This window comes from Cellulomonas sp. (assembly GCF_035634735.1).
In the GTDB taxonomy this organism is placed as follows: domain Bacteria; phylum Actinomycetota; class Actinomycetes; order Actinomycetales; family Cellulomonadaceae; genus Cellulomonas.
This window is the reverse complement of the sequence record NZ_DASQCJ010000060.1, coordinates 1-51,632: the sequence shown is the minus strand read 5'-3', so window position 1 is coordinate 51,632 and position 51,632 is coordinate 1. Positions and strand designations below refer to the sequence as shown.

Here is a 51,632-nt window from a genome sequence, read left to right as displayed (position 1 = left end):
CCACGATCGTCCCGCTCAGCGACCGAGACCCGCACTGCGCTGGAGCGGCGGACGCCGCGAGGGCGGCCGCGTCGTTCCCCGCTCCCGCGGGGGCAGACTCACCGCCTCCCGATCGCCCGAGGGCAGACTCGCCGCCTCCCGCTCCCCCGGGGGCAGACTCACCGCCTCCCGCTCCCCCGCCGGGACGCGCGCTTGCTCCTGCTGCCGCTCAGGCGGGTGCGCCGTTCGCGGCGCCGCGCGCGCCTGCCGCGCTCGCCCCGACCTCGACGACCGCGCGCCGCGGCTGCACCCGCTGCTCCGGCCGCCCGGGCGCCGAGGTCCGCATCACCATCAACGCCTCCACCCTCATCGGGCTGGACGACCAGCCCGCCCACCTCGACGGGCACGGCGCCCTCGACGCCGTCCGCGCCCGCGCCCTGGCGGTCGGCGGGGTGTGGCGGCGGCTGGTCACCGACCCGGTCACCCACCGGCTGCTGGACGTCGGCCGCGAACGCTACCGACCCCCCGCCGCCCTCGACGAGTTCGTCCGCACCCGCGACGGGACCTGCGTCGCCCCCGGCTGCGTCCGCCCGGCCTGCGGCTGCGAGCTCGACCACACCGAGGAGTTCCACCCCCTGCCCGGCGCCGACCCCGACGCTGCCCTGGGCCGCACCGACGCGGACAACCTCGGCCCGCTGTGCCACCGGCACCACCGGCTGAAGACCGACGGCGGGTTCCGGCTGCGCCAGATCGAGCCCGGGCTGTTCGAGTGGCTCACCCCGACCGGGCACCGGTACCTCACGCGGCCCGGCACCGGGCAGAACCACGACGCCACCGCCGAGCCCCACAACGAGCCGCCCCCGTTCTGACGCGGCCGCGACGGCGCTCGGGCCGGATCAGCCGGCCCCCGGCCCTCCGGCCGGATCAGCCCGTCCTCGGCGCTCGGGCCGGATCAGCCCGTCCTCGGCCCTCCGGCCGGGTCAACCCGTCCGGCTGCCGCCTCGGGCGCTCCGCGGGGCCGCGCCCGGTCCCGAGAGGTGCCGCCAGTGCCGGCGTCAGGAGTGGTGCGTCTCCGCGCGCCAGCCCGAGTGCCGACGGGCCGCGACCCACGCCGCGACCTGGGTGCGGCGCTGGAGGCCCATCTTGGCGAGCAGCGACGTGATGTGGTTCTTGACGGTCTTCTCGGCCACGCCCAGGCGCTCCGCGATCTCGCGGTTCGACAGGCCGTCGCCGATCAGGTCGAGCACCTTGAGCTCGCTCGGCGTGAGGTTCTCGGTCGGGTCCTCGTGGCCCGCGCGGCGGCGGGTGACGGTGCGCTCGTCCAGCAACGTGCGGCCGGCGGCGACCGCCCGGACGACATCGGTGATCTCCGCGCCGCGGACGCTCTTGAGCAGGTAGGCGGCGGCGCCGGCCTCGAGCGCGGCGGCCAGCGCGTCGTCGTCGTCGAAGGACGTGAGCACGATCGCCCGGGCGGTGGGCAGCGTCGCCCGCACCTGCGTCATGAGGTCGATCCCGGTGCCGTCGGGCAGCTGGAGGTCGACCAGCAGGACGTCGGGGTGCACCAGGCCGGCGCGGCGGACGCCGTCGGCGACGGACCCGGCCTCGGCGACGACCTTCATGCCGTCGGCGCGCTCGACGACCTCGGCGATGCCCCGCCGGACGACCTCGTGGTCGTCGACGATCATCACCGAGATCTCCCCGGAGCGGGCCGGCTGGACTGCGCTGTTCGTGGCGGACACGCGGTCATCGTATCCAGCCCGGGCGACCCGGTCGGGCACCGGCGCACCGGGTCGCCGCGAGTTCCCCCACCTGCGCGGTCGGCGGGGCGGCCGGGTGCGCGGGGCTCCCCTGGCGCGGCGACCCCGGGTGCGCCAGTCTCGGGATCCATGACGACGGTGCTGCTGCCTTCCTCGATCGCCCTGTCCCCCACGCTGCCGGACGGTGTCCGCACCGCGACCTACGACGTCGACCAGCCCGTGCCCGACGACCTGCTGGACGCCGAGGCGCTCGTCGCGTGGGGGAACTCCACGGCCCAGCTCGCGGACGCCGCCCGCCGGATGGGCCGGCTGCGCTGGGTGCAGACGCTGGCGGCCGGTCCGGACGCCGTGCTGACCGCCGGGTTCGCGCCGCACGTCGAGATCACCTCCGGCCGGGGCCTGCACGACGGCCCGGTGGCGGAGCACACCCTCGCGCTCGTGCTCGCCGCCGCGCGCCGGCTGCCCGAGCTCGTGCGCGCCCAGGACCAGCACCGGTGGGCGTCGGAGCTCGGCGGGATGCAGCGGCTGCCGCACGAGGGCGGCGAGTTCCGGTCGCTGTCCGGCGCCCGGGTGCTGATCTGGGGCTTCGGCTCGATCGCCGCCCGGCTCGCGCCGCTGCTCACGGTGCTCGGCGCGCAGGTCGTGGGCGTCGCGTCCCGGGCCGGCGAGCGCGCGGGCTACCCGGTGATCACGCCCGCCGAGGTGCCGCAGGCCCTCCCGGGCACCGACGTGCTCATCGGCATCCTGCCCGCCACCCACGCCACGCGCCGCGCCCTCGACGCCGCCGTGTTCGCGCGGCTGCCACGGCACGCGTGGGTGGTGAACGTCGGCCGCGGCTCGACGCTCGACGAGGAGGCGCTGCTCGCGGCGATCGCCGGCGGGCGGATCGCGGGCGCGGCGCTCGACGTGTTCGAGACCGAGCCGCTGCCGCCCTCCTCCCCGCTGTGGGACGAGCCGCGGGTGCTGATCACCCCGCACGCCGCGGGCGGCCGCCCGGTCGGTGCGGACACGCTGCTCACGGACAACATCGCGGCGTTCGAGCGCGGCGAGCCGCTGCGGAACGTCGTGCGCCGCTGACCGGCGCCGCGACCCGCCGCGCGCCCCGCCCGGCAACCCGCCGCGCGTCCCGCCCCGCGCCCCGCCGCACGCCCCGGCCGCCCCGGGCGCCGCACCGTCCGGTTGGTACAGTGGACCGCTCCCCGAGAAGAGGAGCACGCGATGACCACCCCCGCGCCGACCCTGCGCGACCGCGTCGGCCTGCTGCCCGTCGGGCCGGGCGACCCGGCCGGGTCCGATCCGCGCGAGACCGTCGCCGCCCTGGCCGTCGACGGCGTCCTGCTGGGGTTCTACGCCGAGGTGCACCCGCCGGACGACGGCTGGTGGGGCCGGGCGCTGACCGCCGTGGCCAGCTACGCGGGCCTGCCGGTGCCGCACCAGTGCGCGTCGAACCTGGACCTCGCGCTCGAGGCGGAGCCGTTCCGCGACCCGTCGCCGCTGACCGACGCCGTGCTGCGCCTGGTCCGGGAGGGCGGCACCGGGGCGCTGACCCTCGACCGCATCGCGGAGGAGAGCGGCCGGGACCCCGACTGGATCCTCAGCATGCACGGCTCGGTGCAGGAGCTGGTCGACGCGCTGGTGGGCCGGATCGCCGAGGAGGCGTTCGACGACCTGCTGCCCGCGCACGACGAGCCGGAGCTGCCCGAGCTGCTCGCGGCCTGCGCGAGCTCGGAGCGGGTCGTCGCCATGGTGCGGTTCCTCGCGCTCACCGGCGTCGAGCTGGCGCCCGGCGCGGTCGACCGCACCCGGGCCGGGTCGCCCGTCGCCCGCGGCGAGCGGCTGCCGGACCGGGCCCTGGTCGCCGCGCTGGCGCTCGACGGCTGGGCGCTCGGGTCGACGGCGCGACGCTACCCCTGGCCGGAGGCGGTCACGGCCGACGTGGCGACGGAGCTGCGGGCGCTGGCGGGCTGAGGCCGGGGCCGCCGGCCCGCGGGGCCCTCAGCCGGCCGGCGCCGGCTGGCAGACCGGGCAGAAGTGCGAGGAGCGGTTCATGAACGGCTCCCGCACGACCGGCGTCCCGCACCGCGGGCACGGCTCCCCCGCCTGCCCGTAGACGGCGAGCGACCGGTCGAAGTACCCGGACGCGCCGTTGACGTTCACGTAGAGGGCGTCGAAGCTCGTCCCGCCCTGGGCCAGCGCGTCCGTCATCACGCCGGCGACGCCGTCGAGCACCCGCAGCGCGGTCGCCTGGTCCAGGTCGGCCGTCGGCGTCGCGGGGTGCACCCGCGCGCGCCACAGGCCCTCGTCGGCGTAGATGTTGCCGACACCGGACACGACGCCCTGGTCGAGCACCGCGCGCTTGATCTGGGTGCGCCGCCGGCGGATGGCCCGGGCGACGGCTTCGCGGTCCACGGCGGGGTCGAGCAGGTCGCGGGCGATGTGCGCCACGGGGGCGGGCACCAGCGGCAGCGCCGAGCCCGCGCCACCCGGGCGCGCGTCCGGCGTCGGCAGCAGGTCGACGACCGACAGGTGGCCGAACGTGCGCTGGTCCACGAAGTCGAGGGCCCCGCCGTCGTCGAGCAGCAGCCGCACCCGCAGGTGGGTGTGCGCGCCGCCCTGCTCGACGTCGTCCGCGGTGCCGCGGACCAGGAGCTGCCCGCTCATGCCGAGGTGCGCGAGCAGCGCGTCGTCCGGCGGCGCGCCGGCCGCGCCGGGGTGGTCCAGCGGGAGCCAGAGGAACTTGCCGCGCCGCGCGGCCGCGGTCAGCGTGCGGCCAGCGAGGCGTCCCGCGAGGTCGTCGGGACCAGCGAGGTGCCGGCGCACGCTGTACGGGCGCCGGACCTCGACCGCGCGGACCGTGCGGCCCACGACGTGCCGCTCCAGGCCGTCCCGGACGGTCTCGACCTCGGGGAGCTCGGGCACGCGGGTGTCAGTCCGCGGCGGGCGCGGGGGCGCCGGCCGGCTCGCGGTCGGCGGTCGGGCCGTCCTGCGCGACGTGGCCGTCGGCGGCGGCTCCGTCCGCAGCCGCGCCGTCGGCGGCCTCGGCGCCGTCCCGCAGCGCGGTCCAGGCCAGCTCGGCCGCCCGCTGCTCGGCGAGCTTCTTGGCGGTGCCCGTGCCGGTGCCGTACACGTCGCCGGCGACCACGGCGTCCGCCGTGAACACCCGGGCGTGGTCCGGGCCGGCGCTGGTCACCTGGTAGGTGGGCGCGCCCATGCCGAGCGTCGCGGTCAGCTCCTGGAGGCTGGTCTTCCAGTCGAGGCCCGCGCCGAGGTCGGCCGCCTGGGCCAGCCGGGGCCCGACCAGGCGCATGACGATCTCGCGGGACGTCTCCAGCCCGTGGGACAGGTAGACGGCGCCGAACAGGGCCTCGAGGGTGTCGGACAGGATCGAGTCCTTGTCCCGCCCGCCCGTGGCGAGCTCCCCCTTGCCGAGCAGCACGTAGGACCCGAGGTCCAGCGTGCGGGCGACCTCGGCGAGCGCCCGCTGCGACACCGTCGCCGCGCGCATCTTCGCGAGCTCGCCCTCGGACTGCGAGGGGTGCCGGCGGTACAGGTCCTCGGTGACGACCAGGCCGAGCACGGTGTCCCCGAGGAACTCCAGGCGCTCGTTGGTCGGGGTGCCGCCCGCCTCGTGGGCGAACGACCGGTGCGTCAGTGCCAGCACCAGCAGCTCGGGGTCCAGGTGGACCCCGAGCTGCTGGGCGAGCTGTGCTGCGGTGGTGCTCATCGTGCGGCGGCCCGCGCCCTCCGGTGCGTCACCGGGGCGCCGGGCCTACGGCGCGTCGGCTCAGCCGGCGTGCTCGGTCCGCATCGCCTCGGCGTAGCGCCGACCGGCGTAGGCGCCGCACGTCGGGCACGCCTGGTGCGGGCGCATGTTCGACTGGCACTGCGGGCAGGTGCTGAGCGTCGTGGCAGTGGTCTTCCACTGCGACCGACGCGCACGGGTGTTGCTGCGCGACATCTTGCGCTTCGGAACAGCCACGGCTAGCTCTCTCTCTTCTCGTCAAGCGTGCTCTGCAGACCACCGAGGGCGGCCCACCGAGGATCAAGGGTCTCATGGGAATGCTGCGGGTCGTCCGCGAGGTGCGCCCCGCAGATGGAGCACAGCCCGGGGCAGTCGTCCCGGCACAACGGCTGGAACGGTAGCGCAGTCACGACCGCGTCCCGAACCAGGGGCTCCACGTCGACCAGGTCGCCGTCGAGCTCGGGGAGGTCCTCCTCGTCGTCGCCCTCCTCCTTCGCGGCCTCCGCGCGACCGGGGTAGACGAACAGCTCCTGCACGCGGACGTCGAGCGACTCGACGACCTCGTCCAGGCAGCGCACGCACTCCCCGACCGCCCGGGCCCGCACGGAGCCGGACACGAACACCCCCTCCATGACGGCCTCGAGCTGGAGGTCCAGCTCGACGTCGTCGCCGACGGGGACGCCGATCACGTCGGTACCGAGGTCCTCGGGAGCGGGCACCGTGGCGTGGGCACGACGCATCGATCCCGGACGTCGGCCGAGCTCGTGGGTGTCGAGCACGAACGGCGAGCGGGGATCGAGGTGGTTGGCGCGCTCCACGGTCCCTGTTCCTGTCGTTGAGGGGTCTCGGTCCCTGCGATGACCGGCAGGACCAACGGACGATCTTACGGCACCGGCCGCCCTCCGCCCAATCGCCCGGCGGGCGGCCTGGGTCACACCCGGCGGTGCCGGGCGGGGCCGGTCAGTCCTCGGGGTCGTCCAGCCGGCCCGCGAGCTTCGCCCGCCCGGCCTGCACCTGGGTCAGCACCTTGCCGAGGTCGATCTCGAAGTCGGCCAGCCGCCGGTCGCAGTAGTCGTCCGCGTCCCGCCGCAGCCCGCGGGCCGTCTCCTCGGCCTCGCGGACGATCGCGGCGGCCCGCTCGGTCGCCTGCGCGACGACGGACTCCTGCTCGACCAGCTCGGCGGCCCGGCGGCGCGCGGCCGCCTCGATCCGCTCGGCGTCGGCGCGCGCGGCGGCCCGCTCGGCGTCGGCGGCGGCCAGCACCTCGTCGGCGCGGCCGATCTGCGTGGGCAGCGCGCTGCGGGCCTGGTCGACCAGGTCCAGCAGCTCGGCGCGGCTCACGAGCACGGAGGCCGACATCGGCACGGCGCGCGCCGCCTGCACGGCCTGCTCCAGGGCGTCCAGGACGGCCGTGAGGCCCTCGTGGCGGCCCGCGGCCGCCGGCGGCGTCTGCTCGGTCATGCGCGGCTCCCGTCGGCCGTCGTGGGGGTGCTGAGCGCCGCGCGGACGGCCGCGGCCACCGCCGGCGTCACCAGGTCGCCGATCGGGCCGCCGTGCCGGGCCACGTCCTTCACCAGCGACGAGGCGACGTGCGACAGCGCGGGGTCGCCGACGACGAACGCCGTCTCGACGCCCGACAGGTGCCGGTTCATCAGGGCCATCGGCAGCTCGGCGTCGAAGTCCGCCCCGCCGCGCAGCCCCTTCACCACCAGGTCCGCGCCGAGGGCGCGCAGCTCGTCGGCCAGCAGGCCGGACGAGGACGCGACGCGCACGCCCGGGACGTCGGCGACCGCGTCCTCGATGAGCGCCACCCGGGCGTCGACGTCGAGCAGCGGCCGCTTGGCGGCGTTGTGCGCGACGAGCACGACCACCTCGTCGGCGAGGCGCCGCGCGCGGCGCACCACGTCCAGGTGGCCGAGCGTGAAGGGGTCGAAGGAGCCGGGGCAGACCGCGAGAACCACGTCGCCGAATCTACGCCGTCAGGCGTCGGCGTCCCCGGCGGCGGGGTCCCCGGGCGCGTCGCCCGGCCCGTCGGCCGGCCCGTCGGCCGGCGCGTCGCCCGGCCCGTCCTCGACCGGGCTGCGGGCGCCGAGGTGCACCGCGGTGTCCCCGTACACCCGGGTGTCGAACCCGTGCATCGCGGCCGGCCAGGGCGGCTCGCCGCTGCGGGCCGACCGCTCCACGACCACCACCGACTCGACCGTCAGCGCCGGCACCAGCGCCGCCAGCACCTCCGCCAGCGTGGCGTCCGGGACGTCGTACGGCGGGTCGAGCAGCACCAGGTCCCACGGCGCGGCCGGGCGCGCCACGTACGCCTCGACCCGCTCGCGCACCACGTCCACCCGGTCGCGCAGGCCCAGGGCCGCGACGTTCTTCCGGCAGACCTCCGCGGCGGCCTTGCCCCACTCGACGAGCACCACGTGCGCCGCCCCGCGGCTCGCGGCCTCCAGCCCGAGCGCGCCCGAGCCGGCGTAGCCGTCCAGCACCCGCGCGTCCTCGACGGCGTCCAGATGCTCGAGCCGGGAGAACAGCGCCTCCCGCACGCGCTCGCTGGTCGGGCGCGTGCCCGCCGGCGGCACGGCGAGCGTGCGCCCGCCGACCGAGCCCGCCACGATCCGGGTCACCGGCCACCCCGCTTCTTCTCCGCCTCCGCGGTCTCCTGCATGTCCGCCATGCGGTCCATCATCGACTTGGTGCTGGTGCTCGACCCGACGGCCAGCGCGATCGCCGAGACGGCGGCCTGCACGACCACGACCTGCGGCAGCACCGTGCCCAGCGCGACCGACAGCACGACCGGCACCATGCCGAGCACCGCGACGTCCGGGCCCCGCGCCAGCACGGCCGCGACGCCGCCCGGCAGCGCGCCCATCGGCGTGGCCACGAGCGGGCCCTCCCAGTTCGGCGACGGGCGGTAGGCGGCCCGCAGCGCGGCGCCCGCCCACACCGGCGCCGACACCACGCCGAGCAGCAGCCACGGGCCGACCTCGCCCTCCCAGCGACCCACCGCGGCGAACGCGGCGGCGGACCAGAGCAGCATCGCCACGCCCGGCACGATCAGCCGCGCGCGGCGCACGGCCTTCGCGGACATCGGCAGCAGCCGGTCGACGATCGGGGCCATCTCGGCGCGGCGCGCGCCCTCCCCCGTCGCCAGCATCCCGACGTACCCGCTGACCAGCACCGCGAGGATCACGCCGAGGACGCCGGCGAGCTGCGGCGTGATGACGACGACCACCGGCACCAGGGCGGAGACGACCAGCTGCACCAGGTGCCGCGGCGACCGCAGCAGGACCGTCAGGTCGGCGACGACCACCGCCGACACCGGGCCGCGGACCAGCCGCATCCGGCGCACCCGGCGCCGCCGCGGCCGCGCGGCCGAGTCGGACAGCGCCCGGCCGAGCTCGCGCGAGTCCATCGACACGAGCGCGCCGGCGGCCTGCGTGGCGACCGAGCCGCTCTCCCGCAGGTCGCGCCCGCGGATCCGGCCGAGCCGGCCGTCCAGCCACCACCAGGCGCCGGCGACCGCCACCGCGAGCACGCCGAGCACCCACCAGGGGACGTCCGGCAGCGCGGCGACCCGCCAGCCCGCGAGCGCCGCGACCAGCGCGAGCACCGGCGCGACGCCGATCACCGCGTCGCCCGCGAGCGCGGTCGCGCGGCGCGGCACCCCGCGGCTCTGCAGGTGACCGGCGAGCACCGCCAGCCCGGCGCACACGAGCGCCGCCGTGCCGCCCAGCCGCAGCACGTGGCCGACGCCGTGGTCGGCGAGCAGCCCGCCGTCGAGCAGCGCCAGCACCACCCCGCCGATCAGGCCGGACGCGAGCGGCAGCCGGAGCGACGCCGGCCGGAGCAGCCCGCGGCGGTCCACCGGCATGCCGAGCCACCAGGTCGCCTCCGCGCCGCCCGCGCCCACCGGGCCGAGTCGCGCGCTGAGCGAGAGCACCACGCCCGCCACGACGAACGCGGCGACCGCCACGACCGTCGGCAGGCTGATGCCGGAGCGCAGGGCCTGGTCGGGCACGTGCGGCAGCGTGGAGCGGAGCTGGCCGGCGAGGCCCAGGGCCACGCCGAGGCCGATCGCCGAGATGACCACCGCGTAGTAGACGTCGCCGAGCACCTCGCCGAGGCCCGCGCCGGAGCGGCGCCGGGCGACCTGCGCGGTGTACCGGCGGATCGACCGCGCGCCGGGGACCGGCGTCCGGCCCTCGGTGGGCGCGACGGCGGGCCCGGGGACGTCGTCCCAGCCCGCCGCGGCGGCCGCCGGTGCGTCGTCCGCGGTGGCGGCGAACTCGCTCACAGCACGCCCGGCCGCAGCGCCTCGACGGCGTCCGCGGTGCTCAGCAGGCGCGAGTGGTCGTCCGCGACCAGCACCGCGCGGTCCGCCACGACGCGCAGCAGCTCCGGGTCGTGCGTCGCGAGCAGCACCGAGCCGCCCGCGCGCTTCTCCTCGACCAGCCGCTGCGCCAGGTGGTCGCGCATCGCCACGTCGAGGCGCTGCTCGGGCTCGTCGAGCACCAGCAGCGAGCGCGGGCGGACCAGCCCGGCGGCGAGCAGCAGCCGGCGCCGCTGGCCCGAGGACAGCGCGACGGGCAGCGCCGCCGCGTGCTCGGTCAGGCCGAACTCGTCGAGCAGCTCCTCGACCACCGCGTCCGCGCCCTGCACCCCGTGCCCGCGGGCCGTGAGGTACAGGTGCTCGGCCACCGTGAGCGCCGGGAAGTACGCGTCGTCGTCCAGCACGCTCGACACCCGGGTGCGGAACCCGACCTCGCGCTCGTCCACGGCGCGGCCCAGCACCTCCACCCGGCCGCCGACCGGCTCCAGCAGGCCGAGCACGGCGCGGAGCACCGTCGACTTGCCCGAGCCGTTCGCGCCGACGAGCGCGAGGGCCTTCCCGGGCGGGAGGGTGAACGAGACCGGGGCGCACACGGGCTCCCCGCCGTACCCGACGAGCAGATCGACGGCACGGATCACGGGCTGCTTCGACACGGGCAGCAGCGTACGCACCGCGGCTGGTGGTCCCGGCGGGACCGACGGCCCGTGCTGCCCGGGACCACGCCGGCCGCCGTCAGGTCCGGTCGAGGAACTCCTCGCGCTCCCCCGCCAGCATGTGCTGGATCGCCGCCGCGAGCGCGGGGTGCTCGCGCAGGTCCGGGTCGGCGTCCACGAGGGCGCGCGCGGCGTCCCGGGCCCGCTCGATCACGTCGCCGTGCCGGGTGACCTCGAGCAGCCGCAGCGACGAGCTCCCGCCCGACTGCGCCGCCCCGAGCACGTCGCCCTCCCGGCGCAGCTCCAGGTCCACCGCCGCGAGCGCGAACCCGTCGCGGGTCTCCGCGAGCTTTCCGAGCCGGGTCGCCGCGTCCGTGCCCTCGGGCGCGTCGGCGACGAGCAGGCACACGCCCGGCTTCGCGCCGCGGCCGATCCGCCCGCGCAGCTGGTGCAGCTGCGAGATGCCGAACCGGTCCGCGTCGAGCACCACCATCACCGTGGCGTCCGGCACGTCGACGCCGACCTCGATCACCGTCGTGGAGACCAGCACCGGCACCGCGCCCGACGCGAAGTCCGCGAGCGCGCGGTCCTTCTCCTCCGGGGACATCCGGCCGTGCAGCTCCCCGACCGCGACCCCCCGCAGCGCCGGCGTGCCGCGCAGCAGCTCCGCGACCTCCGTCACCGCGTGCAGCGGGCGCTGCGGGCGGGCGTCGCCGTCCTCCGGGGAGAGGTCGGTCACCAGGTCGGCGCCGTCGACGTCCGCCTTCTTCGCGTCGCCGTCGATCCGCGCGCACACCACGTAGGCCCGGCCCCCGCGGTCGACCTCCTCGCGGATGCGCTGCCAGGTGCGCTCCAGCCAGGCGGGCTTGTCGGCCGGGACCACGTGCGTCACGACCTCCGCGCGGCCCCGCGGCACCTCGCGGAGCGTCGACGTCTCGAGGTCGCCGAACACCGTCATCGCGACCGTGCGCGGGATCGGCGTCGCGGTCATCACCAGCAGGTGCGGCACGCCGCCGGCCTTGGCGCGCAGGACGTCGCGCTGCTCGACGCCGAACCGGTGCTGCTCGTCCACCACCACGAGGCCGAGGTCCGCGAACTGCACGTGCTCGGACAGCAGCGCGTGCGTCCCGACCACGATCCCCGCCGCCCCGCCGCCGATCTCGCCGAGCGCCCGGCGCCGCGCAGCCGAGCCCTGCGAGCCGGTCAGCAGCGTCACGCGGGTCGCCACCTCCGCGCCGCCGAGCATCCCCGCCTCCGCGAGGTCGCCCAGCATGCTCTGCAGCGTGCGGGCGTGCTGCGCGGCGAGCACCTCCGTCGGCGCGAGCAGGGCGGCCTGGCCGCCGGCGTCGACCACCTGGAGCATCGCCCGCGCCGCCACCACCGTCTTGCCCGAGCCGACCTCGCCCTGCAGCAGCCGCTGCATCGGGCTGGCCGCCGCGAGCTCCGCGGCGATCTGCGCGCCGATCTCCCGCTGGCCGCCCGTCAGCTCGAACGGCAGCCGCGCGTCGAACGCGTCCAGCAGCCCGCCCGCGCGCGCCGGCCGGGCCACCGCCGCCTGCGCCGCGAACCGGGCCTTGCGGCGGGCCAGCTCGGCCTGGAGGACGAACGCCTCCTCGAACCGCAGCCGCGCCACCGCGCGGTCCTTCTCCGTGTCGTCCAGCGGGTGGTGCACGCCCTGCAGCGCGTCCAGGATCCCCGGCATCCCGCCGCGGACGGCGTCGGGCAGCGGGTCCGGCAGGTCCGCGGGCGTGAGCGTGCGGCGCACCGTCTCCACGGCGGCGACGACCGCCTCGTTCCGCAGGCCCGCGGTCAGGCCGTAGACCGGACGCGGCCGCTGCGACTCGATCAGCCGCTGGGCCTCGTCCTCGAACGACATCGGGTCGTCGATCTCGAACTCCGGGTGCAGCAGCTGGAGGTGGCCGCGGTACTCCTTCACCGTGCCCGAGAACAGGCCGGCCGTGCCCGGCTTCAGCTGCTGCTCGAAGTGCCGCAGCGCACCCGGGTGCTTCGCGAACCAGGTCAGCAGCAGGGTCTGCCCCGCGTTGCGCACCACCACCTCGAGGATCACGCCGCCCCGCGAGCGCATCGTGCGGGTCGTCGCGCGGTCGACCACGCCGTCCACCGTCACGTGCTCCCCGACGCGCAGGTGCCCGATCGTGGCCGGGTCGCCCCAGTGCGACCAGCGGCGGGGGTAGTAGCGCAGCAGGTCGCCGACCGTGCGCAGCCCGAGCTTGGCGAGCTTCTTCGCGGCGCCCGGGACGTGGGTGCCGAGGTCCTGGTCCAGGTACGGCAGCGGCCGGACGACCGCGTCGTGGGGGACGGTCACGGGCGCGCCTCCGTCGGGGTCGTGGGGGTGGGCGGGGGTGGGGCGGGGGTGGTCGTGGTCGGGGCGGGCGGGCCGGCGGAGGCGGGGGCGGCGACCGGGCCGGCGGAGGCGGGGCCGGGCTCGACCAGCCGGGCGAGGGCGGCGAGCACCCCGGCCTCGTCGGTCGCCCCGGCCGGGACCAGCCACCCGGGGTCGAGGTCGGCGGCGGCGAGGCGGTCCCCCGGCAGCACCGTGACGGACCCCTGCCGGCCGGCACCCGTCGTCGGGTCGTCCCCCGCCGGCGCCGCGCCGCGGGCGCCCGCCGCGTGCACCGGCTGCTGCGCGTCCTGCACGGCGCGGCGCACCGCGTCCCGGGCGTCCTCCGCGGGCGTCCCGTCCGGCAGCAGCACCGCGACGGCGCCGGCGTGCGCGAGGGCCGCGGCCGCCTCGCCCGACCCCGTGCACGCCACGACCGGGCGCTCGGCGCCGAGCAGCGTCCGCACCGACGCGGTCCACCGCGCGCCGGCGGCGGTCAGCACCGTCGCCACGTCGGCGGGCGCGGGCGCGTGCACGTGGGCCGTCACGAGGCCCTCGCCCGCCACCACCGCCACGGCCCCGCCCACCGCGGGCAGCGTCGCGGCGAGGTCCCGGGCGACGCGCTCGGCCGCCGTGGCGTCGGCCGCCGGCCCCGCGCCGTCCCCGGCGCCCGCGCGCAGCAGGGCGACGACCTCGTAGCCGCCCGCGCCCCCGTCGCCCGACCCGGCTCCGGTCGGGTCCGCCGAGCCGCCCGGCTCGCGCGCCGCGCCGTGCTCGTCCAGCCACCCGACGTCCACCGGCGCCGGGCGGTCGGCGAGCGCGGCCGCCAGCGCGTCGAGCAGCACGAGCAGCGCGCACGCCCCCGCGTCGACCACGCGCGCCGACCGCAGCACCGGGTGCGCCGCGCTGATCCGCGCCAGGTCCGCGCGCCCGGCGGCCACGCCCGCGTCCAGCGCCGCCGCGTCGCCCGCGCCGCGCGCCGCCGCGTGCCGGGCCGCGTCGGCCACCACCGCGGCGACGGTCAGCACCGTCCCGTCCTCCGGCTCCGGCACCGCCGACCGCGCCGCCGCGGCGGCGGCCGCCAGCGCGTCGGGCAGCGCGCCGGGCGCCGCGCCGAGCGCCGGGCCGGACGCCGCCGCTGGCGCCGCCTCGGGCGCCGCGCCGGCCAGCCCGCCGAGGTAGCGGCTGAGGATGACGCCGGAGTTCCCGCGCGCCGACAGCAGCGCCCCGCGTGCGAGCGCCCGGAGCACCGCCGCGCCGTCGTCGGTCGCCCCGTCGGCGCCGGCGGGCAGCGCGGCGACCTCGTCGGCGGCCCCGCGCAGCGTGAGCAGCACGTTCGTCCCCGTGTCACCGTCGGGCACCGGGAACACGTTCACCGCGTCGATCCGCTCGCGCGCCGCCTCCAGGGCGGGCACCGCGCGGTCCAGCCAGTCGCGCAGCACGCCGCCGTCCCCGAGTCGCCCAGCCACGTCCGCGCGCAGTCCTCTCGTCGTCCCGGCCGTCGTCCGGCACCCGCCCTCCGACGACCCCGCGGGCCGATCGCCCGCGGGGACCTACTCTGCCGCACGCGACCCGCAGGATCCCGGTCGTCCCCAGCCCGGGTCCTGCCCGGAGCGCCCGGCGCCGGGGTGTGACGGACGTCGTTTTGAGGGTCGCGGCCCTCGTGGGCTAGTCTTGTCCGGTTGCCTGGTCACTGCCGGGCACGGGTGTGCCCCTCGGAACGGTCCTCGGACCGCCGGTGCGGGCCCCACCGACCAACCAGGACTTGCCGCCCGGGCTCCCTCCCGAGCGGCGTGCAATGACCGGATCAGGAGAAGACCGTGGCTGCCAACTGCGACGTCTGCGCCAAGGGCCCGAGCTTCGGGCACAGCATCTCGCACTCGCACGTGCGCACCAAGCGCCGCTGGAACCCGAACATCCAGCGCGTGCGCGTGGTGGTGGCGGGCACCCCGAAGCGCCTCAACGTCTGCACCTCGTGCCTCAAGGCCGGCAAGGTCCAGCGCGCCGTCTGAGCGACTCGTGCCGAAGGCCCGTGCGGTTCGTCCGCGCGGGCCTTCGTGCTGCCCGGGACCGGTGCGGGCGGGGGCGCGGCCCCGTTCCGCGCCGCGGGACGGGGCGACGGCGGGAACGGCCTGTGGCGGCGCCGCCGCGTGTGGCACGCTGAGCGCATGAGCGAGCAGCGCCGCGAGCACACGGTCCGGCCCGCCGAGCCCCGGGACGCTGCCGGCATCGCCGCCGTGCACGTCCGGACGTGGCAGCACGCGTACGCGGGCCTCGTCCCCGACAGCTACCTCTCGTCCCTCGACGTCGCCCGGCGCACCGAGGTCTGGCAGCGCGACCTCGCGCACGGCAGCCGGATCCGGGCCTGGGTCGCGACCGTCGACGCCGAGGAGGTCGTCGGCTTCATCTCCCTCGGCCCCGCCCTCGACGAGGACGCCGACCGCACCGCGCTCCAGGTGTACGCGCTCTACCTCGACCACGGGATGTGGGGCTCCGGCGTCGCGCGCGAGCTGCTGCGCACCGCCATGCAGGACGTCCCCCCGCGCATCCCGGTGACGCTCTGGGTGTTCGCGGACAACGAGCGCGCCCGGCACTTCTACCGCCGGCACGGCTTCCAGCCCGACGGGACCGAGCGCACCGAGGACATCGGCGGCGCCGACCTGCTCGAGGTCCGCTACCGCCGCCGCTGACCCGGAGCGGGCGGCGAGTCCTCCACAGGCCACCCGGGCGTGCGCGGTCCCCAGGCGACTGCCCCGCGCTGCGTCCCGGGCGGCGGCTGCGCTCCAGCATGAGGCCATGCCCGACGACGTGCGCGAACGAACCGAGGAGCCGCGGCAGACCCACGCGGGCTCCATGACGACGACTCCTGGCCGGCCGTTGCGTCGCAGACTAGGATTCTGGTCTATGGAGCAGACCTCGCTGTCCGACGCCAAGGCGCACCTGAGCGCGTACGCCGCGGACGTCGTCCGGACGCACAACCGGATCTCCATCACCCGCAACGGGCGCCGGGAGCTGGTGCTGATGAGCGCGGACGACCTCGACGCGCTCGAGGAGACGCTCGACGTCCTCCGGGACGAGCGGCTCGTGAAGGAGCTGGCCACGGCACGCGAGGAGATCGCCGACGGCCACGTCTCGTTCGAGCGCCCGGTGTGGAACGGTCCCGCGACCGACGCCCCGTGAGCTGGGAGATCGGGTGGGTGCCGACCAGCAGGCGGGCGCTCGATCGGCTCCCGGAGCACGCGGCGACGGCGGCGATCGAGTTCGTCTACGGACCGCTGCGGGAGAACCCGTACCGGGTCGGCAAGCGGCTGCGCGCGCCGCTGGACGACACCCACTCCGCGCGCCGCGGCGCGTACCGGGTCCTGTACGTGGTCGACGAGCAGGCCGGAACCGTCGTGATCACGAGCATCGATCACCGCCGCGACGCGTACCGCACGCACTGACCGCGGTACCGGACGCCGCCGCGGACACCAGGTCCCGCTAGTCCGGTGCGACCCCCGGTCACCGGTCCCGCTCACCCGCTACGCCACGCGGTCACCGATCCCGCGCACCCGGCCTGCCCCGCGGAGACGCGGGTGCGCTAGCGGCGGAAGTGCTCCCAGCCGGCGACGACCGCCGGTCGCGCACCCCCGACCAGCACCGTGCCCGCGGGCTCGCCCGTGCCACCCGCCGCGCCGGCCCCGCGCACCACGCCGATCCGCCGGAACCCCGCCGGCAGCGCCGCGCCCGCCGGGAACGTCGCCAGCAGCCCGTGGTCCTCGCCGCCGCCGAGCGCCCAGCCGACCGGGTCGGCACCGACCGCCGCGGCGGCCGCGCCCAGGGCGTCGAGGTCGCCGGCGAGCGCGTCGGCCGGGTCGTCGAGGTCGAGCACGACGCCGCTCGCGACGGCCAGCCGCTCGCCGTCCCGCAGCAGCCCGTCCGACACGTCGAGCATCGCGGTCGCCCCACCGGTCGCGGCGGCCGGACCCGCCGCGAGGGGCGGCTGCGGCCGGCGGTGCACCGCGACGACCGCGGGGTCGGCGTCCGGGCGGCCCGCGTCGAGCAGGGCGAGCCCCGCCGCCGACCGGCCCACCGTCCCGGCGAGCGCCACGACGTCGCCGGGCCGGGCGCCCGACCGCAGGACGGGCTCCGCGCCGCCGAGGTCACCGTGCACGGTCACCGCGACGACCACGGACGCGCCCCCGGAGAGGTCGCCGCCGACGACGCCGGCCCCCACCGTCGCGCACGCCGCGCCGAGCCCGCGCGCGAGTCCCTCGACCCACGCGACGGGCAGGTCGCCCGGGACGACGAGCGAGACGACGATCGCGGTCGGCCGGGCGCCCATGGCGGCCACGTCGGCGAGGTTCTGCATGGCCGCACGCCAGCCGACGTCCTCGCCGGAGGACCAGCCGCGCCGGAAGTGCCGGTCCTCGACGAGCACGTCGGTCGACACGACGTACCGGCCGTCGGGCGCCGCGAGCACGGCGGCGTCGTCCCCGGGGCCGAGCAGGGTGCGGTCGCCGGCGGGCAGGTGCGGGAAGATCCGCGCGAGCAGGCCGTCCTCCGACAGGTCGGCCACGGTGGCTCCGGCGGCGTCGGGCTGGTCGGGGGCGGCGCGGTCGGTCACGCCCGCCACGGTAGCGTCCGCGACGCCGCGGCCCGCGCCGGGCCGCGTCGGGCCCCCGCGCGGCCGCCCGGGCCACCCGCCCCGCGCTCCCGTGCCGCGCCACCCGGCACCGCGCTCCCGCCCAGCGCCACCCGCGTCTCCGCCCGCCTATCCGTCCGCCCGTCCGCCCGTACGTCCCTGCGCGACTGTGCAAGAAACCCTCCGACCGGGTAGCCGGGGGGTACTCACTCGACCGGTTTCCTGCCCTCTCGGCGGACGCAGCACCTCCGGCCGCCGCAGCACCGCAGCCGACCGAGCACCGCCGCGCTCGCCGCCCCGGTTCCGGGGGGTCGGCCGCGCCGGGTTACCGTGGCCCGTGTGAGCCGCTCCCCCCGCCGACGCCCCGCCCGCACCGCCGCAGGGACCGCCGCGCTGGCGCTGGCCGGCGTCCCGCTGCTCGCGGGGTGCGCGTCCACGGTCGGGATCGCGGTGGCCCCCGACGCGGCGAACCCGGCGTGCGCGCGCGTCGTGCTGGCGCTGCCCGAGTCGCTCGGCGACGGGCTGACGGAGCTCCGGACGACCAGCCAGGCGACCTGGGCGTGGGGCGACCCGACGGACCCGGTGACGCTGCGCTGCGGCGTGGCGGTGCCCGGCCCGACGACCGAGCAGTGCGTGACGATGGAGACGGCGAGCGGCACGAGCATCGACTGGCTGGTGCAGGCCGACGCCGAGCCCGCGGACGCCGGCGCCGCGCCGGACCACGACCCCGCGGCGACGGCCGAGCCGACGGCCGCGCCCACCGGCGACCCCACCGGCGACCCCACGGCCGGCGCGACCGCCACGTCCGGCACCGACGCCCTGCTGGACCCCGGCTCGTCCGACTGGACGTTCGTGACCTACGGCCGCGACCCCGCGGTGGAGGTGCACGTCCCGGCGGCGGTGGTCGCGGAGCGGTCGACCTCGTTCCTGGACGCGCTCAGCCCGGCGATCGCCCAGGTCGAGGCGACCCGCGCCTGCCTCTGACCCCCGCGGGGCGACCCCGCCCCGCGCGCGGCCCGCGCACCCGGCCCGCCGGCCCCGGCGACCGCCTCAGCGCAGCCCGGTCGGCCGCTCGAGCGCGAGCTGCAGCAGCTCGTCCAGCAGGTCGGCGTAGGACAGCCCGCTCTGCTGCCACATGCGCGGGTACATGGAGAACGGCGTGAACCCCGGCATGGTGTTGATCTCGTTGACGACGACCTCGCCGCCCGGGGTGACGAACACGTCGACCCGCCCGAGCCCCTCGCCGTCGACGGCCTCGAACGTCCGCACCGCGACGTCCTGCACGCGGGCGATCACGTCCTCGGGCAGGTCGGCCGGGCAGGACAGCTGCACCGCGGCCTCGTCGAGGTACTTGGCCTCGAAGTCGTAGAACCCGTGGGCCGCGTCGGTGACGACGATCTCGCCCGGCAGGGACGCCCGGGGGCGCGCGCCGCCGCGTCCGCCGAGGACGGCGCACTCGATCTCCCGCCCGACGATGCCGGCCTCGACCACGACCTTCGGGTCGTGCTCCTGGGCCGCGGCGACGGCGGCGGGCAGGTCGGCGGCGTCGACGACCCGGGTGATGCCGATGCTCGACCCGGCGCGGGCGGGCTTGACGAACAGCGGCAGCCCGAGCGCGGCGATGCGGGCGCGGACGCCGTCCCGGTCCGTCTCGTAGTCGTCGCCGCGCAGGGTGACGAACGGCCCGACCGGGAGCCCGGCGCCGGCCAGGACGACCTTCATGAAGTGCTTGTCCATGCCCACGGCGGACGCGAGCACGCCGGCGCCGACGTATCGGACGTCGGCGAGCTCGAGCATGCCCTGCAGGGTGCCGTCCTCGCCGAACGGCCCGTGCAGCAGCGGCAGGACGACGTCGACGGCGCCGAGGTCGACGGCGGGCGACCCGGGCTCGATGACCTGGAGCTCGCGCGAGCCGACCTCCTGCGGGAGGAGCACCTGCTCGGGCACCGCCTCGACCTCGGGCAGCCGCCCGTCGACGATGGCCCACCGGTCGGGGTCGTCGGCGACGCGCACCCACCGTCCCTGCGGGGTGATGCCGATCGGCAGCACGTCGTACCGCTCCCGGTCGATCGCGCGGAGCACGGCCCCGGCGGTGGCGCACGAGATGGCGTGCTCGCTGGAGCGCCCGCCGAACAGCACGAGCACCCGGGGGCGGCTGGAGTCGGACGCGGCGGGCCCGGACGCGGGCGCAGGGAGGCTGGACATCGCCCGTCACCCTAGCCGCTGGGTAAGACGCGACCGTCCCGCCGCGCGCGTGCGCGTAGCCTGCGGCCCGTGACCGAGCACGCGCACGACGCCGACCTGTCCCGCGAGACCCTCGCCGTGACGGCGGGCCGCCCCGCCCGCGCGCAGGGCGCGCCCGTGAACCCGCCGGTGGTGCTGTCCTCGACGTACGTGTCGCAGGGCGTGCCCCAGCCCGGCGAGATGATGTACGCCCGCGGCGACACCGAGACGTGGGGCCCGTTCGAGGCGACGCTCGGCGCGCTGGAGGGCTCGGCGCACCCGGCGCTGGTGCTCGGCTCCGGCATGGCGGCGATCGCCGCGGCGCTGTCGCTCGTCCCGCACGGGGGCCGACTGGTCCTCCCCCGGCACGCCTACCAGGTGACGCTGGGCTACGCCCGCGACCTGGCGGGCCGCTCGGACGTCGAGGTGGAGCAGGTCGACATCGCGGACACGGACGCCGTGGTCGCCGCGCTGGCCCCCGCCGCGTCGCCGACCGGCCGCGCGACGTCGATGCTCTGGGTCGAGTCGCCGACCAACCCGATGCTGGAGGTCGCGGACCTGCCCGCGCTGGTCGCCGCCGGGCACGCGGCGGGAGCGCTCGTCGCGGTCGACAACACCTTCGCGACGCCGCTCGTGCAGCGACCGCTGGAGCACGGCGCGGACGTCGTCGTGCACTCGGTGACCAAGTACCTCGCGGGCCACAGCGACGTCGTGCTCGGCGCGGTGCTCACGGACGACGCCGCCCTGCGCGAGCAGCTGCACGGCTACCGCACGGTGCACGGCGCGATCGCCGGTCCGTTCGAGGTCTACCTGGCCCTGCGCGGCATCCGCACCCTCGCCCTGCGCGTCGAGCGCTCGCAGCGCACCGCGCTCGACCTGGCGCAGCGGCTCGCCGCGCACCCCGGCGTGGTCGAGGTCCGGCACCCCGGCCTGCCCGGCGACCCCGGCCACGCGCGGGCGACCGCGCAGATGGCGGGCTACGGCTCGATCATCGGCCTGCGCCCGGCCGGCGGGGCCGAGGGCGCGGATCGCGTCGTCGCCGCGCTGCGGCTGTGGGTCCCCGCGACGAGCCTGGGCGGCGTGGAGTCGAGCATCGAGCGGCGCCGCCGGTTCGCCACCGAGTCGCCGACCGTCCCCGAGGACCTGCTGCGGCTGTCCGTCGGCATCGAGGACGTCGAGGACCTCTGGCGGGACCTGGACCGGGCCCTGCGCGGCTGACGCGCCCGGCCGCGGGCCCCGGGCCCGGCCCCGGGGCGCGGCGCACCGACCCCGGGGACAGCGCCCGCTACAGCCCCTCGGCCTTGCGCGGCCGGCCGAGCAGCAGCGGCGCGAGCGCGTCGACGGGCAGCCCCTCGTGCAGGACCTGCACGACCGCGTGCGTGATCGGCATCTCGACGCCCACCCGCTCGGCCAGGTCGAGCACGGACCGGGACGACTTCACGCCCTCGGCGGTGCCCCCGGTCGCGGCGACGGCCTCGTCCAGGGAGAGCCCGCGCCCGACCGCGAGGCCGAGCCTGTGGTTCCGCGAGTCGGGCGAGGCGCACGTCGCCATGAGGTCACCCATGCCGGCCAGCCCGGGGAACGTCTCGGCCCGCGCGCCGAGCGCGAGCCCGAGCCGGGTGATCTCCACCAGCCCCCGGGTGATGACCGTCGCCATGGTGTTGTAGCCGAGGCCCCGGCCCTGCGAGATGCCGACGGCCAGGGCGATGACGTTCTTCACGGCGCCGCACAGCTCGACGCCGACGACGTCGTCGTTCGTGTAGGGCCGGAAGTACCCGGAGGCGCACGCGGCGGCGACGCGCTCGGCGGTGCCCGCGTCGGCGGAGGCGACCACGGTCGCGGTCGGCTGGCGGGCGGCGATCTCGAGGGCGAGGTTCGGCCCGGACAGCACGGCGAGGCGCTCGTCGGGCAGGCCGAGGGCCTCCCCCATGACCTCGCTCATCCGCCGGTCGGTGGCGAGCTCGACGCCCTTCATCAGCGACACGGCGACGGCGCCCGGCGCGAGGGCGTCGGCGAGCGGCGTCAGCACGGCGCGCGCGGACTGCGACGGCACGGCGACCGCCACCACGTCGGCCCCGGCGACGGCGGCGGCCGGGTCGACCTCCCCCGTGACGCGCGCCGGGAGGTCGACCCCGGGGAGGTAGCGCTCGTTGCGGTGGTCGCGGGCGATGGCCTCGCACACGGCGGCGTCCCGGCCCCACACGGTGACGTCGCAGCCCGCGTCGGCCAGCACGGCCGCGAACGTGGTGCCCCAGGCGCCGGCCCCGAGGACGGCGGCGCGGGTCACGTCAGGTCCGTCGACGCGGCGCCCGGACGCCGCATGTCGTAGGGCTCGGCCGGCGGGGTGCCACCCCGGACGTCGGCGAGCAGCGCGGTGATCGCAGCCATGACGCGCCCCGTCGCCTCGCGCAGCGTCGCGGCGTCGAGCGGCCGGTCGTAGAGGTCGGACAGGTCCACCGGCGGGCCGGCGACGACCGTGACCTTCTTCGGCGGGATCGGCTTGAACAGCTTCTTGTACCGCCCGAGCAGGTCCTGCGCGCCCCACTGCGCGATCGGGACGACCGGCGCCCGCGAGGTCAGCGCGAGGCGGGCGACGCCGGTCTTGGCCACCATCGGCCACAGGTCGGGGTCGCGGGTCAGGGTGCCCTCGGGGAACACCGCGACGCACTCGCCCTCGGCGAGCGCCTGCTCGGCGGCCCGCAGCGAGTCGCCGGCCTTGGCGGTGTTCCGGTAGACGGGGATCTGCCCCGAGGTGCGCAGGACCCAGCCGAGGACCGGCACGCCGAACAGCGACGACTTCGCGAGGATCTTCGGCGCCACGCCGTTGTCGTACAGGTAGTGCGCGAACGTGACCGGGTCCACGTTGGTCATGTGGTTGCCGGCGGCGATGAAGCCGGTGCCGGTCGGCAGGTGCTCGGCGCCCCGCCAGTCGCGCCGCGTGATCGCGTACAGCACGGGGCGCAGCACGCGGGCGATGTTGCGGTAGGACCGGTTCGCACGGGGGGGATGCACGGGAGCCGATGCTACCCGGCGGGGCGGCGGCGCCCGTCGGCTCGCCCCGCCCCCGCGGGGCGGCCGGGCGACCCGGGCCGCCAAGAGTAGAGGGTGGCGTGCCGGGCGCAACCCGTGACGGTGCGCCGGACGTGCGCGCCGCGCTTCCATTTGGCACTATCGACCTCGGTCCCCCGGCTCACCCCCCAGGGCCTCCGCGCATCGTTGGGACGAAGCGAGCTGCGCGAGAAACCTGGTGCGACGTGCACGAACGTCGTCGCACCTCGGCTTCGGAGCACCACATTGTCCGTTTCCTCTCGTCCCTCGACCACGTCGACGCAGCCGCGGTCGGTCGCCCCGGGGACGTTCCACGTGCTCGGGGAGGGCGACTCGCTCGCCTGGTCCGAGCCCGTCTACCGGCTGCACGGCTTCGAGCCCGGGGACGTCGTCCCCTCGACCGCCCTGATGCTGGCGCACTGCCACCGCGACGACCGCGCGGCCCTGGAGGCCGTGCTCCGCGCGGCGCCCGTGCCCGGCGGGGACGGCAGCAGCGTCCGCTACCGGCTGCTGGACACCGCCGGCACCGAGCGCTCGGTCCTCGCGGTGCTGGCCCCGGGGGTCGACCCGCGGCACGCCCACCGCGCCGCGGACGGCGACGGCCGGCCCGAGCACGACGGTCACGCGGTGGCGGACGGCGGCGCGCACCTCGACGGCCGCCCGGCCGAGCGGCTGGGCCTGCTGATCGACCTCGGCGCCGAGATCGGCGCGACCGCGGCCCGGCGCGCCGACGACATGCTCGCCGCGGCGATCGCCTCCCGGGAGCTCATCGACCAGGCCAAGGGCGCGGCGATGCTCGCGTACGGCCTGGACGGCGAGGCGGCGTTCGACTTCCTCCGCTGGCACTCCGAGCACCTCAACGTGAAGGTGCGCGGTGTCGCGGAGCGGCTGCTGCGGGCGCTCCCGGGCCGGCCGGCCGACCGCGACCCCCGGGACGTCCTGGACGCCGCCCTGGCGAGCCTGGCGGACGCCCCCGGGGCGATCGACGGGTCCGCGCACGGCACCGACGGCACGGCGCTGCCCACCTCGCTCACCGTCCGGCACGCCCCGGAGGGCCGCGCGGTGGTCGTGCGCCTCGAGGGCGAGGTGGACGCCGCGACGGCGCCCACCCTCGTCGCCGGGCTGTCCGAGGCGCTGAAGGCCGTGCCGCCGCGGGGCACGCTCGTGATCGACGGCTCGGGCCTGCTGCGGCTCGGCCCGGTCGCGGCCCTGCACATCGCCCGGCTGCGCCGCCGCGCCGAGAACGCCGGCGTCCAGCTCCGGATCGTCCCGCCGGCGTCGAACCGCCCCGAGATGCGGGGGCCGGGACCCGGCGCCAGCATGTGAGGACCGCAGCACGAGGAGGACCCGCATGAGCCAGGACCCGACCGACCGCCCCGACGGCCCGCTGCCCGGCGGCGACCCCGACGACCGGGCGGAGCAGAGCACCCCCGGCTCCGACGGCGACGGGCCCGAGGCGGGCTACACCGGCACCGAGGGCGCGGACGACGCACCGGAGGGTGCCGCGCCCGCGGACGGGCGCTGAGGCGATGAGCGCGGTGGTGCAGCCCGGCACGCCCGACGGCCCCGCGCAGGACGCGGGGCCGGGGGCGTGGCGCGTCGGGGCGCTCGACGAGATCCAGGAGCTCCTGGTCTCCGCGGTGCCGGTCGACTCCCTGCTGGACGCGATCGTGGGGCACGCCGCGCGGCGCGCCGGCGCGTCGGCGGCGATCACGGTCCGGCTGGGTCGGCGGACCGCCGTGGCCGCGGCGTCGGATGCGCTCGCCGCCGCGTGCGACCGGGCCGAGCAGGCGGCCGGCGAGGGGCCGTGCCTCGACGCCTCCCGCGAGCAGCGCCGGATCACCGTCCCCGACGTCCGCGAGGACCCGCGGTGGCCCGCGTGGCGGGAGGCGACGCTCGAGGCCGGGTTCTGCGCGACCGCCGCCCTCCCTGCCGCCCGGCACGACGGCGTGGACGTCGACCTCGCGATCGACCTCTACCACCGCGAGCCCGGCGAGTGGGCCGAGGACGTGCTGCGCGACGTCGCCCGGTTCGCCGACGACGCCGCCCGTGCCGTGGCCGTCGCGGCGCAGGCCCAGGAGCAGCGCCGCACGAACGAGGACCTGCGCAGCGCGATGGCCGCGCGCGCCGTCATCGACCAGGCGCTGGGCGTGGTCATGGCGCAGAACCGGTGCGGGCCCGAGGAGGCGTTCGAGATCCTCCGGCGGGCCTCGCAGACCCGGAACCAGAAGATGCGCGACCTGGCCGCCGGGATCGTCGCCTCGGTGTCCGGCCAGGCGCCGCACAGCCCGCACGACTTCCGGGAGCGCCCGCGCGCCTGAGCCGGGGGGCTCCCCGCGCGCCGGTGCGCCACGACGCCCGTGCGCCACGACGCCGCGGTCGGCGCGTCCCCCTGCGGCGCGCCGACCGCGGCGCTGTCCGGAGGGGCGCCACCCGGACCCGGGTCGGGGCGGGGCCGGCGCCTCGGGGCGTCCCGGCCCCGGACTCGCGATCCGGGCCGTCGCTGGACCCGCGACCCACGCTAGGGGCGTCCGCGCGGGCCGCAACCCGGAGCACCGCCGCGTCCCTACCCGACCGTGCTCGCGCGGACCCGCACCCGGAACGGGACCTCGACCTGGGCCGGCCCCACCGCCGGGTCCTCGACACGGCGGACCAGCAGCCGGACCGCCTCGCGCGCGAGCAGCCCGAGATCGGGGGCGACGGACGTCAGGCCCGCGTACCGGGACTCCTCCACGTCGTCGAACCCCGCGACCGCGACGTCGCCCGGGACGTCGAGCCCGGCGGTGCGGAGCGCGTGCCAGGCGCCCAGGGCGAGCAGGTCGTTGAAGCACAGCACCGCGTCGGGGCGCACGCCTGCGGCGAGCAGCTCGCGCACGGCGCGCACGCCGTCGGCCCGGCGGTACGCGCCCACGCGCGGGACCAGGGCCTCGTCGGGCTCGAGGCCGGCGGCCGCGAGCGCCTCGACGTGCCCGCGCCACCGCTCGCCACCGGTGCTGCCGGGCTCCTGGCGGCCGAGCACCGCGATCCGGCGGCGCCCCGTGGCCAGCAGGTGCTCGGTCAGCTCCCGCGCGGCGCGCACGCTGTCCATCGCGACGTGGTCGGCCCCGACGTCGTAGCGGTGCTCGCCGAGCATGACGATCGGCGTCCGCCCGATCCGCCGGACCACCGTCTCCCGCGGGGTCACCAGCGGGGACAGGATCACGCCGTCCACGAGCCGCGAGGTGAGGTCGACGAGCGCGACCCGCTCCCCCTCGACGTCGCCCCGCGTCTCCTCGATCACCAGGACGCGGCCGTGCTCCTTCGCCGCCCGCCCGGCCGCGGAGGCCAGCGCGGCGAAGTACGGCGACGTCAGCTCGGGCACGGCCAGCGCGAGGATCCCCGACCGGCCGTGCCGGAGGCTGCGCGCGGTCTGGTTCGGCCGGTACCCGAGCAGCTCGATCGCCGCCAGCACCCGGGCCCGGGTCACCTCGCTCACGTGCGGGTGCCCGTTCACGACGTTCGACACGGTCTTGAACGACACCCCGGCGCGGGCGGCCACGTCCCGCAGCGTCACGGTCACGGGTGCCGGCCCACCGCGACCGCGGGCCCGTCGAGGACCGGGGCGCCGTCCGGGTCCCAGTCGAGCGGGGTGAGCCACACCTGCCGGCCGGGGTAGGTCGAGCCCACCGCGTCCGGCGGCCAGGCGTGGTGCACGTACCAGGTCGCGCCGTCGTCGGCGGTGACCACGCAGCCGTGCCCTGGTCCCGCCGCCTCGGGCGAGGACCGCATGAGCGGCTCGTCGCGGGGCTTCGTCCACGGGCCCGTCAGCGCGTCGGCCACGGCCCAGCCCACGCCGTAGTCGGCCGAGCCGTAGTCGTTCGCCGAGTACAGCAGGTGGTACCGCCCGTCGCGGGCCACGACGGTCGGTCCCTCCACGAGGTGGCCCTCCCACGGCTGGTCGTGGGTGATCAGGTCCACCGGGCCCTCGCCCACGAGCGCGGACCCGTCCGGGCTCAGCTGCTGGACCCGGATCCAGGACCGCACGCCGACGTGGTTCCCGTCGTTCTTCCACAGCAGGTGCGGCGTGCCGTCGCCGTCCACGAACGGCGACGCGTCGATCGACCCCCCCTCCTCGTGCTCGCACACGAACGGGGTCGCGGACTCGTCGACGAACGGGCCGGCCGGGTGGTCCGCGAACGCGACGCCCAGGCACTGCTGCTGCGTCTCGCGCTCCATCGCGGTGTAGTACGCGACGTACCGCCCGCCGAGCTCGACCACCTCGGGGGCCCAGTGCCGACCGGCGCCGGTCCACGGGGCGAGCACCGGCATCCCGTCGCCCACCACCTCCCACGCCACGAGGTCGTCGGAGCGCAGGACCGGCAGGGTGCCGAGGCGGCCCTGGGTGCCGTAGGCGTACCAGGCGCCCTCGGCGCGCAGGACGAACGGGTCGGGGAGGTTGCCGTCGTACACGGGGTTGGTGAAGGCCACGTCGCTCTCCTCGGTGCTCGCGGGGTCGGGGTCGGGTCCCGGGGCGCCGTCGCCGCCGCAGCCGGCCACGACCGTCGCGAGGGCGAGCGCCAGCGCCGCGGCCGCCGCCCGGGCCCGCAGGGTCGCCGCCCGGCCGGTCCGGGCGGCTCCGCCCGGTGCTCCTGGTCGCACGCCCCTCACCCCTTCAGCCCGCTGCGCGCGACGCCCTCGACGACGAACCGCTGCGTCAGCACGAACAGGACGATGACCGGGACCGACGCGACCACCGCGCCGGCCATGATCGACGGGTAGTCCGTCACGTAGGCGCCCTGCAGCAGCCGGAGCCCGGCCGGCAGCGTGAGCCGCTCGGGGCTGAACAGGACGTAGACGGGCCAGATGTAGTCGTTCCAGTTCCCGAGGAACGCCAGCACGGCGAGCGTCGCGAGCGCCGGGCGCGTGTTGGGCAGCACCACCCGCCGGAACACGCCCCACTGGTTCGCGCCGTCGAGGGCGGCGGCCTCCTCCAGCTCGACCGGCAGGTTCACCATGAACTGCCGGAGGAAGAACACCCCGAACGCGCCGGCCGCGCCCGGGACGACGAGCGCCCACACCGAGTCCGTCCAGCCGAGCCGGTCGATCATCAGGTAGTTCGGCATGAGGAACACGAACGCCGGCAGGAAGAGCGTCGACACGATGACGCCGAACACCAGCCCGCGGCCCCGGAACGGCATCCGCGCCAGCGCGAACGCCGCGGTCGACGCCACGACCAGCACCAGGGCGGTGTGCAGGACGCCCGCGAGCAGCGAGTTCAGGAACCAGCGCAGCACCGGGTAGGGCCCGTCGAGGCTGAGCAGCCGCTCGTAGGCCGACAGGTCGACGTCCTGCGGCCACAGCGTCGGCGGGGAGGCGGTCGCCTCGCCGTAGGACTTCACCGAGGTCAGGCCCATCCAGAGCAGCGGCCCCACGAACGTCGCGACCAGCACGAGCACCAGCGCCCAGGTGGCGCCGGCGCCGAGCCCGCGGCGCGCCCGCCCCGGCCGCCGCCCGCTCACGACGCACCCCCGGCAGCAGCACTGCGCCCGCGGGCGCCGCGCCGGCGACCGCCCCGCCCGCCACCGCGCCCGCCACCGCGCCCGCCGCCCCGCTCGCGCAGGGCCCAGAAGTTCGCGATCGACACGAGGCCCAGCCCGATCGACAGCAGGTACCCCATGGCGGCGGCCGAGCCCATCTTGTACTGCCCGAGGCCGGTGTCGAGGATCACCATGAGCGCGGTCCGGGTCGAGGTGCCGGGTCCGCCGCTGGTCATGAGGTCGGCCTGGCCGAACATGTTCGCCGAGGCCAGGAACGTCATCGTGAGGACGAACGCCAGCACGGGCCGCAGGCCCGGCAGGGTCACGTGCCGGAACCGCTGCGCCGCGGAGGCGCCGTCCACCTCGGCGGCGTCGTACAGCTCGCGCGGCACGTCCTGCAGCCCCGCCAGGTAGATGATCGTGTTGAACCCGAGGGTCCACCAGACGGTCACCCCGACCAGGGAGACCCAGGTCCACGGCTGCGCGGTGAGCCACGGGACCGGGTCGCCCGCCCCCAGCGCGTGCAGCAGCCGGTCCAGGCCCGTCAGCCCGAGCAGGTGGTTGAGCACCCCGAGGTTCGGGTCGAGCACGAACCGGAACAGCACGCCGACGACGGCGACGCCGAGCACGTAGGGCAGGAACACGACGGCCCGCAGGAACGTCCGGCCCGGGAACCGCCGGTTGAGCGCCATCGCCAGCAGGAGCGGCAGCGTCAGCAGGAACGGCACCGACGCCACGACGAAGATGCCGGTGGCGGCCATCCCGTCCCAGAACCGCTGGAAGACGACGCTGGTCGAGTCGAACAGGTCGGCGTAGTTGCCGAGCCCGACGAACGGCTTGCTCGGCATGAGGTAGTCCCAGTCGTGCAGGGACATCCAGATCCCGCGCACCGCCGGCAGGGCGACGAACGTGCCGAACACCAGCACGAACGGCGCCAGGAACGCCCACGGCGTCCACCAGGCGCCCCGGCGCAGCGGGCGCCGGCGCGGCACGACCGCCGCGCTCATGCGCCGTAGCGGTCGCGGTTGTCGGCGAGCACCTGGTCCGCGCGCGCCGCCGCGTCGGCGAGCGCCTCGCGCGGCTCCTTCATCAGCAGCACGGCCTCGTTCAGCGCGGTGTAGAGCTCGCCGATCGCGTCCCCGATGCCCGGGATCGACGGCGGGAACCGCAGGTCGTCGGCCTGCTCGGCGATCGCCGCCTGCGGGGCCAGGGCGGTGAACTCGGCCGACTCGCGGGCCGACCGGCGCGCGGGCACCTGCCCGCCGACGGCCCACGCCGCGGACTGCTGGGACACCCAGTTGACGAACGTGCGGGCGGCCTCGAGCTGGTCGTCGGTCGTGCCCTTCTGCTTCGTCAGCACGAAGTTGTGCGAGCCGGCCCACGCGGCGTCGACGCTGCCGATCCGGGGCAGCCGGCGGACGCCCCACTCGAGCCCGCCGATCTCGTCGAGCGTGTTGATGGACCAGATGCCGTTCCAGTTGAAGGCCGCCTGCCCGTTCTGCAGCGCGATGAGGTCGGCGTCCTGCCCCACGTCCCGGGCGCTCCAGCCCTTGTGCACCGCGTCGACCATCCAGGACAGCGCCTCGACGCCCTCGTCCCGCGCCCACGCGGCGGTGGCGCCGTCCGCGTCGAGCAGGTCGCCCCCGAACTGCCAGATCAGGGACTGGAGCGTCTGCCCGCCGGTGAACGTGTGCGGGCTCATCCAGTGCCCGGCCACCCCGTTCGCGAGCAGCGCGTCGAGGGCCGCCTCGTAGGACTCCCGGTCCATCGGCTGGTCGTCCGGATCGAGGCCGGCGTCCGCCATCACCGCGGTGTTGGAGAAGAACCCGAGCGGGTGCACGTCGAGCGGGATGCCGTACCGCGCGCTGTCGTAGATGCCGGCGTCCCACACCGGCCGGATGAAGTCGTCCGCGGTCAGCGCGAGGCCGTCGGCGAGGTCGTCGAGCGGGAGCAGCAGCCCCCGGGCGGCGGACGTCGGCAGCGAGTCGAGGTGCTGGATCGCGATGTGCGGGCCCTGGCCGGAGGTCAGCGCGGCGGGCAGCTTGGCGTGGAAGTCGGCCCACTCCATCGTCGTCATCTTCACGGCGATGCCGTCGTGCTCAGCGTTGAACCGGTCGACGAGGTCCTGCATGACGGGGCCGTCGCCCCCGGTGAAGCCGTTCCAGAACGCGAGGTCGACGACGCCGCCGCCCGCGGTGCCGGAGGCGGACGGGCTGCCGCCGGTGCAGGCGGCGACGGTGGCGCCGAGGCCGACCGCGCCGAGACCGGCGAGGAAGCCGCGGCGAGACAGGTCGGCGGCGGGGCGGGGACCGGGCCGGGCCGGTCGAGGGCGTGCGGCAGTACGGGCAGGCTGGCTCACGGTGGCTCCTTCGCCATCGGGGCCAGGGGGCGGCGGCTGAGCGCCACCCGGCCGTTACAACGGATAACCGTGGCCTCTGTCTAGCGAAGCCGTTCCTCCGTTGTAAACCCCCACTTCGCGCGCCTGGGGACCACGACGCCCGCCCGGCCGAGGTGGCCGGGCGGGCGTCGTGACCCCGTGCGGGGCCGCGTCAGTCGCGGTCGAACTTGGCGCCGAGCGCCTCGAGCTTCGCGGTGAAGTTCTCGTAGCCCCGGTCGATCAGGCTGATCCCCCGCACCGCGGAGGTGCCCTGCGCGGTCAGCGCCGCGATGAGGTGGCTGAAGCCGCCGCGCAGGTCCGGGACCTCGATGTCGGCCGCGGTGAGCGGCGTCGGGCCGGAGATGACCGCGGAGTGCGAGAAGTTGCGCTGCCCGAACCGGCAGGGCCGGCCGCCCAGGCACTCCTGGTAGACCTGGATGGTCGCGCCCATGCCGCGCAGCGCGTCCGTGAAGCCGAACCGGTTCTCGTAGACCGTCTCGTGCACGATCGACAGGCCCTTGGCCTGGGTCAGGGCGACGACCAGCGGCTGCTGCCAGTCGGTCATGAACCCGGGGTGGACGTCGGTCTCGAGCACGATCGACTTCAGGTCCGCGCCCGGGTGGAAGAACCGGATGCCCTCGTCGTCGATCGCGAACTCACCGCCCACCTTGCGGAAGGTGTTGAGGAACGCGGTCATCTCGGGCTGGGTCGCCCCGCGGACGTAGACGTCGCCGCCGGTGGCCAGCGCGGCCGACGCCCAGGACGCGGCCTCGATGCGGTCGGCCAGGGCGGTGTGCTGGAAGCCGACGAGCCGGTCGACGCCCTCGATCCGGATGACCCGGTCGGTGTCGACGGAGATGATCGCGCCCATCTTCTGCAGGACGTTGATCAGGTCCATGATCTCGGGCTCGATGGCCGCGTTGGTCAGCTCCGTCACGCCCTCGGCGCGCACGGCCGTCAGCAGCAGCTGCTCGGTGGCGCCGACGCTCGGGTAGGGCAGCGTGATCTTCGTGCCCCGGAGGCGGCGCGGCGCGCGGATGTGGATGCCGTTCTCGCGCTTGTCCACCACGGCGCCGAACTGCCGCAGGATGTCCAGGTGGTAGTTGATCGGCCGGTCGCCGATCCGGCAGCCGCCCAGGTCGGGGATGAACGCCTCGCCGAGCCGGTGCAGCAGCGGGCCGCAGAACAGGATCGGGATGCGGCTGGAGCCGGCGTGCGCGTCGATGTCGGCCACGTGCGCGGACTCGACGTCGGTCGGGTCGAGGCGCAGCACGCCGCCCTCGGCGTCGGCGGACACCCGCACGCCGTGCAGCTCCAGCAGGCCGGTGACGACGCCGACGTCGCGGATCTGCGGCACGTTGCGCAGCTCGCTCGGGGTCTCGCCCAGCAGGGACGCCACCATCGCCTTGGAGACGAAGTTCTTGGCGCCCCGCACGGTGATCTCGCCCGCGAGGGGCGTGCCGCCGTGGACGTAGAGGAGATCGGTCATCCCCCCATGGTGGCGCACGCCGCGACGGGGGCACGCACCCGCGCCGTGCGTCCCGCACAGCGCGCGCCAAACCTCCACATATGGGACGCCCGGGCCGCGCAGGATGCTGCGCGACCCGGGGCGTCCCGGGGGCCCGACGGCTCAGAGGCCGGGGCGCTTCCCCAGGCTGAGCTCGACCGGGCGGGCGGCCTTGATCTCGACCGGCGGCAGGTGCTTGGCCGGCAGGGTCTTCGGGCGCCAGGCGTCCCGGGTGGCCTCGAACGCGGTGATCTCGTCCTCGTGCTGCAGGGTGAGGCCGATGTCGTCCAGCCCCTCCATGAGGCGCCAGCGGGTGTAGTCGTCGATCTGGAACGGCACCACGACGTCGTCGCAGGTGACGGTCTTCGTCTCGAGGTCGACGGTCACCTCGGTGCCGGGCGCGGTCTCGAGGACCTTCCAGATGAGCTCGACGTCCTCCTGCGCGAGCTGGGCGGCGACGAGGCCCTGCTTGCCGGAGTTGCCGCGGAAGATGTCGGCGAACCGCGAGGCGAGGACGACCTTGAAGCCGTAGTCCTTGAGCGCCCACACGGCGTGCTCGCGGGACGAGCCGGTGCCGAAGTCCGGGCCGGCCACGAGGACCGAGCCGGCGCGGTAGGCGTCCTGGTTGAGCACGAACGACGGGTCGCCCCGCCACGCCGCGAACAGCGCGTCCTCGAAGCCCGTGCGGGTCACGCGCTTGAGGTAGACGGCCGGGATGATCTGGTCGGTGTCGACGTTGCTGCGGCGCAGCGGGACGCCGACGCCGGTGTGCTGGGTGAACTTCTCCACGAGCGTGCTCGCTCTCTCGGTCGGGGGGTCTGCGGGGGCGTCGGTGCGGCGGCTCAGGCCGGCTGGAGGTCCAGCGGCGAGCCGTCCGGGACGGCGACGTCCGGACCCAGGTCGGAGACGGAGGACAGGGTGCCGCGGATGGCGGTGGCGGCGGCGACCAGCGGGGAGACCAGGTGCGTGCGGCCGCCCTTGCCCTGCCGGCCCTCGAAGTTGCGGTTCGACGTCGACGCCGACCGCTCCCCCGGCGCGAGCTGGTCCGGGTTCATGCCCAGGCACATCGAGCAGCCGGCGTTGCGCCACTCGGCCCCGAAGTCGAGGAAGATCTTGTCCAGGCCCTCGGCCTCGGCCTGCAGCCGCACGCGGGCGGACGACGGGACGACGAGGACGCGCAGGGTGTCGGCCTTCTTCTGGCCCTGCATGAGCTTGGCGGCGGCCCGCAGGTCCTCGATCCGGCCGTTGGTGCAGGAGCCGATGAACACCGTGTCGACCGCGATCTCGCGCAGCGGCTGGCCCGGGGTGAGGCCCATGTACTCGATGGCGCGCTCGGCGGCGACCCGCTCGTTCGCGTCGGCGATCTCCTCCGGCACCGGCACGGCGCCCGACAGCGGCAGGCCCTGGCCCGGGTTGGTGCCCCAGGTGACGAACGGCTCGAGGTCGGCGGCCTCCAGGACCACCTCGGCGTCGAACGTGGCGTCGTCGTCGCTGCGCAGCGTCTCCCAGTACGCGACCGCGGCGTCCCAGTCGGCGCCCTCGGGGGCGTGCGGGCGGCCCTTCAGGTAGTCGAAGGTCGTCTGGTCGGGGGCGATCATGCCGGCGCGGGCGCCCGCCTCGATCGACATGTTGCAGATCGTCATGCGGCCCTCCATCGACAGGGCCCGGATCGCCTCGCCGCGGTACTCCAGGACGTAGCCCTGGCCGCCGCCGGTGCCGATCCGCGCGATCACGGCCAGGATGATGTCCTTGGCCGTCGCGCCGATCGGCAGGGCGCCGTTGACGGTGATCGCCATCGTCTTGAACGGCGCCAGCGGCAGCGTCTGGGTGGCGAGCACGTGCTCGACCTCGGACGTGCCGATGCCGAACGCCAGCGCGCCGAACGCGCCGTGGGTGGACGTGTGCGAGTCGCCGCAGACGACCGTCAGGCCCGGCATGGTCAGGCCGAGCTGCGGGCCGACCTGGTGCACGATCCCCTGGTCCGCGTCGCCGAGGGAGTGCAGCCGGACGCCGAACTCCTTCGCGTTGTTCCGCAGCGTGTCGATCTGCGTGCGCGACGTCGCGTCGGCGATCGGCAGGTCGATGTCGAGCGTCGGGGTGTTGTGGTCCTCGGTGGCGAGCGTGAGGTCCGGGCGGCGGACGGGACGGCCGGCGAGCCGGAGCCCCTCGAACGCCTGGGGGCTGGTGACCTCGTGCACGAGGTGCAGGTCGATGTAGAGCAGATCGGGCGCGCCGTCGGCGCCGCGCCGCACGATGTGGTTCTCCCACACCTTCTCCGCCAGTGTGCCGGCCATGTTCGGGCGTCCTCTCGTCCGTCGGTCGGTGGGGGCCGACCGGGGTCCTTCTCGGTGCCGACTTGCGTCTCAGTGTGCGAGACGGCAATATCGACCTATGGACAACTCTAGCGGAGTCGGCGTGCTGGACAAGGCCGCCTCGGTCCTCAACGCCCTCGAGGCCGGACCCGCCACCCTCGCGCAGCTGGTCAACGCCACCCATCTTGCCCGCCCGACGGCCCACCGGCTGGCCGTCGCGCTCGAGCACCACCGCCTGGTGGGGCGCGACATGCAGGGCCGGTTCGTCCTGGGTCCGCGGCTGACCGAGCTCGCCAGCGCCGCCGGCGAGGACCGGCTGCTCGCCGCGGCCGGCCCCGTCCTCGCGGCGCTGCGCGACCACACGGGCGAGAGCGCCCAGCTCTACCGCCGCCAGGGCGACCAGCGCATCTGCGTGGCCGCCGCGGAGCGGCCCATCGGCCTGCGCGACTCGATCCCGGTCGGCGCCACGCTGACGATGGCGGCCGGGTCCGCGGCGCAGATCCTGCTCGCCTGGGAGGAGCCGGACCGGCTGCACCGCGGGCTGCAGGGCGCGAAGTTCACCGCGACGATCCTGTCCGGCGTCCGCCGCCGCGGCTGGGCGCAGTCGGTGTCCGAGCGCGAGGTCGGCGTCGCGTCCGTCTCCGCGCCGGTGCGCGGCCAGTCCGGGCGCGTGGTGGCCGCGGTGTCCATCTCCGGCCCCGTGGAGCGCCTGTCCCGCCAGCCGGGCCGCCTGCACGCCGCCGCGGTCGTCTCGGCGGCCAACCGCCTCACGGAGGTCCTCCGCCGCACGGCGGAGTAGCGCCCCGCGCCGCGCGAGGCCGCCGCTCCCCCCGGGGGGTGGCGGCCTCGCGCACGTCCCGGCGCGCCCGACCGGCGAGTTCGGCAGTTCGTGCCCGAGTTCGGCATCTCGCGGTGCCGAACTCGACACCCGAGTGCCGAACTCGGCGCAGGGCGCTCCTGCGCCGGGGCAGCAGAAAGGCCGGCCGCCTGCTGGCGACCGGCCTTTCCTGATGTACCCCCAAGGGGATTCGAACCCCTGTTACCGCCGTGAGAGGGCGGCGTCCTAGGCCACTAGACGATGGGGGCCTAGCTGATCGCACCGCCGGGGCGGCTTGACCGGGTCTTACTCTACTGCATCCTGCTCGGCTTCATCAAATCGGCCTTTCAGGGCCGTTCTGCGAAACCTTGCTGGGGTACCAGGACTCGAACCTAGACTAAGTGAACCAGAATCACTCGTGCTGCCAATTACACCATACCCCAATGGCACTTCCGGACATTCCTCCGGCCTCGCAGCCAGCGCCGACCGGCGCACGGGGCGCCGGAGAGAGCGGGTTGGAGGACCGGCGTACTGGACGCCGTGCCGACCGAGAACATTACCGGACAGTCGCTCGCGAGCCAAACCGGCCACCGGTCACCGAGCGCGGAGCGCCGTGAGCGGTGCTTCTCGGACCGCCAGCAGCGCGGGGACGAGCGCTCCGAGCGTGTTGGCGACCACGCCCGTCGAGGCGCCGAGCAGGACCCAGACCCACGGGATGTGCAGCGCCGTGCCCGCCGCCAGCGCGCGCGCCGCCGCGACCCCCAGGCCCAGGACCGTCCCCACCGCCCCACCGAGGACTCCGACGATCCCCGCCTCGAGGACGAGCGTGGCGATCACGAAGCTGGCCGGAGCCCCGATCGCTCGGTACATCCCCAGCAGGCGCCGCTCGGCGAGCACGCGGAACAAGGTGCCGACCATCACCGCGGCGGCTCCGAGGACCACGATCGACGCGGCGGCAGCCCAGACCAACGACCCCACCGACGCCAGGACGTTCCCGCGCAACGCGTCGGGCTCCGGCGGGTACCGGACCAGGACCGACGACTCCCGGGACGGGGCGAGCACTCGCGCGAGCCGCGGGGCGACCACGTGCGCCCACCCCGGTCGCACTCCGACGACGAGCTCACCCGGCGCCGCCATCGACAACGGCGACCCCTCACCGACCAGCGCGACGGCGTCCAGGAGGTCGACGATCGCCGGTGAGCGCACGACGACGCCGTCGGCGACGAGGCGGCGCCCGTCCACGACGACCCGGTCGAACCGCGCCAGGCCGTCGGCCAGGTGCGCCGCCGCGCCGCCGACGAGCAGGCCCCGGCTGAGCCCGCTTCCCCCGCGCCCCGTCGTCTCCAGACCGAGGATCGCCAGGTCCCCGTCGAGCGTCCACAGCCGCGCCGGAGCGGCCGGGCCGTGCTCGCGGGCGGCCCACACGTCCTCCCGGCCGCCCCAGGCCACCCCGGTCACCCCGTCGATTCCCCTGATCGCCCCGATCAGCTCCTGCCCGAGCTCGTCGTACGGCGAGCCCCGGAGCGGCAAGGACACCTGCAGCGTCTCCGCCGCGAGGTCGTCGAACCGAGCACCCACCTCGGACTCACGGCCCGCCGCCTCCGTCACACCGAAGGCCAGCAGGCCCGACGCCGCGCAGGCGGCCAGAGCGAACGCGATCGCGCGGCCACCGGTTCGTCGGATCGTCAACGCGGTGTGCTCGAGCACGTCCCGCACCCGGGACGAACAGCCGCTGCCTCTCATGCGACGCGGACCGACCCTCCGCTGACGCGCAGGACGACATCGCACCGCTCGGCCAGCTCGAGGTCGTGCGTCACGAGGACGACCGCGCCCCCGCCCGCGACGAAGGACGTCAAGAGGTCGAAGACGCGGGAGGTGTTCGCCTCGTCCAGGTTGCCCGTCGGCTCGTCGCAGAGCAGGACCTCTGGCCGGTGCACGATGGCCCTCGCGACCGCGACCCGCTGCCGCTCGCCCCCGGAGAGGGTGCCCGCGAGCGAGCCGGCACGGTGGTCGACGTCGGCGGCCTCGAGCGCGGCATGCACGCTCGCGGTGCGTGCCGAACGGCGCATGCCGGCGAAGACGCAGGCGAGGGCGACGTTCTCCGCGGCCGTCCTGCGGTGGTCCACCAGCGAGTCCTGGAAGACGAACCCCAGGTGGCGGGCTCGCAGGAGCGCGCGGCGTCGCTCGTCGAGCTGCGTGGTCGACTGCCCCCCGACAAGCACCTCGCCGCGTTCAGGGCGGTCGAGCAGACCGAGCACGTTGAGCAAGGTCGTCTTGCCCGAACCACTCGCCCCGACCACGGCGACCATGTGCCCGGCCTCGACGTCGACGTCCACGCCTGCGAGCGGCGTGACGCGGCCGCCGTCGAAGGTCTGGTGCAGGCCGCGACCCGAGATGGCGATCGTCACGGGACGTCCACCAGGTCACCCGCGGCGAGGAGGACGTCCGCGCCGCTCCCTGCCCTGACTTCACAGAGCGACGCCGTGCACAGCCCGGTCGTCACCCGCACCACCTCGACGACACCGTCGGCCCCGGAGCGCCGGATGCTCGACCCTCCGTCGGGATCGGCGGTGATCGCGGCACGGGGAAGCGTCAGGACCTCGCCCCCCGTCGTCGCGGTCACGATGGCCGCGGCTCCCAGCTCGTCGGGCAGCGACGTCGGGTCGGCCACCCCGAGCAGCGTCCGCGAGCCGTCCACCTCCACCTCGGAGATCACGCCGGACCACCGCGTCACGCCTGTGGCATCGACCAGTCGGAGCTCGTCCCCGGCTCGCGCGTACTGGCCCGCCATGCCGCCGTCCTCGACCGCGATCCGATCGGCACGTCGCCGTACCCCGAGATCGCCCGCGGCCACGCGCCCGCCGACACCGACGGCTGCGGCCGACAGCACCGACCCCGTGGTGTCGACGGCCGCGATGTCGCCGGCGGCCACCGTGTCGCCGCCGAGCCGTGGATCGATCTCCGCCAACGCTCTCAGCGTGCCGGGACCGAGCGGTGCCGCGACCGGACCGGGGAGCACCCCGATCTCGGCGAGAGCCTCGTGCAGGCGCAGCACGTCGGCGCCGACGTCGCCGTCCTCGAGATCGCGCCACAGCGGGAACGGCATGTGCAGGGCGACCACCGGGCGGTCGTCGATCTCGACGAGCACGTCACCCGGGACGATCTCCGCTCCGTGCCGGATCGGCAGCGCGGTCACGACTCCCTCGCGCAGGATCGGGTGCTCCTCGTCCGCCCAGGTGAGCGCACCCGACACCACCTCGACGTCCTCGAGGACCTGGCGCACGACCGGGACGGTCGTGGGGGCGGCGACGTCCTCCTCGTCGGGGCGCTCCGTGCCGCGCCCGGCTTGCCACGATGCAACGGCGACGGTGGCGCCGGAGCCCAGCACCAGTCCGCACACCAGGGCCGACGCCACACGCACCGCACCACGGCTCACGCGGACCCCAGCACCGACTGGGCGTGCTCGATCATGGCCCGGTACTCCAGGACCACGCCCTCGCTCCCCTCGAGCGCGGCTCTCGCGCTCTCGAGGAAGACCTCGGCCACCTCCGTACCCAAGCCGCTCTCGGTCCGGCACGCCCGGTCGTGGCGGGCCAGCTCGTGCTCGAGCTCTTCGACGTGCGCGACGCGCACGCTCCCCTCGACCACCCCCTCGACCCATCGACTCATGGCCTCGTAGAGGTCCGCCGGGCCGGAGGCTCGGACGCCCTGCTCACCCATGCAGCTCGCCCACGCCCCCACCGATCTCCGGACCCGCTCGTCGGCGAGCACATCGGTCATCACATCCCGGATGTTGGGGATCGCGTAGTACGCGCGTTCGTAGTCGGCGGCCGGCACGCCGTACATCGCCTCGGTCGCCTCACCGAAGCAGCCGCCGACCGGGACCGAGGCGGTGCCCCCGCCAGGGATCGGGAACGAGATGCGCTCATCGTCGGGGCCGTACACCGCGCGGTCGTAGGCTTCCGGGTCCGGCGGCATCCCGTCGGGGGGCACGTCTGCCGAGGGCGCCCGGAGGAGAGCCGCCAGCACCTCGGGGTCGGACAGTGCCGACGCCACGCCGTAGTCCTCCTCGGGGAGCAGCCACAGCCGGGGCTCGCTCGGCGTGAGCACCTCGGTCGTGTACGGGAGCTCCTGTGTTCGGGGAGGCACCACCCCGTGGCGGGACACGCACTCGTTGATCAAGCGGGTCTGCAGGTTCGCGATCCGCACGGCGTACGCAGGATCGGAGTCGAACGGGAAGTTCAGCGCCTGGACGCGCGCGAGCACCTCCGACCGGAGGTCCGGGTCGAGGTACCGCTCGGACGGCTCGGGAGCGGGCGAGCAGCCCGCCGACCCGAGCACGCCGAGCACGGCCGCGGCGCACACGGCCGTCCGGGCCTTCGTCAGTAGCACCCGGAGTCCGCCGCCTTCCACTTGTGGCTGCTGCCCATGTTGGACTTGCTGATGGAGTTCACCGAGACACCCTTGCGCACGCAGTACATGACCTCGATGTTCTGCGCGTAGCGGTAGGTGAACACTGCGTTTCCGCTCGTCCCGTTGTTGAAGACCGACTTGTCCTTGTTCTCGATCCCGCTCGGCCAGGTCAGCTGATTGAGCGCCGACCCGTAGTAGGTGCCGGAGTAGCCGGTGTTCACCCACCAGCAGGCGTACCCGCTCGAGCAGCTCGGGGTCGCGGCTGAGGCACTGACCGCGGATCCGAACAGCAAGCCCGGCACCAGCACGGCAGCCACGAGCACCCGCCGCACGCGTGCGCTCGTTGACGTCGTCATCGACATCGACTTCTCCCCTCGTCCATTTCCGGCAGTCGCCATCTGACGACGCCGATAAAACGGTATCGATGTCCACACGTCCTGAACAGGGGCGATACCTATGTGAGGCGACCACACGAGCCTGCCCGCGTGCTCATATGTCAGAAATCGCACCAAACTACCCGCCGTCTTGACCTGATAAATGAGTGATGCGCAGATTGCTCCGAATGTCGATGTGGCAGGCTCGTGCCGTGGACCAGGACCGCCCCGCACCGCCCGACGCCCCGCCCGCCGCCCCGCGCGCCGCCCGCGCCGCCTCGTTCGGCCCCGCCGCCGCGCTCTACCAGGCCGCCCGCCCCACGTACCCCGACGAGGCCGTCGCCTGGTGCGTGCCCGCCGCGGCGGTGGACGTCGTCGACCTCGCCGCGGGCACGGGCAAGCTCACCGAGCGCCTGCTGACCCTGCCGGGGCCCGCAGGACGCCGCGTGACGGCCGTGGAGCCCTCCCCCGGCATGCGGGAGGCGCTGGCGGCCGCCCTGCCCGCCGTGCGGGTCCTGGGCGGCTCCGCGGAGCGCACGGGCCTGCCCGACGCGTCGGCGGACGCCGTGACGGTCGGCCAGGCGTGGCACTGGTTCGACGAGCCGGCCGCCGGCGCGGAGCTGGCCCGGGTGCTGCGCCCGGGCGGCGTGCTCGCGGTGGTGTGGAACGTCCGGGACACCGACACCGACGCCGGGCCGGACTGGCTGGCGGCGTACGAGGAGATCGTGCACCGCGGCGACCCGGCCCCGCCGCACGGCGACCACGCCCCCGAGCCGGGCCCGGCGTTCGGCGCGGTGCAGCACCGCGTCGTCTGGTGGGCCGACGCGGTGCGCCCCGCGGCGCTGCGGGACCTCGCGGCGTCCCGGTCGCACCTGCTGACGCTCCCGGACGACGACCGCGCCGCGCTGCTCGCCGAGATCGACGACCTCGCCGCGACGCACCCCGACCTGCGCGGGCGCGACGTCGTGCCGCTGCCCTACAGGACGGACTGCTTCCGCGCGGCCCGGCGCTGAGCGACCGGGCGCGCGCGGCGGCGGCGCCGGGTCAGAGCCCCAGCACCCCCGGCAGCTCGGCCAGGGACTCGATCACCACGTCGGTCGGCAGCGCCTCGGTGTCGTTCGCGTGCTTCGCCCCGAGGTGCGGCCGCGCCAGCCACACCCCGCGCAGCCCGGCCGCCACCGCGGCGCGCGCGTCGACGTCCAGCTCGTCCCCGACGTAGGCCGTCCGCCCCGGCGCCGTCCCCAGCCGGCGGCACGCCTCGGCGAACACCCGCGGGTCGGGCTTGCCGAACCCGAGGGTGTCGACCCCGACCAGCAGCGGCACGTCGTCCGCGAGGCCGGCGCGGGTGAGCTTGCGGACCTGGTACTCGGTCGCGGCGTTGGTCAGCGCGCCCACCCGGACGCCCGCGTCGAGCAGCCGGCGCACCACGTCCGCGGCGTCGGCGTGCGCCGCCCACGAGCCCGTGAACCGCTCCTCGAACAGGGCGTTCCACCGGTCGTAGGCGTCGTCGTCGAGCACCGGGCCGCCGAAGGCCGCGTGCAGGTCGTTGGCGCGCCCCATCCGCTGCTCGCGGTAGGACACCTCGCCGCGGGTGTACCGCCGGTACCGGCCCTCGGCGTCCGCGCGCCAGTGGTCGAGCACCTCGGTGTCCCGCGCGGGGTCGAGCCCGGGCAGCCACTCCCGGGAGACGGCGGCCAGCGCGTGCGCGAACGCCCCGTGCGTGTCGACCAGGGTGTCGTCGACGTCGAACAGCACGCCGTCGACGGCCCGGCCCTCCCCCGCCGGCCCCGCGACCCCGGCCGTCACAGCGACGCGCGCAGCGCGGCGATCCGGGCGAGCGTCGAGTTACGGCCCAGGATCTCCAGCGACTCGAACAGCGGCGGCGACACCCGGCGCCCGGACACGGCCACGCGCAGCGGCGTGAACGCGAACCGCGGCTTGATGCCCAGCCCGTCGACCAGCGCGGACTGCAGGGCGTCCTGCGTCGCCTGCGTGGTGAACCCGTCCGCCGGCAGCGCGGACAGCGCCTCCGTGGCCGCGTCGAGCACCTGGGCGGCGGTGTCCTTGAGCGCGCCGCGGGCGTCGTCCTCGACCACGAGGGCGTCGTCGGACGTGAACAGGAACCCGAGCATCCCGACGGCCTCGCCGAGCAGGGTGACGCGGGTCTGGATGAGCGGCGCCCCGGCGTCGAGCAGGGCGCGGTGCTCGGGCGACAGGTCGGCGTAGGAGTCGGCGGGCACCAGGCCGGCGCGGTGCAGGTACGGCACCAGGCGGTCGCGGAAGTCGTCGGCGGCGAGCAGCCGGACGTGCTCGGCGTTGATCGCCTCGGCCTTCTTGAGGTCGAACCGCGCCGGGTTCGGGTTCACGTCGGCGACGTCGAACGCCTCGACCAGCTCGGCGACCGAGAAGATGTCCCGGTCCGGGCCGATCGACCAGCCGAGCAGCGACAGGTAGTTGAGCAGGCCCTCGGGCGTGAAGCCGCGCTCCCGGTGCAGGAACAGGTTCGACTCGGGGTCGCGCTTGGAGAGCTTCTTGTTGCCCTCGCCCATGACGTACGGCAGGTGGCCGAACTGCGGCATCACGGTGGCGACGCCGAGCTCGAGCAGGGCGCGGTACAGCACCACCTGGCGCGGGGTGGAGGACAGCAGGTCCTCGCCGCGCAGCACGTGCGTGATGCCCATGAGCGCGTCGTCGATCGGGTTGACCAGCGTGTAGAGCGGCTGGCCGTTGCCACGCACGACGACGTAGTCCGGCACGGAGCCGGCCTTGAACGTGACGTCGCCGCGCACCAGGTCGGTGAACGTGACGTCCTCGTCGGGCATCCGCAGCCGCAGGACGGGCTCGCGGCCCTCGGCGCGGTAGGCGGCCTTCTGCTCGTCGGTGAGCGCGCGGTCGTACCCGTCGTAGCCGAGCTTGGGGTCGCGGCCGGCGGCGCGGTGCCGGGCCTCGACCTCCTCGGGGGTCGAGAACGACTCGTAGGCGTACCCGCCCTCGACGAGCCGGCGCGCGACGTCGGCGTACAGGTCCATCCGCTGCGACTGCCGGTACGGCTCGTGCGGGCCGCCGACCTCGACGCCCTCGTCCCAGTCGAGGCCGAGCCAGCGCATCGCGTCGAGCAGCTGCTGGTACGACTCCTCCGAGTCGCGCGCGGCGTCGGTGTCCTCGATCCGGAACACGAACGTGCCGCCGGTGTGCCGCGCGTACGCCCAGTTGAACAGGGCGGTGCGGATCAGGCCGACGTGCGGCGTACCGGTCGGGGACGGGCAGAAGCGGACGCGCACCGGCGTCGCGGGGGCAGCAGCACTCACGCGCTCCACCCTAGCGAGCGCGGCGGGCCTCCCCCGCCCGGCGGCGGTCAGGCGACCGGCACCTCGGCCCGGTCGCGGGCGCCCGGGGCCCACACGTCGCCGGGCACGTCGCCGGGGAGCAGCGGGTTGCCGTGCCCGACGAACCGGTCGTCCCGCCCGGCGGCGACCGCCCGCCGGTAGTCGGCGAGCGCGCCCAGCGCCCACCGGGACAGCAGCAGGATCGCGATCAGGTTGACGGTGGCCATGAGCGCCATCGCGACGTCCGCGACCGCCCACACGGTGCTCAGCGCCGACAGCGAGCCGATGCCGACCGCCGCCAGCACGCCGGTGCGCAGCGCGTTGAGCGCGCGCCCGCGCACCCGCAGGAACGTGAGGTTCACCTCGGCGTACGCGTAGTTGCCCAGGACGGAGCTGAAGGCGAACACGAACACGATCACCGTCATCAGCCCGACGGTCCAGCCCCCGAGCTCGTGCGCGACCGCGTCGGTCGTGAGCGCGGCGCCGGCGCTCTGCTCCGTCCGCCCGGGGACGTACACCTCGGGGCCCGCGCACAGCACGATGAACGCCGTGGCGGTGCAGACCAGCATCGTGTCCACGAACACGCCGAGCGACTGCACGAGCCCCTGCTTGACGGGGTGCGTGACGGTCGCGGTGGCGGCGGTGTTCGGGGCCGAGCCCATCCCGGCCTCGTTCGAGAACAGCCCGCGGCGCGCGCCGTTGAGCACGGCCGCGAGGATCCCGCCCGCGGTGCCGGCGAGCGCGGTGTCCAGCCCGAACGCCCCGCGCACGATCTGGCCGAGCACGTCCGGCACCGCCGTCACGTTGAGCGCGACGACCACCAGCGCGAGCAGCAGGTAGGCCCCGGCCATCAGCGGGAGCATGACCTCGGCGACCCGCGCGACGCGGCGCACCCCGCCGAACAGCACGGGCGCCGCCAGGACGACGAGGCCGACGGCCGTCCACCCGACCGGGACGCCGTGCGACGAGTCGAGCGTGTCGGCGATGGTGTTCGCCTGCACCATGTTGAACGCGAAGCCGAACGTGAAGACCAGCAGCACGGCGAACACGACGCCCCAGCGCCGCGACCCGAGCCCGCGCTGGATGTAGTACGCCGGGCCGCCGCGGTAGGAGCCGTCGGGGTCGCGGACCTTGAACACCTGCGCGAGCGTCGCCTCGACCAGCGCCGTCGCCATGCCGATCGCGGCCACGACCCACATCCAGAACACCGCGCCGGGGCCGCCGAGGGTCAGCGCGACCGCGACGCCGGCGATGTTGCCCGTGCCGACCCGCGAGGCCAGCCCGACCGCGAACGCCTGGAAGGACGAGATGCCGCCCTCGGCGCCGGAGCGCGACGCGGCCACCTGGCGCAGCATCGCCGGGAACATCCGGATCTGCACCGCGCCGGTGCGCACGGTGAACCACAGGCCCGCGCCGACGAGGACGTAGACCAGCCAGTAGGTGTAGAGCGTGTCGGTCGTGCGGTCGAGCACGGACTGCAGGTCCACGCGCCGCTCCTGTCGTCGTGCGGGTGGGACCCGCAGACCCTAGCGGCGGCTCAGGACCGGCGCAGCACCGGGTTGCGCAGCGTGCCGATCTCCTCGACCTCGACCTCGACGACGTCCCGCTCGGCCAGCAGGCCGACGCCCGCCGGGGTGCCGGTGAGGATGATGTCGCCGGGCAGCAGCGTGAACACCTCGGAGATGTACGAGATCAGGTAGGCGACGTCGAACACCATCTGCGACGTCCGGCCGTCCTGCTTGGCCTCGCCGTTCACCCGGGACCGCACGGCCAGGTCGTCCACCTCGAGCCCGGGCACGACCCACGGGCCGATCGGGCAGGACGAGTCGAAGCCCTTGGCCCGGGTCCACTGGGAGTCGGAGCGCTGGGCGTCGCGGGCGGTGACGTCGTTGGCGACGGTGTAGCCGAACACCTTGCTGAGCGCGTGCTCGGGCGAGACGTCCTTGGTGACCTTGCCGATGACGACGGCGAGCTCGGCCTCGTACGAGACCTCCTCGGTCCAGTCGGGCAGCACGATCGGGTCGTCCGGGCCGACGACGGCCGTGTTGGGCTTGAGGAACAGCAGCGGCGACGCCGGCACCTCGTTGCCCATCTCGGCGGCGTGGTCGACGTAGTTCCGCCCGACGCCGATGATCTTGGACCGCGGGATCACCGGGGCGAGCAGCCGGACGCCGTCGCCGAGCGGGATCCGCTCGCCGGTGGGCTGCACCGGGGTGTAGATCGGGTCGCCGCTGATGACGACGAGCTGCTCCTGACCCGGCTCCCCCTCGACGAGGGCGTAGCGGGGGTCGTCTCCGGTGGTGAACCTGGCGATGCGCACGGCCCCACCCTAGGTCAGACCCGGGCGAGCACCTCGCCGTGCAGCACCGCGAACCAGCCGTCCGGGGCGGTGCCCCACTCGCGCCAGCCCGCGGCGAGCTGCTCGAGCCCCACCTCGTCGGCGAGCCCGTGCTCGACGGCCTGCCGGGCGAAGTCCGACGCGACGCAGCGCTCGGCCCACAGGTCGGCCCACCACGCGCGGTCCTCGTCGGTGGCGTAGCTCCACACGCCGGCGGTCGGGACCAGGCCGTCGGGGTCGAACCCGGCCGCGAGCGCCCAGGAGTGCAGCCGGCGGCCGGCGTCGGCCTCGGCGCCGTTGGCCTGGGTGACCTCGTGGTAGAGCGCGGACCACTCGTCGAGGACCGGCGACGCGGGGAACCAGGTCATGCCGGAGTAGTCCGCGTCCCGCACGGCGACGACCCCGCCCGGCCGGGTGACGCGGCGCAGCTCGCGCAGCGCGGCGACCGGGTCGGTGAGGTGCTGCAGCACCTGGTGCGCGTGCACGACGTCGAACGAGGCGTCCGGGAATGGCAGCGCGTAGGCGTCGCCGACCTGGAAGGTCACGTTGTCCGCGCCCGCCTGCGCGGCCTCCTCGCGGGCGAGGTCGAGCACCTTCTCCGACCGGTCGAGGCCGACCACGGCGCCGGGCGCGACGCGCGACGCGAGGTCGACGGTCACGGTGCCGGGGCCGCAGCCCACGTCGAGCAGGGACTGCCCGGGCTGCAGGGCCGGCAGCAGGTAGGCCGCCGAGTTCTCCGCGGTGCGCCACCGGTGGGAGCGCAGCACGCTGTCGTGGTGGCCGTGGGTGTAGACGTCGGCCTGGTGCGTGTCGGTCACGCACCGACGGTAGCCCGGTGGCGGGACCGCGTTCCAGCGGGCGGTACGTCCCGTCCCGAGGCGCGAGACGATGCGGCGCTCGGGCCGCGCCCGGGCCGCGCCCGCCGGGCCCCGCCCCCGGCTAGCGTGGCGCCATGCAGCGGATCACCGGGGTGGACGTCGCCCGCGGCCTGGCGGTGCTGGGCATGCTCACCGCGCACGTCGGCCCCGGCGGGCCCGACGACCCGTGGCCGTGGTCGCTCGCGCAGGTGGTCGACGGCCGGTCGGCCGCGCTGTTCGTCCTGCTGTCCGGGATCTCGGTCGCGCTGATCTCCGGCGGGTCGGCGCCCGTGTCCGGCATCCGCCGGGTGCAGGCCCGCGCCAAGATCCTGGTCCGGGCGTTCCTGGTGCTCGGCATCGGTGTCGCCGTCATCCTGCTCGGCACGCCGATCGCCGTGATCCTGCCCACCTACGCGGTGCTGTTCGCCTGCGCGACGCCCCTGCTCGGCGCGGCCCCGCGGCGGCTGCTCGGCGGGGCGGCGGCGGTCGCGGCGTTCGGGCCGCTGCTGCACCTCGCGCTCCAGGAGGCGTTCCTGCACCTCCCCGGGCGGGAGTTCACGGACCTCCTGGTCGGCGACTTCTACCCGGCGGTCGTGTGGTTCGCGTACGTGCTGGTGGGCCTCGCCGTCGGGCGGATGGACCTGCGCGACCGCGGCGTGCGGCTGCGGCTGCTCGGCGCGGGGGTCCTGCTGGCGGTGGCGGCGCACGCGGCCTCCGCGCTGCTCACCCGGGCGCTGGCCGGCGACCCCACGCTGGTCGCGCTCGTCACCACCGAGCCGCACTCGTCGTCGGGCCTGGAGGTCGTCGCGAACACGGGGGTCGGCCTCGCGGTGCTCGCGCTGTGCCTGATCGTCGCCGACGCGGTGCCCGCCCTGGTGTCCCCGCTCGCCGCGACGGGCGCGCTCGCGCTGACCGCGTACACCGGGCAGCTCGTCGTCATCGCCCTGCTCGGGGAGTCGGTGGTCTGGGAGCCGGAGACCGGGACCTGGCTCGCGTTCCTCGGCGTGACCGTGCTGGCGTGCTGGCTGTGGCGCGCGGCGCTGGGGCGGGGCCCGCTCGAGCGGCTGCTGCACACGCTCGCGGCGCGGGCGGCGGACGTGTCGCCGGACGTGCTGCCGCCGCGCGACGCGGACGCGGTGCCGGCCGCGCGGGACTGACGCGGCCGGGACGGAGCCTGGGCCGGGCCGCTCAGGGCCAGTCGAGGTGCCGGTCCCACCGGTCCTCGGCCCGGGTGTACCGGACCCGCACGTGCGCCCGGTCCGAGTCGCCCTGCCAGAGCTCGACCTCGTCCGGCTCGACCGCCCACAGCTGCCACGTGGGCAGCACCAGCCCGGGCTCCCGGTCCACCCGCGCGCGGGCCTGCTGCACGGCGGCGTGCAGCTCCTCGGCGGACAGCAGCCGCTCCCCCGGCCGGGACGCGAAGGCCGCGGCGCGGCTGCTCGGCGACCGGCGCAGGAAGTCGGCCGCGCAGGTGGCGGCGTCCAGGGCGCGGGCCCGGCCGGTCACCCGCACCTGCCGGCCCAGCGGCTGCCAGTAGAACGTCAGCGCCGCCCGCGGCTCGGCCGCGAGGTCCTGCGCCTTGCCGGCCCGCGCGTCGCTCGCGAACACCCACGCGCCGTCCGCGACGTCGGCGAGCAGCACCACGCGCGCGTGCGGCGCGCCGTCCGGCCCGACCGTCGACAGGCAGAGCGCGTGCGGCTCGGGCACGCCGGCGGCGACCGCCGCGGCGAACCAGTCCTGGAACGCGTCGACCGGGTCCGCCGGGAGGGCGTACGGGTCGACCTCGGGCAGGTCGCCGGTGAGCGCGGGCAGCGACCGGAGCAGGTCGCGGGTGCTCGGGCGGGGCAGCATGCCGTTCAGTATCGGGCCGGGGCTCGCGCCGCGTCCGGGACACCGGCCGGGACCTCGGCGGGTCCCGGCCGGCCGGACGTCAGCCCAGCTCGAGCAGCGGGTCGCCCGCCACGACGCGGGTGCCCGGCTCCGCGAGCCGGGTGAGCGAGTCCGGCTGCGCCTCGAGGCCGACGACGGGGCAGATCGCCGACCGCCCGCCGGCCTCGACCGCCGCCGGGTCCCACTCGACCAGCAGCTGGCCCTGCTCGACGGCGTCCCCCTCCGCGACGTGCAGCGTGAAGCCCTCGCCGCCGAGCTGGACGGTGTTGATGCCGAGGTGCACCAGCACGCCGCGGCCGCCCTCGGCGAGCAGCACGAACGCGTGCGGGTGCAGCTTGGCGACGGTCCCGGCCACCGGGGCGACGACCGACCGGCCGGCGCCGGACTCCGCGTCCGGCTGCACGGCCAGGCCCGGGCCGACGATCTCCTGGGCGAACACCGGGTCGTCCACGTCCGCGAGCGCGTGCACGACCCCGGCGACCGGCGCGAGGACGGTCAGCGCCATCAGCGCAGGTCCTCGATGTCCGAGGCCAGCGTGTCCGCCTCGGGCCCGACGATGACCTGCACCACGGTGCCCTGCTGCATGACCGCGATCGCGCCGGCGGCCTTGAGGACGGACTCGGTCACCTTCGACGGGTCCTCGACCTCGACGCGCAGCCGCGTGATGCAGGGCTCCAGGTCGACGATGTTCGCGTCCCCGCCCAGTCCGGCGAGGATCTGCTCTGCCTTGCTCATGGTTCTTCTCCTTCGTGGCTCCCGCCGGTGCGGTGCGGCGGGTCGGTCGTGGCGTGCGGCGGCCCGGGCGGGCCACGGCCGTCACATGAGGTCCTCCAGGTCGGACGCGAGGGTGTCGACGCTCGGGCCGATGACCACCTGCACCACCCGGCCCGACACCATCACCCCGAACGCGCCCGCGGCGCGCAGCGCCGCCGCGTCCACGCGGGACGGCTCCTTCACCAGCGAGCGCAGCCGCGTCGTGCACGGCTCGATCTCGTCGATGTTCCCCACCCCGCCCAGGCCGGCGAGGATCGCCGCGGCCTGGCCGGTCCCCTGCGCGCTCATCCGGTCCTCCCGTCCTCCAGGGCCGCGCCCACGGCCTCCCGCTGGTCGAGCTCCTCGTCGCCGTCACGCAGCCGCGGCACCAGGGCCGGTGCCGGGGCGCTGAGCGGCACCCACACGCTGTACCGGTCGCCGCGGTAGCAGGCGTTCGAGTACATCGCGGGCGTGTCCGCGCTGAACGTCCGCCGGGTCGCGCGCAGCACCGCGCGCGCCCCGCGCAGCTCGAGCAGCGCGGCCTCCTCGTCGGTCGCCTCGGCCGCGGTCAGCGTCTCCTCGCCCCAGGACGGGTCGAGGCCCACGGCGCGCAGGGCGTCGTGCATGCTCGGCGGCGGCCCGGCGGCGAGCAGCCCCGGGACCAGGTCGACCGACACCCAGTGCTGCTCGATGCTCATCGGCGACCCGTCGGCGTACCGCACGCGGCGCAGGTGGTGCAGCGGGGCGCCGGGCTCGGTGCCGAGCGCGTCGGCGGCGTCCGCGGTCGCGGGCACGGTGCCCATGCCGAGCACCCGGGTCTCGGGTCGCATGCCCCGGCGGCGCATCTCCTCGCCGAACGTGGTCAGCCGCATCTCGAAGTCCATGCGCTGCGGCGCGACGAACGTGCCGCGACCCTGCTCGCGCACCAGCACGCCCTCGCCCACGAGCGCGTCGACGGCCTGGCGCACGGTCATCCGGGACACCCCGAACCGCTCGCACAGCGCGCGCTCGGACGGGATCGCGTCGCCGACGTGCAGCTCGCGCTCGACGAGGCCGGCCAGGTAGGCGCGGACCGCCTGATACTTGTGGGCGCCGGGGGCGAGGGCGGACTGCTTCGCGTGCACGCGCTCACCCTCCCACCTCGGTCGCCGTCGTCCGCACCACCGGGTGCCCGTCCGGGGCGCTCCGACGGCGGGCATGTGGTCCTTGACACATACTCCGGTCTAGACCACTCTGACCGCAACTGGTCCAGACAACTTGCCGACTCGACGGCGACCACGCAAGTTCCGCACCAAGCGCACCGCGTGCCCACACCTCCCCCCGACCCGCGCGCGACCCGCCCGACGGCGCCCGCGACCCGATCTCACGAGGAGTGACCATGACCGCCACCACGGTCGATACCCCCAAGCGGGGCATCCCCGGACTCGCGCAGCTGCAGCGCGTGGGTCGATCCCTCATGCTCCCCATCGCCTCGCTGCCCGCCGCCGCCCTGCTGCTCCGGCTGGGCCAGGCGGACATGCTCGGCGCCGAGGGCCTGGGTGCCCGCGCCGACTGGCTGCTGCCGGTCGCCGACGTGCTGGCCGCGGCCGGCAACGCCCTGCTCGGCAACCTGCCCCTGCTCTTCGCGCTCGGCGTCGCGATCGGCTACGCCCGCAAGGCCGACGGGTCGACGGGCCTCGCGGCCCTCGTGGGCTACCTGGTGTTCACGGGCGTCACCGACGCCCTGTCGCCGTACATCCTCGGCGAGGCGGCCGAGGGCGAGACGCAGGAGCTCATCAACTACGGCGTGCTCGGCGGCATCGTCATCGGCCTCACGGCCGCGCTGCTCTACCAGCGGTTCTACCGGATCAAGCTGCCCCCGTACCTGGCGTTCTTCGGCGGCCGCCGGTTCGTGCCGATCGTCACCGCCGGCGCCGCGGTGCTCATCGCCGTCGTCGCCGCGCTGATCTACCCGGCGTTCGACACCGGCTTCACCGCGGTCGGCGAGTGGGTCACCGGCTCGACCATCATCGGCGCGTTCGTGTTCGGCACGCTCAACCGCCTCCTGCTGCCGTTCGGCCTGCACCACCTGCTCAACTCGCTGCCGTGGTTCCAGTTCGGCTCCTACGAGGCCGACGGCCAGGTGTGGAACGGCGACATCGCGCGCTTCCTGCACGGCGACCCCACCGCGGGCACGTTCATGACCGGCTTCTTCCCGATCATGATGTTCGCCCTCCCGGCCGCCGCCCTGGCGATCGTGCACACCGCGAAGAAGAAGAACCGCAAGGTCATCGCCGGCATCATGGGCTCGGCCGCGCTGGTCGCGTTCGTCACTGGCGTCACCGAGCCGCTCGAGTTCGCGTTCGTGTACGTGGCCTACCCGCTGTACGCGATCCACGCCGTGCTCACCGGCACCTCGCTGGCCCTGGTGAACGCCCTCGACATCCGCAGCGGGTTCGGGTTCTCGGCGGGGGCC

The 51,632-nt window shown here is 75.9% G+C and carries 55 protein-coding genes and 2 tRNA genes; 16 read left to right on the top strand and 41 right to left on the bottom strand.

All coding sequences use genetic code 11. The features are described 5' to 3' along the window. Positions 1-431 precede the first annotated feature (431 nt). Positions 432-848: an HNH endonuclease signature motif containing protein gene (locus tag VER05_RS05990; protein WP_324844470.1), complete on the top strand. Its 417-nt coding sequence runs from the start codon at positions 432-434 to the stop codon at positions 846-848. 186 nt (positions 849-1,034) lie between these two features. Here VER05_RS05990 and VER05_RS05985 read toward each other — a convergent pair whose 3' ends face one another. After that, positions 1,035-1,664, bottom strand: a complete 630-nt coding sequence (locus VER05_RS05985) for a response regulator (RefSeq protein ID WP_154729782.1) — start codon at positions 1,662-1,664, stop codon at positions 1,035-1,037. Positions 1,665-1,865: 201 nt separating this feature from the next. Between VER05_RS05985 and VER05_RS05980 the strand changes: the two genes are divergently transcribed. Then, positions 1,866-2,813 carry a phosphoglycerate dehydrogenase gene (locus VER05_RS05980; RefSeq protein WP_324844469.1) on the top strand — a complete coding sequence of 316 codons (948 nt, stop codon included), beginning with the start codon at positions 1,866-1,868 and terminating at the stop codon, positions 2,811-2,813. A gap of 141 nt (positions 2,814-2,954) precedes the next feature. Further along, positions 2,955-3,704 (top strand): hypothetical protein, encoded by a 750-nt coding sequence (locus VER05_RS05975; protein WP_324844468.1) that lies wholly within the window; start codon positions 2,955-2,957, stop codon positions 3,702-3,704. Positions 3,705-3,731: 27 nt separating this feature from the next. Here VER05_RS05975 and mutM read toward each other — a convergent pair whose 3' ends face one another. The 11 genes from mutM to VER05_RS05920 all read right to left on the bottom strand — a co-directional run bounded on the left by mutM (position 3,732) and on the right by VER05_RS05920 (position 14,271). Continuing rightward, the gene (gene mutM / locus VER05_RS05970; RefSeq protein WP_324844467.1) at positions 3,732-4,655 is read right to left on the bottom strand and encodes a bifunctional DNA-formamidopyrimidine glycosylase/DNA-(apurinic or apyrimidinic site) lyase; all 924 of its coding nucleotides are present in this window, start codon (positions 4,653-4,655) and stop codon (positions 3,732-3,734) included. A 7-nt stretch (positions 4,656-4,662) separates the two neighbouring features. Next, a complete protein-coding gene (gene rnc / locus VER05_RS05965) occupies positions 4,663-5,460 on the bottom strand; it encodes a ribonuclease III (protein ID WP_324844466.1) in 798 nt (265 codons plus the stop codon). A gap of 60 nt (positions 5,461-5,520) precedes the next feature. Then, positions 5,521-5,715, bottom strand: coding sequence for a 50S ribosomal protein L32 (gene rpmF, locus VER05_RS05960; RefSeq protein WP_122150323.1), 195 nt, complete (start codon positions 5,713-5,715; stop codon positions 5,521-5,523). A 2-nt stretch (positions 5,716-5,717) separates the two neighbouring features. Continuing rightward, the gene (locus VER05_RS05955; protein WP_324844465.1) at positions 5,718-6,296 is read right to left on the bottom strand and encodes a DUF177 domain-containing protein; all 579 of its coding nucleotides are present in this window, start codon (positions 6,294-6,296) and stop codon (positions 5,718-5,720) included. Positions 6,297-6,438: 142 nt separating this feature from the next. Beyond that, a complete protein-coding gene (locus VER05_RS05950; RefSeq protein ID WP_324844464.1) occupies positions 6,439-6,939 on the bottom strand; it encodes a hypothetical protein in 501 nt (166 codons plus the stop codon). Further along, positions 6,936-7,439: a pantetheine-phosphate adenylyltransferase gene (gene coaD, locus VER05_RS05945; protein ID WP_324844463.1), complete on the bottom strand. Its 504-nt coding sequence runs from the start codon at positions 7,437-7,439 to the stop codon at positions 6,936-6,938. Before coaD ends, VER05_RS05950 begins: the two co-directional genes overlap by 4 nt. 18 nt (positions 7,440-7,457) lie before the next feature. Continuing rightward, positions 7,458-8,102 (bottom strand): 16S rRNA (guanine(966)-N(2))-methyltransferase RsmD, encoded by a 645-nt coding sequence (rsmD, locus tag VER05_RS05940; RefSeq protein WP_324844462.1) that lies wholly within the window; start codon positions 8,100-8,102, stop codon positions 7,458-7,460. Beyond that, positions 8,099-9,772: a DUF6297 family protein gene (locus VER05_RS05935; protein WP_324844461.1), complete on the bottom strand. Its 1,674-nt coding sequence runs from the start codon at positions 9,770-9,772 to the stop codon at positions 8,099-8,101. Before VER05_RS05935 ends, rsmD begins: the two co-directional genes overlap by 4 nt. Beyond that, entirely contained in the window at positions 9,769-10,461 is a 693-nt protein-coding gene (locus VER05_RS05930; RefSeq protein WP_324844460.1) for an ABC transporter ATP-binding protein, read from the bottom strand. Before VER05_RS05930 ends, VER05_RS05935 begins: the two co-directional genes overlap by 4 nt. A gap of 79 nt (positions 10,462-10,540) precedes the next feature. Beyond that, the gene (locus tag VER05_RS05925) at positions 10,541-12,787 is read right to left on the bottom strand and encodes an ATP-dependent DNA helicase RecG (protein WP_414647561.1); all 2,247 of its coding nucleotides are present in this window, start codon (positions 12,785-12,787) and stop codon (positions 10,541-10,543) included. Next, entirely contained in the window at positions 12,784-14,271 is a 1,488-nt protein-coding gene (locus VER05_RS05920; protein WP_324844459.1) for a DAK2 domain-containing protein, read from the bottom strand. Before VER05_RS05920 ends, VER05_RS05925 begins: the two co-directional genes overlap by 4 nt. Before the next feature lie 351 nt (positions 14,272-14,622). Between VER05_RS05920 and rpmB the strand changes: the two genes are divergently transcribed. The 4 genes from rpmB to VER05_RS05900 all read left to right on the top strand — a co-directional run bounded on the left by rpmB (position 14,623) and on the right by VER05_RS05900 (position 16,245). Beyond that, entirely contained in the window at positions 14,623-14,814 is a 192-nt protein-coding gene (rpmB, locus tag VER05_RS05915) for a 50S ribosomal protein L28 (RefSeq protein ID WP_135974635.1), read from the top strand. 156 nt (positions 14,815-14,970) lie between these two features. Beyond that, entirely contained in the window at positions 14,971-15,492 is a 522-nt protein-coding gene (locus VER05_RS05910; protein WP_324844458.1) for a GNAT family N-acetyltransferase, read from the top strand. A 214-nt stretch (positions 15,493-15,706) separates the two neighbouring features. Beyond that, complete coding sequence (locus tag VER05_RS05905; protein WP_324844457.1) at positions 15,707-15,982, top strand: type II toxin-antitoxin system Phd/YefM family antitoxin; 276 nt, start codon at positions 15,707-15,709, stop codon at positions 15,980-15,982. Beyond that, positions 15,979-16,245: a type II toxin-antitoxin system RelE/ParE family toxin gene (locus VER05_RS05900; RefSeq protein WP_324844456.1), complete on the top strand. Its 267-nt coding sequence runs from the start codon at positions 15,979-15,981 to the stop codon at positions 16,243-16,245. Before VER05_RS05905 ends, VER05_RS05900 begins: the two co-directional genes overlap by 4 nt. A gap of 137 nt (positions 16,246-16,382) precedes the next feature. Here VER05_RS05900 and VER05_RS05895 read toward each other — a convergent pair whose 3' ends face one another. Then, positions 16,383-17,408: a thiamine-phosphate kinase gene (locus VER05_RS05895; RefSeq protein WP_324844455.1), complete on the bottom strand. Its 1,026-nt coding sequence runs from the start codon at positions 17,406-17,408 to the stop codon at positions 16,383-16,385. 357 nt (positions 17,409-17,765) lie between these two features. On the opposite strand from VER05_RS05895, the gene VER05_RS05890 reads away from it, so the two are divergent. Continuing rightward, complete coding sequence (locus tag VER05_RS05890; protein ID WP_324844454.1) at positions 17,766-18,410, top strand: DUF3515 family protein; 645 nt, start codon at positions 17,766-17,768, stop codon at positions 18,408-18,410. 66 nt (positions 18,411-18,476) lie between these two features. Here the strand turns inward: VER05_RS05890 and VER05_RS05885 are convergent, their stop codons facing one another. Further along, complete coding sequence (locus VER05_RS05885; protein WP_324844453.1) at positions 18,477-19,631, bottom strand: D-alanine--D-alanine ligase family protein; 1,155 nt, start codon at positions 19,629-19,631, stop codon at positions 18,477-18,479. Positions 19,632-19,700: 69 nt separating this feature from the next. On the opposite strand from VER05_RS05885, the gene VER05_RS05880 reads away from it, so the two are divergent. Next, the gene (locus tag VER05_RS05880; protein ID WP_324844452.1) at positions 19,701-20,867 is read left to right on the top strand and encodes a trans-sulfuration enzyme family protein; all 1,167 of its coding nucleotides are present in this window, start codon (positions 19,701-19,703) and stop codon (positions 20,865-20,867) included. A 67-nt stretch (positions 20,868-20,934) separates the two neighbouring features. Here the strand turns inward: VER05_RS05880 and VER05_RS05875 are convergent, their stop codons facing one another. Together VER05_RS05875 and VER05_RS05870 are read right to left on the bottom strand one after the other, a co-directional pair. Then, a complete protein-coding gene (locus tag VER05_RS05875; RefSeq protein WP_324844451.1) occupies positions 20,935-21,936 on the bottom strand; it encodes an NAD(P)H-dependent glycerol-3-phosphate dehydrogenase in 1,002 nt (333 codons plus the stop codon). Further along, positions 21,933-22,661, bottom strand: coding sequence for a lysophospholipid acyltransferase family protein (locus VER05_RS05870; protein WP_324844450.1), 729 nt, complete (start codon positions 22,659-22,661; stop codon positions 21,933-21,935). The genes VER05_RS05875 and VER05_RS05870 overlap by 4 nt, the downstream gene beginning before the upstream one ends. Before the next feature lie 282 nt (positions 22,662-22,943). On the opposite strand from VER05_RS05870, the gene VER05_RS05865 reads away from it, so the two are divergent. The 3 genes from VER05_RS05865 to VER05_RS05855 are packed head-to-tail and all read left to right on the top strand — an operon-like array spanning position 22,944 to position 25,018. After that, positions 22,944-24,023: an ANTAR domain-containing protein gene (locus VER05_RS05865; RefSeq protein WP_324844449.1), complete on the top strand. Its 1,080-nt coding sequence runs from the start codon at positions 22,944-22,946 to the stop codon at positions 24,021-24,023. A 25-nt stretch (positions 24,024-24,048) separates the two neighbouring features. After that, positions 24,049-24,222 (top strand): hypothetical protein, encoded by a 174-nt coding sequence (locus VER05_RS05860; RefSeq protein ID WP_324844448.1) that lies wholly within the window; start codon positions 24,049-24,051, stop codon positions 24,220-24,222. Positions 24,223-24,226: 4 nt separating this feature from the next. After that, the gene (locus VER05_RS05855) at positions 24,227-25,018 is read left to right on the top strand and encodes a GAF and ANTAR domain-containing protein (RefSeq protein ID WP_324844447.1); all 792 of its coding nucleotides are present in this window, start codon (positions 24,227-24,229) and stop codon (positions 25,016-25,018) included. A gap of 245 nt (positions 25,019-25,263) precedes the next feature. Here the strand turns inward: VER05_RS05855 and VER05_RS05850 are convergent, their stop codons facing one another. The 8 genes from VER05_RS05850 to leuC all read right to left on the bottom strand — a co-directional run bounded on the left by VER05_RS05850 (position 25,264) and on the right by leuC (position 34,391). Further along, on the bottom strand, positions 25,264-26,256 hold the full coding sequence (locus tag VER05_RS05850) for a LacI family DNA-binding transcriptional regulator (RefSeq protein WP_324844446.1): 993 nt from the start codon (positions 26,254-26,256) through the stop codon (positions 25,264-25,266). Continuing rightward, positions 26,253-27,335, bottom strand: a complete 1,083-nt coding sequence (locus VER05_RS05845) for a glycoside hydrolase family 43 protein (protein WP_324844445.1) — start codon at positions 27,333-27,335, stop codon at positions 26,253-26,255. Before VER05_RS05845 ends, VER05_RS05850 begins: the two co-directional genes overlap by 4 nt. Positions 27,336-27,340: 5 nt before the next feature. Next, the gene (locus VER05_RS05840; RefSeq protein ID WP_324844444.1) at positions 27,341-28,195 is read right to left on the bottom strand and encodes a carbohydrate ABC transporter permease; all 855 of its coding nucleotides are present in this window, start codon (positions 28,193-28,195) and stop codon (positions 27,341-27,343) included. Continuing rightward, the gene (locus VER05_RS05835) at positions 28,192-29,220 is read right to left on the bottom strand and encodes a sugar ABC transporter permease (RefSeq protein WP_324844443.1); all 1,029 of its coding nucleotides are present in this window, start codon (positions 29,218-29,220) and stop codon (positions 28,192-28,194) included. Before VER05_RS05835 ends, VER05_RS05840 begins: the two co-directional genes overlap by 4 nt. Further along, positions 29,217-30,572: an extracellular solute-binding protein gene (locus tag VER05_RS05830; RefSeq protein WP_324844442.1), complete on the bottom strand. Its 1,356-nt coding sequence runs from the start codon at positions 30,570-30,572 to the stop codon at positions 29,217-29,219. Before VER05_RS05830 ends, VER05_RS05835 begins: the two co-directional genes overlap by 4 nt. 190 nt (positions 30,573-30,762) lie before the next feature. After that, on the bottom strand, positions 30,763-32,079 hold the full coding sequence (gene murA / locus VER05_RS05825; protein ID WP_324844441.1) for a UDP-N-acetylglucosamine 1-carboxyvinyltransferase: 1,317 nt from the start codon (positions 32,077-32,079) through the stop codon (positions 30,763-30,765). 141 nt (positions 32,080-32,220) lie between these two features. Beyond that, positions 32,221-32,886 (bottom strand): 3-isopropylmalate dehydratase small subunit, encoded by a 666-nt coding sequence (gene leuD, locus VER05_RS05820; protein ID WP_324844440.1) that lies wholly within the window; start codon positions 32,884-32,886, stop codon positions 32,221-32,223. Between the two features lie 53 nt (positions 32,887-32,939). Then, a complete protein-coding gene (leuC, locus tag VER05_RS05815; protein WP_324844439.1) occupies positions 32,940-34,391 on the bottom strand; it encodes a 3-isopropylmalate dehydratase large subunit in 1,452 nt (483 codons plus the stop codon). Between the two features lie 97 nt (positions 34,392-34,488). Here leuC and VER05_RS05810 point away from each other — a divergent pair, with 97 nt between their 5' ends. After that, positions 34,489-35,208, top strand: coding sequence for an IclR family transcriptional regulator (locus VER05_RS05810; protein ID WP_154728344.1), 720 nt, complete (start codon positions 34,489-34,491; stop codon positions 35,206-35,208). Positions 35,209-35,422: 214 nt separating this feature from the next. Here the strand turns inward: VER05_RS05810 and VER05_RS05805 are convergent. The 7 genes from VER05_RS05805 to VER05_RS05775 form a co-directional block, all read right to left on the bottom strand. Next, a tRNA-Glu gene (locus tag VER05_RS05805) sits at positions 35,423-35,495 on the bottom strand. 102 nt (positions 35,496-35,597) lie between these two features. Continuing rightward, positions 35,598-35,669: transfer RNA gene (locus VER05_RS05800), tRNA-Gln, on the bottom strand. A gap of 151 nt (positions 35,670-35,820) precedes the next feature. Next, positions 35,821-36,915 (bottom strand): ABC transporter permease, encoded by a 1,095-nt coding sequence (locus tag VER05_RS05795; RefSeq protein WP_324844438.1) that lies wholly within the window; start codon positions 36,913-36,915, stop codon positions 35,821-35,823. Positions 36,916-36,965: 50 nt separating this feature from the next. Continuing rightward, positions 36,966-37,562, bottom strand: a complete 597-nt coding sequence (locus VER05_RS05790; protein WP_324844437.1) for an ABC transporter ATP-binding protein — start codon at positions 37,560-37,562, stop codon at positions 36,966-36,968. 68 nt (positions 37,563-37,630) lie between these two features. Beyond that, positions 37,631-38,641 (bottom strand): hypothetical protein, encoded by a 1,011-nt coding sequence (locus tag VER05_RS05785; RefSeq protein ID WP_324844436.1) that lies wholly within the window; start codon positions 38,639-38,641, stop codon positions 37,631-37,633. 17 nt (positions 38,642-38,658) lie between these two features. After that, positions 38,659-39,576, bottom strand: a complete 918-nt coding sequence (locus VER05_RS05780) for a hypothetical protein (RefSeq protein WP_324844435.1) — start codon at positions 39,574-39,576, stop codon at positions 38,659-38,661. A gap of 32 nt (positions 39,577-39,608) precedes the next feature. Next, positions 39,609-40,001, bottom strand: a complete 393-nt coding sequence (locus VER05_RS05775) for a peptidase inhibitor family I36 protein (RefSeq protein WP_324844434.1) — start codon at positions 39,999-40,001, stop codon at positions 39,609-39,611. Positions 40,002-40,225: 224 nt separating this feature from the next. Between VER05_RS05775 and VER05_RS05770 the strand changes: the two genes are divergently transcribed. After that, positions 40,226-41,026 (top strand): class I SAM-dependent methyltransferase, encoded by an 801-nt coding sequence (locus VER05_RS05770; RefSeq protein ID WP_324844433.1) that lies wholly within the window; start codon positions 40,226-40,228, stop codon positions 41,024-41,026. A gap of 31 nt (positions 41,027-41,057) precedes the next feature. On the opposite strand, the gene VER05_RS05765 is transcribed toward VER05_RS05770, so the two are convergent. Genes VER05_RS05765 through VER05_RS05745 form a run of 5 tightly spaced genes read right to left on the bottom strand, consistent with a single transcriptional unit; the run spans position 41,058 to position 46,495 of the window. After that, entirely contained in the window at positions 41,058-41,819 is a 762-nt protein-coding gene (locus VER05_RS05765; protein WP_324844432.1) for an HAD family hydrolase, read from the bottom strand. Then, positions 41,816-43,321 carry a glutamate--tRNA ligase gene (gene gltX, locus VER05_RS05760; RefSeq protein ID WP_324844431.1) on the bottom strand — a complete coding sequence of 502 codons (1,506 nt, stop codon included), beginning with the start codon at positions 43,319-43,321 and terminating at the stop codon, positions 41,816-41,818. The genes VER05_RS05765 and gltX overlap by 4 nt, the downstream gene beginning before the upstream one ends. A gap of 47 nt (positions 43,322-43,368) precedes the next feature. Beyond that, positions 43,369-44,826: an alanine/glycine:cation symporter family protein gene (locus VER05_RS05755; protein WP_324844430.1), complete on the bottom strand. Its 1,458-nt coding sequence runs from the start codon at positions 44,824-44,826 to the stop codon at positions 43,369-43,371. A 50-nt stretch (positions 44,827-44,876) separates the two neighbouring features. Beyond that, complete coding sequence (locus tag VER05_RS05750) at positions 44,877-45,659, bottom strand: fumarylacetoacetate hydrolase family protein (protein WP_324844429.1); 783 nt, start codon at positions 45,657-45,659, stop codon at positions 44,877-44,879. Between the two features lie 14 nt (positions 45,660-45,673). After that, positions 45,674-46,495: a methyltransferase domain-containing protein gene (locus VER05_RS05745; RefSeq protein ID WP_324844428.1), complete on the bottom strand. Its 822-nt coding sequence runs from the start codon at positions 46,493-46,495 to the stop codon at positions 45,674-45,676. 134 nt (positions 46,496-46,629) lie between these two features. Here VER05_RS05745 and VER05_RS05740 point away from each other — a divergent pair, with 134 nt between their 5' ends. Beyond that, on the top strand, positions 46,630-47,691 hold the full coding sequence (locus VER05_RS05740) for a heparan-alpha-glucosaminide N-acetyltransferase domain-containing protein (RefSeq protein WP_324844427.1): 1,062 nt from the start codon (positions 46,630-46,632) through the stop codon (positions 47,689-47,691). A 31-nt stretch (positions 47,692-47,722) separates the two neighbouring features. Here VER05_RS05740 and VER05_RS05735 read toward each other — a convergent pair whose 3' ends face one another. The 5 genes from VER05_RS05735 to VER05_RS05715 form a co-directional block, all read right to left on the bottom strand. Continuing rightward, entirely contained in the window at positions 47,723-48,385 is a 663-nt protein-coding gene (locus VER05_RS05735) for a pyridoxal 5'-phosphate synthase (protein ID WP_324844426.1), read from the bottom strand. A gap of 79 nt (positions 48,386-48,464) precedes the next feature. After that, entirely contained in the window at positions 48,465-48,929 is a 465-nt protein-coding gene (locus tag VER05_RS05730; RefSeq protein ID WP_324844425.1) for a PTS glucose transporter subunit IIA, read from the bottom strand. Next, on the bottom strand, positions 48,929-49,159 hold the full coding sequence (locus VER05_RS05725) for a PTS glucose/sucrose transporter subunit IIB (protein ID WP_324844424.1): 231 nt from the start codon (positions 49,157-49,159) through the stop codon (positions 48,929-48,931). The genes VER05_RS05730 and VER05_RS05725 overlap by 1 nt, the downstream gene beginning before the upstream one ends. An 81-nt stretch (positions 49,160-49,240) precedes the next feature. Continuing rightward, positions 49,241-49,486 (bottom strand): glucose PTS transporter subunit EIIB, encoded by a 246-nt coding sequence (locus tag VER05_RS05720; protein ID WP_166938758.1) that lies wholly within the window; start codon positions 49,484-49,486, stop codon positions 49,241-49,243. Then, positions 49,483-50,301 (bottom strand): GntR family transcriptional regulator, encoded by an 819-nt coding sequence (locus tag VER05_RS05715; protein WP_324844423.1) that lies wholly within the window; start codon positions 50,299-50,301, stop codon positions 49,483-49,485. The genes VER05_RS05720 and VER05_RS05715 overlap by 4 nt, the downstream gene beginning before the upstream one ends. A gap of 254 nt (positions 50,302-50,555) precedes the next feature. Between VER05_RS05715 and VER05_RS05710 the strand changes: the two genes are divergently transcribed. Then, on the top strand, positions 50,556-51,632 hold a 1,077-nt coding region (locus VER05_RS05710; protein ID WP_324844422.1), incomplete at its 3' end, for a PTS transporter subunit EIIC.

Excerpts from the sequence above, each read along its gene's own strand:
- VER05_RS05985 (WP_154729782.1), bottom strand. The coding sequence starts at position 1,664 with ATGATCGTCGACGACCACGAGGTCGTCCGGCGGGGCATCGCCGAGGTC.
- VER05_RS05980 (WP_324844469.1), top strand. The coding sequence starts at position 1,866 with ATGACGACGGTGCTGCTGCCTTCCTCGATCGCCCTGTCCCCCACGCTG.
- VER05_RS05975 (WP_324844468.1), top strand. The coding sequence starts at position 2,955 with ATGACCACCCCCGCGCCGACCCTGCGCGACCGCGTCGGCCTGCTGCCC.
- rnc (WP_324844466.1), bottom strand. The coding sequence starts at position 5,460 with ATGAGCACCACCGCAGCACAGCTCGCCCAGCAGCTCGGGGTCCACCTG.
- VER05_RS05950 (WP_324844464.1), bottom strand. The coding sequence starts at position 6,939 with ATGACCGAGCAGACGCCGCCGGCGGCCGCGGGCCGCCACGAGGGCCTC.
- VER05_RS05910 (WP_324844458.1), top strand. The coding sequence starts at position 14,971 with ATGAGCGAGCAGCGCCGCGAGCACACGGTCCGGCCCGCCGAGCCCCGG.
- VER05_RS05905 (WP_324844457.1), top strand. The coding sequence starts at position 15,707 with ATGGAGCAGACCTCGCTGTCCGACGCCAAGGCGCACCTGAGCGCGTAC.
- VER05_RS05885 (WP_324844453.1), bottom strand. The coding sequence starts at position 19,631 with ATGTCCAGCCTCCCTGCGCCCGCGTCCGGGCCCGCCGCGTCCGACTCC.
- VER05_RS05860 (WP_324844448.1), top strand. The coding sequence starts at position 24,049 with ATGAGCCAGGACCCGACCGACCGCCCCGACGGCCCGCTGCCCGGCGGC.
- VER05_RS05855 (WP_324844447.1), top strand. The coding sequence starts at position 24,227 with ATGAGCGCGGTGGTGCAGCCCGGCACGCCCGACGGCCCCGCGCAGGAC.
- VER05_RS05835 (WP_324844443.1), bottom strand. The coding sequence starts at position 29,220 with ATGAGCGCGGCGGTCGTGCCGCGCCGGCGCCCGCTGCGCCGGGGCGCC.
- murA (WP_324844441.1), bottom strand. The coding sequence starts at position 32,079 with ATGACCGATCTCCTCTACGTCCACGGCGGCACGCCCCTCGCGGGCGAG.
- leuC (WP_324844439.1), bottom strand. The coding sequence starts at position 34,391 with ATGGCCGGCACACTGGCGGAGAAGGTGTGGGAGAACCACATCGTGCGG.
- VER05_RS05810 (WP_154728344.1), top strand. The coding sequence starts at position 34,489 with ATGGACAACTCTAGCGGAGTCGGCGTGCTGGACAAGGCCGCCTCGGTC.
- VER05_RS05775 (WP_324844434.1), bottom strand. The coding sequence starts at position 40,001 with ATGTCGATGACGACGTCAACGAGCGCACGCGTGCGGCGGGTGCTCGTG.
- VER05_RS05740 (WP_324844427.1), top strand. The coding sequence starts at position 46,630 with ATGCAGCGGATCACCGGGGTGGACGTCGCCCGCGGCCTGGCGGTGCTG.
- VER05_RS05735 (WP_324844426.1), bottom strand. The coding sequence starts at position 48,385 with ATGCTGCCCCGCCCGAGCACCCGCGACCTGCTCCGGTCGCTGCCCGCG.
- VER05_RS05730 (WP_324844425.1), bottom strand. The coding sequence starts at position 48,929 with ATGGCGCTGACCGTCCTCGCGCCGGTCGCCGGGGTCGTGCACGCGCTC.
- VER05_RS05725 (WP_324844424.1), bottom strand. The coding sequence starts at position 49,159 with ATGAGCAAGGCAGAGCAGATCCTCGCCGGACTGGGCGGGGACGCGAAC.
- VER05_RS05720 (WP_166938758.1), bottom strand. The coding sequence starts at position 49,486 with ATGAGCGCGCAGGGGACCGGCCAGGCCGCGGCGATCCTCGCCGGCCTG.